This window comes from Terrabacter sp. 05T424, assembly GCF_056396225.1.
Genome location: NZ_JBFTLB010000005.1, coordinates 112,719 through 168,561 on the forward strand (window position 1 = coordinate 112,719; position 55,843 = coordinate 168,561).

54 protein-coding genes, 2 tRNA genes and 1 other RNA gene (2 of these 57 only partly in view) are annotated in these 55,843 nt (G+C 70.6%); 30 read left to right on the forward strand and 27 right to left on the reverse strand.

The genetic code is table 11. The features are described from left to right. The 4 genes from AC1DE0_RS12715 to AC1DE0_RS12730 form a co-directional block, all read left to right on the forward strand. A protein-coding gene (locus tag AC1DE0_RS12715) for a sunset domain-containing protein (protein ID WP_478101001.1) crosses the window boundary here: on the forward strand, positions 1-371 show its final stretch. Its footprint begins 1,738 nt before the window's first position; only the last 371 of its 2,109 coding nucleotides appear in the window; the start codon falls outside the window, past its left edge; it ends in the stop codon at positions 369-371. A gap of 132 nt (positions 372-503) precedes the next feature. Further along, positions 504-2,264, forward strand: a complete 1,761-nt coding sequence (gene argS / locus AC1DE0_RS12720; protein ID WP_478101003.1) for an arginine--tRNA ligase — start codon at positions 504-506, stop codon at positions 2,262-2,264. Positions 2,265-2,334: 70 nt separating this feature from the next. Beyond that, complete coding sequence (locus AC1DE0_RS12725; protein WP_478101005.1) at positions 2,335-3,045, forward strand: flavodoxin family protein; 711 nt, start codon at positions 2,335-2,337, stop codon at positions 3,043-3,045. A 238-nt stretch (positions 3,046-3,283) separates the two neighbouring features. Next, positions 3,284-3,538 carry an SHOCT domain-containing protein gene (locus AC1DE0_RS12730; RefSeq protein WP_478101007.1) on the forward strand — a complete coding sequence of 85 codons (255 nt, stop codon included), beginning with the start codon at positions 3,284-3,286 and terminating at the stop codon, positions 3,536-3,538. Between the two features lie 235 nt (positions 3,539-3,773). Here the strand turns inward: AC1DE0_RS12730 and xylB are convergent, their stop codons facing one another. The 5 genes from xylB to AC1DE0_RS12755 are packed head-to-tail and all read right to left on the reverse strand — an operon-like array spanning position 3,774 to position 9,859. Next, positions 3,774-5,216: a xylulokinase gene (gene xylB / locus AC1DE0_RS12735; RefSeq protein WP_478101009.1), complete on the reverse strand. Its 1,443-nt coding sequence runs from the start codon at positions 5,214-5,216 to the stop codon at positions 3,774-3,776. After that, positions 5,192-6,703: a mannitol dehydrogenase family protein gene (locus AC1DE0_RS12740; protein ID WP_478101012.1), complete on the reverse strand. Its 1,512-nt coding sequence runs from the start codon at positions 6,701-6,703 to the stop codon at positions 5,192-5,194. Before AC1DE0_RS12740 ends, xylB begins: the two co-directional genes overlap by 25 nt. Beyond that, complete coding sequence (locus AC1DE0_RS12745; RefSeq protein WP_478101014.1) at positions 6,700-7,605, reverse strand: carbohydrate ABC transporter permease; 906 nt, start codon at positions 7,603-7,605, stop codon at positions 6,700-6,702. Before AC1DE0_RS12745 ends, AC1DE0_RS12740 begins: the two co-directional genes overlap by 4 nt. After that, entirely contained in the window at positions 7,602-8,546 is a 945-nt protein-coding gene (locus AC1DE0_RS12750; RefSeq protein WP_478101016.1) for a carbohydrate ABC transporter permease, read from the reverse strand. The genes AC1DE0_RS12745 and AC1DE0_RS12750 overlap by 4 nt, the downstream gene beginning before the upstream one ends. Continuing rightward, positions 8,543-9,859: an ABC transporter substrate-binding protein gene (locus tag AC1DE0_RS12755; protein ID WP_478101312.1), complete on the reverse strand. Its 1,317-nt coding sequence runs from the start codon at positions 9,857-9,859 to the stop codon at positions 8,543-8,545. Before AC1DE0_RS12755 ends, AC1DE0_RS12750 begins: the two co-directional genes overlap by 4 nt. A 188-nt stretch (positions 9,860-10,047) precedes the next feature. Between AC1DE0_RS12755 and AC1DE0_RS12760 the strand changes: the two genes are divergently transcribed. From AC1DE0_RS12760 to AC1DE0_RS12775, 4 genes are all read left to right on the forward strand, one after another. Beyond that, entirely contained in the window at positions 10,048-11,007 is a 960-nt protein-coding gene (locus tag AC1DE0_RS12760; protein WP_478101018.1) for a sugar-binding transcriptional regulator, read from the forward strand. 143 nt (positions 11,008-11,150) lie between these two features. Continuing rightward, a complete protein-coding gene (locus AC1DE0_RS12765) occupies positions 11,151-12,710 on the forward strand; it encodes a Re/Si-specific NAD(P)(+) transhydrogenase subunit alpha (RefSeq protein ID WP_478101020.1) in 1,560 nt (519 codons plus the stop codon). A 6-nt stretch (positions 12,711-12,716) separates the two neighbouring features. Further along, a complete protein-coding gene (gene pntB / locus AC1DE0_RS12770) occupies positions 12,717-14,093 on the forward strand; it encodes a Re/Si-specific NAD(P)(+) transhydrogenase subunit beta (RefSeq protein WP_478101022.1) in 1,377 nt (458 codons plus the stop codon). Between the two features lie 300 nt (positions 14,094-14,393). After that, positions 14,394-15,020 carry a helix-turn-helix domain-containing protein gene (locus tag AC1DE0_RS12775; protein ID WP_478101024.1) on the forward strand — a complete coding sequence of 209 codons (627 nt, stop codon included), beginning with the start codon at positions 14,394-14,396 and terminating at the stop codon, positions 15,018-15,020. Positions 15,021-15,077: 57 nt separating this feature from the next. Here AC1DE0_RS12775 and AC1DE0_RS12780 read toward each other — a convergent pair whose 3' ends face one another. The 3 genes from AC1DE0_RS12780 to AC1DE0_RS12790 all read right to left on the reverse strand — a co-directional run bounded on the left by AC1DE0_RS12780 (position 15,078) and on the right by AC1DE0_RS12790 (position 17,700). Further along, on the reverse strand, positions 15,078-16,577 hold the full coding sequence (locus tag AC1DE0_RS12780; protein WP_478101028.1) for an amino acid permease: 1,500 nt from the start codon (positions 16,575-16,577) through the stop codon (positions 15,078-15,080). A gap of 124 nt (positions 16,578-16,701) precedes the next feature. Then, positions 16,702-17,511: a PH domain-containing protein gene (locus AC1DE0_RS12785; RefSeq protein ID WP_478101032.1), complete on the reverse strand. Its 810-nt coding sequence runs from the start codon at positions 17,509-17,511 to the stop codon at positions 16,702-16,704. An 18-nt stretch (positions 17,512-17,529) separates the two neighbouring features. Then, positions 17,530-17,700, reverse strand: a complete 171-nt coding sequence (locus tag AC1DE0_RS12790; protein ID WP_442290436.1) for a hypothetical protein — start codon at positions 17,698-17,700, stop codon at positions 17,530-17,532. 141 nt (positions 17,701-17,841) lie between these two features. Here AC1DE0_RS12790 and AC1DE0_RS12795 point away from each other — a divergent pair, with 141 nt between their 5' ends. Further along, a complete protein-coding gene (locus tag AC1DE0_RS12795; RefSeq protein ID WP_478101034.1) occupies positions 17,842-18,831 on the forward strand; it encodes a small ribosomal subunit Rsm22 family protein in 990 nt (329 codons plus the stop codon). Positions 18,832-18,867: 36 nt separating this feature from the next. Here the strand turns inward: AC1DE0_RS12795 and upp are convergent, their stop codons facing one another. Then, complete coding sequence (gene upp, locus AC1DE0_RS12800; RefSeq protein ID WP_478101036.1) at positions 18,868-19,506, reverse strand: uracil phosphoribosyltransferase; 639 nt, start codon at positions 19,504-19,506, stop codon at positions 18,868-18,870. A 17-nt stretch (positions 19,507-19,523) separates the two neighbouring features. Between upp and AC1DE0_RS12805 the strand changes: the two genes are divergently transcribed. Next, positions 19,524-20,027, forward strand: coding sequence for a nucleoside deaminase (locus AC1DE0_RS12805; protein WP_478101038.1), 504 nt, complete (start codon positions 19,524-19,526; stop codon positions 20,025-20,027). A gap of 10 nt (positions 20,028-20,037) precedes the next feature. After that, a tRNA-Ser gene (locus AC1DE0_RS12810) sits at positions 20,038-20,127 on the forward strand. Between the two features lie 199 nt (positions 20,128-20,326). Here the strand turns inward: AC1DE0_RS12810 and AC1DE0_RS12815 are convergent. Next, positions 20,327-21,661, reverse strand: coding sequence for a PP2C family protein-serine/threonine phosphatase (locus AC1DE0_RS12815; RefSeq protein WP_478101039.1), 1,335 nt, complete (start codon positions 21,659-21,661; stop codon positions 20,327-20,329). A 205-nt stretch (positions 21,662-21,866) separates the two neighbouring features. Between AC1DE0_RS12815 and AC1DE0_RS12820 the strand changes: the two genes are divergently transcribed. Then, on the forward strand, positions 21,867-24,503 hold the full coding sequence (locus tag AC1DE0_RS12820; protein WP_478101040.1) for an ATP-binding protein: 2,637 nt from the start codon (positions 21,867-21,869) through the stop codon (positions 24,501-24,503). A 164-nt stretch (positions 24,504-24,667) separates the two neighbouring features. On the opposite strand, the gene AC1DE0_RS12825 is transcribed toward AC1DE0_RS12820, so the two are convergent. From AC1DE0_RS12825 to AC1DE0_RS12835, 3 genes are read right to left on the reverse strand one after another with little or no spacing between them, the layout of a single operon-like run. After that, positions 24,668-25,351: a hypothetical protein gene (locus AC1DE0_RS12825; protein ID WP_478101041.1), complete on the reverse strand. Its 684-nt coding sequence runs from the start codon at positions 25,349-25,351 to the stop codon at positions 24,668-24,670. Further along, positions 25,348-26,025, reverse strand: coding sequence for a cytochrome b N-terminal domain-containing protein (locus AC1DE0_RS12830; RefSeq protein ID WP_478101042.1), 678 nt, complete (start codon positions 26,023-26,025; stop codon positions 25,348-25,350). Before AC1DE0_RS12830 ends, AC1DE0_RS12825 begins: the two co-directional genes overlap by 4 nt. Continuing rightward, the gene (locus AC1DE0_RS12835; RefSeq protein WP_478101044.1) at positions 26,022-26,192 is read right to left on the reverse strand and encodes a hypothetical protein; all 171 of its coding nucleotides are present in this window, start codon (positions 26,190-26,192) and stop codon (positions 26,022-26,024) included. The genes AC1DE0_RS12830 and AC1DE0_RS12835 overlap by 4 nt, the downstream gene beginning before the upstream one ends. A 242-nt stretch (positions 26,193-26,434) precedes the next feature. Here AC1DE0_RS12835 and AC1DE0_RS12840 point away from each other — a divergent pair, with 242 nt between their 5' ends. After that, positions 26,435-27,271, forward strand: coding sequence for a helix-turn-helix transcriptional regulator (locus tag AC1DE0_RS12840; protein WP_478101046.1), 837 nt, complete (start codon positions 26,435-26,437; stop codon positions 27,269-27,271). Here AC1DE0_RS12840 and AC1DE0_RS12845 read toward each other — a convergent pair whose 3' ends face one another. Beyond that, positions 27,272-28,852 (reverse strand): helicase HerA-like domain-containing protein, encoded by a 1,581-nt coding sequence (locus tag AC1DE0_RS12845; protein ID WP_478101048.1) that lies wholly within the window; start codon positions 28,850-28,852, stop codon positions 27,272-27,274. A 51-nt stretch (positions 28,853-28,903) separates the two neighbouring features. Here AC1DE0_RS12845 and AC1DE0_RS12850 point away from each other — a divergent pair, with 51 nt between their 5' ends. Together AC1DE0_RS12850 and AC1DE0_RS12855 are read left to right on the forward strand one after the other, a co-directional pair. Further along, on the forward strand, positions 28,904-29,200 hold the full coding sequence (locus tag AC1DE0_RS12850; RefSeq protein ID WP_386054628.1) for a type II toxin-antitoxin system VapB family antitoxin: 297 nt from the start codon (positions 28,904-28,906) through the stop codon (positions 29,198-29,200). Between the two features lie 25 nt (positions 29,201-29,225). After that, positions 29,226-29,792, forward strand: coding sequence for a LytR C-terminal domain-containing protein (locus AC1DE0_RS12855; protein WP_478101050.1), 567 nt, complete (start codon positions 29,226-29,228; stop codon positions 29,790-29,792). On the opposite strand, the gene AC1DE0_RS12860 is transcribed toward AC1DE0_RS12855, so the two are convergent. Genes AC1DE0_RS12860 through AC1DE0_RS12870 form a run of 3 tightly spaced genes read right to left on the reverse strand, consistent with a single transcriptional unit; the run spans position 29,776 to position 32,236 of the window. After that, positions 29,776-30,201 (reverse strand): hypothetical protein, encoded by a 426-nt coding sequence (locus tag AC1DE0_RS12860; RefSeq protein ID WP_478101052.1) that lies wholly within the window; start codon positions 30,199-30,201, stop codon positions 29,776-29,778. The two genes, AC1DE0_RS12855 and AC1DE0_RS12860, sit on opposite strands and share 17 nt — an antisense overlap. Positions 30,202-30,255: 54 nt before the next feature. After that, positions 30,256-31,272 carry an ornithine carbamoyltransferase gene (gene argF, locus AC1DE0_RS12865; RefSeq protein WP_478101054.1) on the reverse strand — a complete coding sequence of 339 codons (1,017 nt, stop codon included), beginning with the start codon at positions 31,270-31,272 and terminating at the stop codon, positions 30,256-30,258. A 43-nt stretch (positions 31,273-31,315) separates the two neighbouring features. Further along, entirely contained in the window at positions 31,316-32,236 is a 921-nt protein-coding gene (locus AC1DE0_RS12870) for an MBL fold metallo-hydrolase (protein WP_478101056.1), read from the reverse strand. Between the two features lie 85 nt (positions 32,237-32,321). Between AC1DE0_RS12870 and AC1DE0_RS12875 the strand changes: the two genes are divergently transcribed. From AC1DE0_RS12875 to ffs, 3 genes are all read left to right on the forward strand, one after another. Beyond that, a tRNA-Ser gene (locus AC1DE0_RS12875) sits at positions 32,322-32,409 on the forward strand. 99 nt (positions 32,410-32,508) lie between these two features. Next, positions 32,509-32,637 (forward strand): hypothetical protein, encoded by a 129-nt coding sequence (locus AC1DE0_RS12880; RefSeq protein WP_478101058.1) that lies wholly within the window; start codon positions 32,509-32,511, stop codon positions 32,635-32,637. Positions 32,638-32,790: 153 nt separating this feature from the next. After that, positions 32,791-32,887: signal recognition particle sRNA small type (gene ffs, locus AC1DE0_RS12885), an RNA gene on the forward strand. A 21-nt stretch (positions 32,888-32,908) separates the two neighbouring features. Here ffs and AC1DE0_RS12890 read toward each other — a convergent pair. Next, complete coding sequence (locus tag AC1DE0_RS12890; protein ID WP_478101060.1) at positions 32,909-33,982, reverse strand: LacI family DNA-binding transcriptional regulator; 1,074 nt, start codon at positions 33,980-33,982, stop codon at positions 32,909-32,911. A gap of 76 nt (positions 33,983-34,058) precedes the next feature. On the opposite strand from AC1DE0_RS12890, the gene AC1DE0_RS12895 reads away from it, so the two are divergent. Continuing rightward, a complete protein-coding gene (locus AC1DE0_RS12895) occupies positions 34,059-35,309 on the forward strand; it encodes an MFS transporter (protein WP_478101062.1) in 1,251 nt (416 codons plus the stop codon). A 139-nt stretch (positions 35,310-35,448) separates the two neighbouring features. Here AC1DE0_RS12895 and AC1DE0_RS12900 read toward each other — a convergent pair whose 3' ends face one another. The 5 genes from AC1DE0_RS12900 to AC1DE0_RS12920 form a co-directional block, all read right to left on the reverse strand. Next, positions 35,449-36,645: a GNAT family N-acetyltransferase gene (locus AC1DE0_RS12900; protein WP_478101064.1), complete on the reverse strand. Its 1,197-nt coding sequence runs from the start codon at positions 36,643-36,645 to the stop codon at positions 35,449-35,451. Between the two features lie 48 nt (positions 36,646-36,693). Then, a complete protein-coding gene (locus AC1DE0_RS12905) occupies positions 36,694-38,091 on the reverse strand; it encodes a hypothetical protein (protein WP_478101066.1) in 1,398 nt (465 codons plus the stop codon). Beyond that, complete coding sequence (locus tag AC1DE0_RS12910) at positions 38,091-38,747, reverse strand: ABC transporter ATP-binding protein (RefSeq protein WP_478101068.1); 657 nt, start codon at positions 38,745-38,747, stop codon at positions 38,091-38,093. The genes AC1DE0_RS12905 and AC1DE0_RS12910 overlap by 1 nt, the downstream gene beginning before the upstream one ends. A 78-nt stretch (positions 38,748-38,825) precedes the next feature. Beyond that, positions 38,826-39,287, reverse strand: coding sequence for a DUF3817 domain-containing protein (locus tag AC1DE0_RS12915; protein ID WP_478101070.1), 462 nt, complete (start codon positions 39,285-39,287; stop codon positions 38,826-38,828). Positions 39,288-39,514: 227 nt separating this feature from the next. Further along, entirely contained in the window at positions 39,515-39,949 is a 435-nt protein-coding gene (locus tag AC1DE0_RS12920; RefSeq protein ID WP_478101072.1) for an SgcJ/EcaC family oxidoreductase, read from the reverse strand. Between the two features lie 89 nt (positions 39,950-40,038). Here AC1DE0_RS12920 and AC1DE0_RS12925 point away from each other — a divergent pair, with 89 nt between their 5' ends. Next, positions 40,039-40,668, forward strand: a complete 630-nt coding sequence (locus AC1DE0_RS12925; RefSeq protein ID WP_478101074.1) for a TetR/AcrR family transcriptional regulator — start codon at positions 40,039-40,041, stop codon at positions 40,666-40,668. Positions 40,669-40,680: 12 nt separating this feature from the next. Here the strand turns inward: AC1DE0_RS12925 and egtD are convergent, their stop codons facing one another. Both egtD and egtB read right to left on the reverse strand, forming a co-directional pair. After that, a complete protein-coding gene (gene egtD / locus AC1DE0_RS12930; RefSeq protein WP_478101076.1) occupies positions 40,681-41,661 on the reverse strand; it encodes an L-histidine N(alpha)-methyltransferase in 981 nt (326 codons plus the stop codon). Then, the gene (egtB, locus tag AC1DE0_RS12935; RefSeq protein ID WP_478101078.1) at positions 41,658-42,971 is read right to left on the reverse strand and encodes an ergothioneine biosynthesis protein EgtB; all 1,314 of its coding nucleotides are present in this window, start codon (positions 42,969-42,971) and stop codon (positions 41,658-41,660) included. Before egtB ends, egtD begins: the two co-directional genes overlap by 4 nt. 172 nt (positions 42,972-43,143) lie before the next feature. On the opposite strand from egtB, the gene AC1DE0_RS12940 reads away from it, so the two are divergent. The 4 genes from AC1DE0_RS12940 (at position 43,144) to nicT (ending at position 48,750) form a co-directional block, all read left to right on the forward strand. Then, a complete protein-coding gene (locus AC1DE0_RS12940) occupies positions 43,144-45,753 on the forward strand; it encodes a DNA polymerase III subunit gamma and tau (protein WP_478101080.1) in 2,610 nt (869 codons plus the stop codon). 227 nt (positions 45,754-45,980) lie between these two features. Continuing rightward, positions 45,981-46,739, forward strand: a complete 759-nt coding sequence (locus AC1DE0_RS12945; protein WP_478101082.1) for a class I SAM-dependent methyltransferase — start codon at positions 45,981-45,983, stop codon at positions 46,737-46,739. 137 nt (positions 46,740-46,876) lie between these two features. Then, positions 46,877-47,551 (forward strand): lysophospholipid acyltransferase family protein, encoded by a 675-nt coding sequence (locus AC1DE0_RS12950; RefSeq protein WP_478101084.1) that lies wholly within the window; start codon positions 46,877-46,879, stop codon positions 47,549-47,551. Positions 47,552-47,613: 62 nt separating this feature from the next. Further along, on the forward strand, positions 47,614-48,750 hold the full coding sequence (gene nicT, locus AC1DE0_RS12955; protein WP_478101086.1) for a Nickel transporter NicT: 1,137 nt from the start codon (positions 47,614-47,616) through the stop codon (positions 48,748-48,750). 124 nt (positions 48,751-48,874) lie between these two features. Here the strand turns inward: nicT and AC1DE0_RS12960 are convergent, their stop codons facing one another. Further along, entirely contained in the window at positions 48,875-50,092 is a 1,218-nt protein-coding gene (locus tag AC1DE0_RS12960; protein WP_478101088.1) for an aminotransferase class I/II-fold pyridoxal phosphate-dependent enzyme, read from the reverse strand. Between the two features lie 144 nt (positions 50,093-50,236). On the opposite strand from AC1DE0_RS12960, the gene recR reads away from it, so the two are divergent. The 6 genes from recR to AC1DE0_RS12990 all read left to right on the forward strand — a co-directional run bounded on the left by recR (position 50,237) and on the right by AC1DE0_RS12990 (position 55,612). Further along, the gene (gene recR / locus AC1DE0_RS12965) at positions 50,237-50,836 is read left to right on the forward strand and encodes a recombination mediator RecR (protein ID WP_442290405.1); all 600 of its coding nucleotides are present in this window, start codon (positions 50,237-50,239) and stop codon (positions 50,834-50,836) included. Positions 50,837-51,000: 164 nt separating this feature from the next. Next, positions 51,001-51,588, forward strand: coding sequence for a DUF5063 domain-containing protein (locus tag AC1DE0_RS12970; RefSeq protein ID WP_478101090.1), 588 nt, complete (start codon positions 51,001-51,003; stop codon positions 51,586-51,588). A 154-nt stretch (positions 51,589-51,742) separates the two neighbouring features. After that, positions 51,743-53,014 (forward strand): aspartate kinase, encoded by a 1,272-nt coding sequence (locus AC1DE0_RS12975; protein WP_478101092.1) that lies wholly within the window; start codon positions 51,743-51,745, stop codon positions 53,012-53,014. A gap of 39 nt (positions 53,015-53,053) precedes the next feature. After that, positions 53,054-54,154 carry a WD40/YVTN/BNR-like repeat-containing protein gene (locus AC1DE0_RS12980; protein ID WP_478101094.1) on the forward strand — a complete coding sequence of 367 codons (1,101 nt, stop codon included), beginning with the start codon at positions 53,054-53,056 and terminating at the stop codon, positions 54,152-54,154. A gap of 253 nt (positions 54,155-54,407) precedes the next feature. Beyond that, entirely contained in the window at positions 54,408-54,530 is a 123-nt protein-coding gene (locus AC1DE0_RS12985; protein ID WP_478101096.1) for a hypothetical protein, read from the forward strand. Between the two features lie 47 nt (positions 54,531-54,577). Further along, the gene (locus AC1DE0_RS12990) at positions 54,578-55,612 is read left to right on the forward strand and encodes a DNA topoisomerase IB (RefSeq protein WP_478101098.1); all 1,035 of its coding nucleotides are present in this window, start codon (positions 54,578-54,580) and stop codon (positions 55,610-55,612) included. A gap of 125 nt (positions 55,613-55,737) precedes the next feature. Here AC1DE0_RS12990 and AC1DE0_RS12995 read toward each other — a convergent pair whose 3' ends face one another. After that, positions 55,738-55,843 carry the final stretch of an MDR family MFS transporter gene (locus AC1DE0_RS12995; protein ID WP_478101100.1) on the reverse strand. It continues 1,403 nt past the right edge of the window, so 106 of the gene's 1,509 nt are visible here — the last part of the coding sequence; the start codon falls outside the window, past its right edge; it ends in the stop codon at positions 55,738-55,740.

Consider the following 55,843-nt stretch of genomic DNA (forward strand, 5'->3'; position numbering starts at 1 on the left):
CCGAGTCGACGTCCGAGTCGACGTCCGAGTCGGGGCCGACGTCGAGCGTCGGGTCCGACGCGAGCCGGGCGGCCACCGCCGACGCGGCGGACACGCGTCCGCAAGCCGACGACGCGGCCACGGACGCCTCGGCCCCGGCGGGACGGCGCGTGTCGGAGTTCGACGAGGTCGCCGACGGTGGTTTCGGGCTGGGCTCCGCCGCGCCCATCGGCGACGGTGCACAGCCCCTGGGCCACGCGATCAAGGGCACCCGTGAGGGCACGACCTTCCTCGGGCCGGACGACGAGGGCTATGACGACGCCGAGCCGGACGTGTGGTTCTACAACGAGGAGGCGGCCCGCCGGGCCGGCTTCACCAAGCGCGGCGAGTGACCTGGCCGCCCGGTCGGGGTGGGCCGCGTTCGCGGCCGACCACCTCGACCGGGCGCGGTCGCAGCCGCCCAGCACGCGGGGCCGCTGAAACCCCGGCGCGGGCACTGCGCCGCCGCTCATAGACTGGCCCGCATGGTTTCACCGCTCGTCGCGCTCACGCCCAAGGTCCAGTCCGCGATCGCCGCCGCCCTCGGCGACGACTTCCGCGAGGCCGACCCGGTGCTGCGTCCGTCGCAGTTCGCCGACGTGCAGGTCAACGCGGCGCTGGCGCTGGCCAAGAAGGTCGGCATGCCGCCGCGTGACGTCGCTTCGAAGATCGTCGCCGCGCTCGACCTCGACGGCGTGTGCGACACGGTCGAGGTGAGCGGGCCGGGCTTCATCAACCTCACCTTCACCGACTCCTGGCTCGCGAGCCTGCTCCAGGACGTCGAGGCCGACGAGCGCACCGGCGTCGCCCTCGAGCCGGCGCAGAACATCCCGATCGACTACTCGGCGCCCAACGTCGCCAAGGAGATGCACGTCGGTCATCTGCGCACGACCGTCGTCGGCGACTCGATCGCCCGCACCCTCGAGCACCTGGGCCACCATGTCATCCGGCAGAACCACATCGGCGACTGGGGCACGCCGTTCGGCATGCTCATCGAGCACCTGCTCGAGGTCGGTGAGGGTTCCGAGGAGGCCGGGCTGCTCGTCACCGACCCGAACGCCTTCTACCAGTCGGCCCGGGTCAAGTTCGACACTGCCGAGAAGGCCGAACCGGCAGGCAGTGCAGGCGACTTCAACGTGCGCGCCCGGTCGCGGGTCGTGAGTCTGCAGGCCGGCGACGCCGAGACCCTGCGCCTCTGGAACGAGCTCGTCGACCTGTCGAAGGTCTACTTCAACAAGCTGTACTCGACTCTCGGGGTGACGCTGAGCGACCTGCACCTCGCGGGCGAGTCGATGTACAACGACGCGCTCCCGGGGATCTGCGAGGAGCTCGAGTCACGGGGCATCGCCGAGGTGTCCGAGGGCGCCCTCTGCGTCTTCCTCGACGGCTACACCGGCCGTGAGGGCAAGCCGGTCCCGCTCATCATCCGCAAGTCCGACGGCGGATACGGCTATGCCACAACCGATCTCGCGACCATCAAGTATCGCGTGCATGATCTCGGTGCCCACCGCGTGCTCTACGTCATCGGGGCTCCGCAGTCGCTCCACCTCAACATGGTCTGGGACACCGCCCGCAAGGCCGGCTGGCTCCCCGACGACGTCGTGCCCGTCCACGTGCAGATCGGCAACGTGCTCGGCGACGACCGCAAGATCCTCAAGACCCGCTCGGGCAAGCCGCTGCGGCTCATGGCGCTGCTCGAGGAGGCCGTCGAGAAGGCGCAGGCGGTCATCGACGAGACCCGGCCCGAGCTCGACGACGCGACCCGGGCGACGATCGCCCGGCAGATCGGCATCGGTGCCGTGAAGTATGCCGACCTGTCCGTCGCGCACGACAGCGAGTACGTCTTCGACCTCGACCGCATGGTGGCGCTGACCGGCAACACGGGGCCCTACCTCCAGTACGTCGTCGCGCGCATCCGGTCGATCTTCCGGCAGGTGGGCCACGAGCCGCTCGACCAGCACGCACCGCTCCTGGTCCGTGAGCCGCACGAGCGTGCCCTCGCGATGCACCTGCTCGGCTTCGGCGACGTCGTGGCCGAGGTCGGTGCCACCTACGAGCCGCATCGGCTCGCGGCATACCTTTTCGAGCTGGCTCAGGCGTTCTCGGCGTTCTACGAGAACTGCCCCGTGCTCAAGGCCGATCTCGACGAGGTCAAGGAGTCGAGGCTCACCCTGTGCGCGCTCGTGTTCCGGGTCATGACGACCGGCCTCGACCTGCTCGGCCTGGAGTCGCCCGAGCAGATGTGAGGCGGCCACCGCTTGGCCGACCCTCACCGTTTCGCTGCAGGCGGGCGCGGGCAGGGTGGAGAGTCGGCTCATGACTGACTGGGACTTCACGGGCCTCAAGGCCACCTACGTCAACTGCACCCTCAAGAGGAGCCCTGAGCAGAGCCACACCCAGGGCCTCGTCGACGCCAGCGCAGCCATCATGCGCGAGCACGGCGTCGTGGTCGACGAGATCCGCTTCGTCGACCACGACGTCGCCACCGGCGTCTATCCCGACATGCGTGAGCACGGCTGGGAGGCCGATGCGTGGCCGGACCTCTATCCGGGCATCCTCGACAGCCAGATCCTCGTCGTCGCGGGACCGATCTGGCTCGGTGACAACTCGAGCATCACCAAGCGCTTCATCGAGCGGATCTACTCGCTGAGCGGTCAGCTCAACGACAAGGGCCAGTACCTCTTTTACGGTCGGGTCGCCGGGTGCCTCATCACCGGCAACGAGGACGGCATCAAGCACTGCGCCCAGAACGTGCTCTACAGCCTGCAGCACGTGGGCTACACGATCCCTCCCAACGCCGACGCAGGCTGGATCGGCGAGGCGGGCCCCGGGCCCAGCTACCTCGACCCGGGCAGCGGTGGTCCCGAGAACGACTTCACCAACCGCAACACCACCTTCATGACGTGGAACCTCATGCACCTCGCCCGGATGCTGCACGACGCGGGTGGGGTCCCTGCCTACGGCAACCAGCGGTCGGCCTGGAACGAGGGCGACCACTTCGGCTGGCACAACCCCGAGTACCGCTGAGCGACAGCGGGGCACAGTCACCCTGTGAGGATGATGACCGGCCGTGAGGCGCCACCGACGCTGGGAGGGAGCGCTCACGACTGGCGGCGCCCCACGAGAAAGGTCGCCCCGACATGTCGTTCTGGGACATCATCTGGTTCATCATCGTCTTCTTCGCGTTCGCGTCGTACCTCATGGTGCTTTTCTCGATCGTCGCCGCCCTGTTCCGCGACCCGGAGGTCTCGGGCGGGATGAGGCGGTGTGGGTCATCTGCCTCGTTCTCTTCACCTTCATCACCGCGATCGTCTACCTCATCGTCCGTGGCCGCGGCATGAACGAGCGCACCGTCAAGACGTACGAGCAGGCGCGCAAGGCCCAGGAGGACTACGTGCGCTCGGTTGCAGGGCCCGGCACGTCGGCGCCCGAGCAGATCGCCAGGGCCAAGGAGCTGCTGGACGCCGGGACGATCTCGCCCGACGAGTTCGCCGCGCTCAAGGCCAAGGCGCTCGCCTGACCACGCCCGCTGACGTGTCATGACGACACCTGACGGGCAGTTCCCCGACGCATCGGCCGCTCGTGCCGAGCGCGTCGGGGAGGCGCGCGGACGTATGCCGTTCACCGACCAGGCGCAGCTCGGCCCGCGCGGTGCCCAGGACGTCGTCGCCCTCTGGCGGCAGCCGTGGATTCCGGTCGGCTACAGGCCGTGGACGACCTCTGAGCGTCGCCGGCTCGACCCGTGCGCGCGACCCTCAGCGGCCGTAGGTCTGTGCGACGAGGGCTTGGTAGCGCGCCACGACGGTCGCCTGAGCGTCGGCGTCACCGGGGGCGACGGCATACTCGGAGTCGACCTCGAGAGCCCACGTCGGTGGGTCCGCCTCTCCTGAAAGGGCCCACGCTGCCTGCCGGGCGGCGCCGACGCCGACGTACTCGGCCGGTGCCGGCACGACGACCGGCGCGCGGAAGAGCCCTGGCGCGATCTCGCGCACGGCCCGCGACGCAGCGGCGCCGCCGATGAGCAGCACTCGGTCGACCGAGACGCCGTGCTCACGCAGGGCATCGACGCCGGCGACGAGGTTGCACAGCATCCCCTCGACCGCGGCACGGGCGAGGTTCTCGGGCGTCGAGTTGGCCCGGCTCAGGCCGCTGAGCGTGCCGGTCGCGTCGGGGAGGTCGGGCGTCCTCTCGCCGTCGAGGTAGGGCAGCAGGGTCAGGCCGTCCGCCCCCGGAGAGGCCTGCAGCGCGAGGCGATCGAGCTCGGCAAGGTCGACTCCGATCATCGAGGCGGCCGCCGTCAGCACCCGCGCGGCGTTGAGGGTGCACATGAGCGGAAGGTGGTGTCCGGTCGCGTCGGCGAACCCGGCGATGGCCCCCGTCTCGTCGCGGATCGCAGACCGGTGCGGCGTGAAGACCGTGCCGCTCGTGCCGAGGGAGACGACGACGTCGCCGGGATGCAGCGTCAGGCCGAGTGCCGCTCCCATGTTGTCTCCGGTGCCCGCGGCCACGAGCATGCCGTCTGACGTGTGCCCGGCGGCCTGGGCGGGCTCGAGCACGTGCGGCACCGCGAGGTCGCGGCCGAAGGCCCGTTCCAGCAGGTCGGGACGGTAGCCTCCGGTGGCGGCCGACCAGTAGCCGGTGCCCGAGGCATCACCGCGGTCGGTCGTCCAGCGCTCGAAACCGTTGCCCTGCTGGAGGATGCGGCCGGTCAGCCAGTCGTGGGGAAGGACGACGCGGGCGACGCGAGCAGCCTTCTCGGGCTCGTGCTCGGCGAGCCAGCGCAACTTGGTCACCGTGAAGCTCGGCACCAGGGCGGAGCCGACGGCGTCGACCCACGCAGCGGAACCTCCCAGCTCGTCGGTCAGGTCACGCGCAGCGCCGGCGCTGCGCGTGTCGTTCCACAGCAGCGCCTCGCGCACGACGGCGTCGGACCCGTCGAGCGCCACCATGCCGTGCTGCTGCCCGCCGACGGCGACGGCGGCCACCCCCTCGAGGATGCCGCCGCCACGGGCCTGCTCGAACGCCTCCCACCACCGGTCGGGATGCACCTCGGTGCCGTCGGGGTGCGGCGCCCGCCCGGTGCGCACCATCGCGCCCGTCTCGGCGTCGCACACGACGATCTTCGTCGACTGGGTCGAGCTGTCCACCCCCGCGACGAGGGTCCGGCCGTCGGTCACGTGCTCACCCGAGTGCTCCATGACTGCAGCGTCTCCCGAGCGCCTTTGTCGTGCAAGGCCGAGAGTGCCTCGGTGAACACCTGGGCGAACCGCGGGTCGTCGGCCAGCCCGCCGAAGAGGTCCTTGTCGCGCAGGAAAGCGAGGGGGTCGTCACGCTGCCGGGCCGCGGCCGCCATGACACGGTCCCTGATGCGGTCGACGACCTCGATCGGCTCGCCCTGCTCGTCGACCCCCTCGGCGTAGCGGGCCCACGAGGCGACCACGAGCGCCGAGCAATCGATCTCGCCACCCGACTCGAGGTTCGTGTTGATGACGGGCACGAGCCACTTCGGGATGCGGTCGGACGACTCGGCGCAGAGCCGGGCCAGCGTGTCTCGCACCTCGGGGTTGGCGAACCGTTCGATGAGCTGGTGGCGGTACGCGTCGAGGTCGACCCCGGGCACCTCGGGCAGCGTCGGGCTCCCCTCGCGCTCCATGTAGCCGAGCAGGAAGTCGACGAAGAGCGGGTCCTGGCACACCTCGTGCGCGTAGCGGTAGCCGGAGAGGTAGCCGAGGTAGCACAGCGCCTGGTGGCTCGCGTTGAGCAGCCGTAGCTTCATCAGCTCGTAGGGCACGACGTCGTCGACGAGCTGCACGCCTGCGTGCTCGAACGGGGGGCGCACGTCGGTGAAGTGGTCCTCGAGCACCCACTGCGTGAACGGCTCGCACACGACCGGCCAGCCGTCCTGCACCCCGAACTCGTCGGCGAGCCGCTCGATGTCCTCAGGGGCCGTGACCGGGGTGATGCGGTCGACCATGCAGTTGGGGAACAGCACGTGCTCGTCCATCCAGTCAGCGAGCCCCGGGTCCTTGAGCCGAGCGAAGGCGGTCATCATCTTGCGCGCCACGTCGCCGTTGCCGGGCAGGTTGTCGCACGACATGACCGTGAACGGCGTCTGGCCGGCCGCCCGCCGCGCCGCGAGCCCGGCCACGACGAAGCCGAAGACCGTGCGCGGGAAAGCCCCCTCCTCCAGGTCGGCCCGGATCGCCGGGTCGGAGGCGTCGAACTCGCCCGTCACCTGGTTGACGAGGTAGCCGCCCTCGGTGATCGTCAGGCTGACGATCCGGGTCGCGGGGTCGGCGAGCCGGTCGACGACGGCCTGGCGGTCGTCCGGCGCAAACATCATCTCGACGATGCTGCCGATGACGCGGGGTTCGCGGTGGCCGTCGGGGTGCTTGACGATGAGGGTGTAGAGACCGTCCTGCGCCCGGAGCGTGTCGACGATCCGCCTGTCGTGGGGGAGGACACCGACGCCGCAGATGCCCCAGTCGAGCGCCTCGCCCTGCCCCATCAGCTGGTCGACGTACATCGCCTGGTGCGCGCGGTGGAACCCGCCGACGCCGAAGTGCACGATGCCCGCGGTGACCTTGCCGCGGTCGTATGCCGGCCGGCCCACCTGGGGCGGCAGGGCAGCATACGTGCTCGCCGACAGGCTGGTCGGGGTGTGGCTCTCGGTGGCTGCGCTCATCGGACGGCGCCCATCGACAGGCCCTGCACGAGCTTGTCCTGCGCCGTGAAGCCGGCGGCGAGGACCGGCAGCGACACGATGAGCGAGGCCGCGCACACCTTGGCGAGGAACAGGCCCTGGCTCGTGACGAACCCGGTGAGGAAGACCGGCGCCGTGCCGGCCACGGTTCCGGTGAGCACTCGTGCGAGCAGCAGCTCGTTCCAGCTGAAGATGAAGCAGATGAGGGCCGCCGCCGCGATGCCCGGCATGACGACCGGCGCGATGACGTCACGGAGCGTACGCGTGAGGCTGGCCCCGTCGACCTGCGCGGCCTCGAGCATCTCCACGGGCACCTCGGCGAGGAACGAGCGCAGCATCCACACCGCGATCGGCAGGTTCATCGAGGTGTAGAGGATGACGAGGTACCAGATGTTGTCGAGCAGGTGCACCTTCTGCGCGAACAGGTAGAGCGGCAGGATGCCGGCGACGATCGGCAGCATCTTCGTGCTGAGGAAGAAGAAGAGCACGTCGGTCCACTTGCGCACCGGGCGGATCGACAGCGCGTACGCCGCAGGGAACGCCAGCAGCAGCACGAGGATCGTCGACACGACGCTCGCCGTCAGCGAGTTGAGCAGCGAGGGCCACGGCCCGGCGGCGAAGAACGTCCGGTAGCCGTCGAGGCTGAGCGGGGCGAAGACGCTGGGCGGGTTCGTGGCGGCGTCGGTCTCCTTGTGGAACGACGTCAGCACCATCCAGGCCACCGGCAGCGCGAACATGATGCCGATGACCCAGGCGAGCACGCCCAGCAGGGCGGCCTTCTTCGGCGGCTTGCGGTGGACGATCTCGACGCTCGAGGTGCCGCGGGCGCCGGTCGAGCCCGATGGCGTACCTGAGGGGGTGGTGGTCTGCGGTGCGGCGCTCATCGGGTCTCCTCCTTGAACAGGCTGAACACGGTGCGCAGGGCGAGCGTCGCGATGATGATCGTGCCGATCACGACGACCACGCCTGCGGCAGAGGCACGCCCGTAGTCCTGGGCGGTGTAGAACGTCTGGTAGATGAAGTACGGGAGGTTGGCCGTGCCCAGGCCGCCGGACGTGATGGTGAAGACGGCGTCGAAGTTCTGCACGACGTAGATGGCGCCGAGCAGTCCGGACAGCTCGATGTACTGGCGCAGGTGCGGCAGGGTCATGCTGTGGAAGATCTGCCAGCTGCTCGCGCCGTCGATGCGTGCGGCCTCGACGACGTCGAGCGGGCGGCTCTGCAGCCCGGCCAGCAGGATCAGCATCATGAACGGGGTCCACTGCCAGACCAGCGCGGCGATGATCGCCCACAGCGGGTTGTTGGTGATCCAGTCGGGTTGGGGCGCGTTCTCGCCGAAGACCCCCTTGAGCAGACCGTTGAAGAGGCCGTACTCGGGGTTATAGAGGGCGTGCTTCCAGAGCAGCGCGGCAGCCACCGGGACGATCAGGAACGGCGTGATCATCAGGGTGCGCACCATGCCTCGGCCGCGGAACTTGCGGTCGAGCAGCAGCGCGATGGCGAGGCCCAGCACGAGACTGATCAGCACGACGCCGACCGTGAGCAGGATCGTGACGACGACGGCCTGACGGGCGTTGGTGTCGGTGAAGACCCGCTTGAAGTTGTCGAGGCCGGCGAACCCCCGCTCGTCGGGGTAGTAGGCGTTCCAGTCCATGAAGGAGATGACGAGCGTCGCGAGGAACGGCAGCTGCGTCATGACGATGACGAAGACGAGCGCCGGCAGCAGCGGTGCGCGTCGGGCCCAGTCACCCGCCTTGGCGAGTGTCGTCGAACGGCCGGGCTGCTCGGCCGTGGTGGCCTCTGGTGTCTGCGTTGCGGTGCTCACTGTGCCTCCCTCGACTTGTAGCGCTCGGCGACGTCCTCGGCGAGGGACTGCCCCGCGTCGAGGGCCTCGTCGACGGTGAGCTGGCCGGCGATGGCCGAGCTGACGTCCTGACTGACCTGGGTGCCGAGATCGGGGAACTCGGGGATGTCGACGAACTGGATGCCGAGGGCCGGCCGCGGCTGGACGCCGGGGTTGGCCGGATCGGCGGCCTCGATGGCGGCCTTCGTCGGTGCGGCGAAGGCGCCCGCCTCCTTGAGGTAGTCGGCGTTGTCGTAGGTCGAGGCTCGCTTGCCCGCCGGGACGCGCGACCAGCCGAGCTTCTGGCCGACGAGCTGCTCGTACTCCTTGCTCGAGGCCCACGAGACGAACTTCCAGGCGTTGTCGTGCTTGGTGCTCGCGGTCTGGATGCCCCACGACCAGGCGTAGAGCCAGCCGGAGCTCGTCGTATTGACGACCGGCGCCGGCGCGTAGCCGAGCTTTCCGCGTACTGGGGAGTCTTGTGCCTCGAGGGAACCGGCGGCCGAGGTTGCGTCGTACCACATCGCGACCGACCCCTGGGTGAGGTTGTTGAGGCACTCGGTGAAGCCTGCCTGCGGGGCGCCCTTCTCGCCGTGCTCACGCACGAGGTTCACGTAGAAGTTGACGGCCTGCTTGAACTCCGGCGCATTGACCTTCGGCGTCCAGTCCTTCTCGAACCAGGTGCCGCCGAAGGTGTTGATGACGGTCGTGAGCGGAGCGAAGATCTGGCCCCAGCCGGGCTGGCCGCGCAGGCAGATCCCGGCCATGCCGGGCTTGGCGCCGTCGACCTTGGCCGCGATGTCGGCGACCTGTTGCCACGTCGGCTGCTCCGGCATCGTGATGCCCTTCTCCTGCAGCACGTCCTTGCGGTACATGAGGAAGGACGACTCGCCGTAGAACGGCTCGCCGTACACCTTGCCCTCGGACGAGAGCGAGATCTGCATCGGCTTGAGGATGTCGGCCTGGTCGAACGTGGCGTCCTTGGCGATGAAGTCGTCGAGCGGGGTGATCCACTTCGCCTTGGCGTAGATCGGGATCTCGAAGTTGCTGACCGTGGCCACGTCGTACTGGCCCGCCTGGCTCGAGAACTCCTGGCTGATCTTGTCGCGCACGTCGTTCTCGGGCAGCACCGTGAAGTTGACGCGGATGCCCGTCTTCGCCGTGAAGTTCTCGGCGGTCAGCTGCTGGAGGTCGACCATCTGCGGGTTGTTGACCATGAGGACGTTGATGGCGTCGTCACCGCCGCCTCCGCCGACGGCTCCCCAGCCGGCGCAGGCCGACAGGCTCGCGCCCATGCCTGCGGTGGCGGCGAGCACGAGTGCCCGTCTGCTTGCCTGTCGTCGCACGTCTCCTCCTTGAGTCCGCTCATTTGAGCGCTGGCATGCACATATGAGTAAAGTGACTCCGGTCACCGCTGTCAACAGGGCGACCGAAGTTCGGGGTCCCTGTCACCACGGCGCCCCGCAGGCGTCAGACTTCAGGCGTGAAGGAGACCGGGATGGAGCGACGCGGGCCGGCCGAGCTGGTCCTCGCGGCTGCCGTGGCGCGCCGGCACTACCTCGCCGGCCAGTCCAAGATCGAGATCGCCGACGAGCTCGGTCTCAGCCGCTTCAAGGTCGCCCGCCTCATCGACTTTGCGCGCGACAGCGGCATCGTGCGCATCGAGATCGTCGCCGACGGTGAGCTCGACCTCGACCGCTCCGCACGCCTCCAGGAGCGCTTCGGGCTGCGCCACGCGGTCGTCGTCGACGGCAGCCGGCTCGAGCGCTCCGCACTGCCGGAGCACCTGGGGACCGCCGCCGCTCGCCTGCTCAGCGAGGTGCTCACCCCGTCCGACGTGCTGGGGCTCCCCTGGTCCCGCTCGGTCGACACGATGACCCGCGCCCTGCGCGACCTCCCGCCCGTCGACGTCGTGCAGCTGAGCGGCGCGATGGAGGTGGTCGGTCACGACAGCAGCGCCGTCGACATCGTGAGGCGCGCCGCCCGCGTCACCGGCGGCGGGTCCTCGATTTTCTACGCCCCCCTCCTGCTCGACGACGCCTCCGGCGCCGCCACCCTGCGTCGGGAGCCGCAGGTCGCGCGGGCGCTGGGCCAGGCTGCGCGGGTCACCACCGCCGTGATGGGCATCGGCGCCTGGGCGCCGGCGATGTCGACGATCTTCGATGCGGTCACGCCCGTCGACCGAGAAGCGACGGCAGGGCTCGGCGTCGTCGGTGAGCTCGCCGGCGTCTTCTTCGACGCGTCCGGCGCGCTCGTCGAACCGCCCCTCTCCGAGCGCGTCGTCACGATCAGCCCGGAGCTGCTCCGCGGCATACGCGAGGTCGTCGCCATCGTGTCGGGGGCGCCCAAGGCCGCCGCGGTGCGGGCTGCTCTCGCAGGCGGACTCGTCAACGCGGTCGTCGCCGACGCCGAGCTGTGCGACGAACTGCTCGGCTCTGACTGACCAGCATCAGAGATCGTCGCCGCCACGCGGGGCGTTTTCGTGTGACCTGCTGCGCAGACGATGCCCTACCCACTCCTCGTGCTCTAGGTTCGGGAACCAGTGCCCTGCGACCCAGCTGCCTGACCGAGTGCGAAGGAGCCAGCGTGCAGATCGGTGTCCCCCGCGAGACGCGGGCCCGCGAGACGCGGGTTGCCGCGACGCCCAAGACGGTCGAGGCCCTCGTCGGTCTCGGCTACGAGGTCGCTGTCGAGGCCGGAGCGGGGGAGCGGGCGAGCTTCTCGGACGAGGCGTATGCCGCCGCGGGGGCTCGCGTGGTCGAGGGCGCCGAGGCGTGGAGCTCGCCGATCGTGCACAAGGTGAACGCGCCCTCCGACGACGAGATCGCGCGTCTGCGCGCCGGCACCGTCCTCGTCTCGCTGATGGCCCCGGCGATCAGCCCCGACCTCGTCGAGAAGCTGCGCGCCGCCGGCGTCACGGCCATGGCGATGGACGCCGTGCCGCGCATCAGCCGGGCCCAGTCGCTCGACGTGCTCTCGTCGATGGCCAACATCGCCGGCTACCGCGCCGTCGTCGAGGCCGCGCACGAGTTCGGGTCGTTCTTCACCGGACAGGTGACGGCCGCGGGCAAGGTGCCGCCGGCCAAGGTGCTTGTCGCCGGCGCGGGGGTGGCCGGCCTCGCCGCCATCGGGACCGCCCGGTCGCTCGGCGCCATCGTGCGCGCGACCGACGCCCGGGCCGAGGTCGCCGAGCAGGTCGAGTCGATGGGCGCCGACTTCCTGCCGGTCCAGATGCCCGAGGTCGACGAGGCCGCCGCCTCGAGCGACGGCTACGCCAAGGAGATGGGCGAGGAGTACAACCGGCGGGCCGCCGAGCTGTATGCCGCCCAGGCGCCCGACGTCGACATCGTCGTCACGACGGCGCTGATCCCGGGGCGCCCGGCGCCGCGGCTCATCACCGCCGAGATGGTGGCCACGATGAAGCCGGGCTCGGTCATCGTCGACATGGCGGCCAGCAACGGCGGCAACGTCGAGGGTGCGGTCGCCGACGAGCTCGTCGTCACGGCCAACGGCGTCAAGATCATCGGCTACACGGACCTCGCGGCGCGGCTGCCCACCCAGGCCTCACAGCTCTACGGCACCAACCTCGTCAACCTCATGAAACTGCTGACGCCCGGCAAGGACGGGCAGCTCGTCCTCGACTTCGACGACGTCGTGCAGCGCAACATGACGGTGGCCCGCGACGGAGAGCTGCTGTGGCCGCCGCCGGCGATCCAGGTCAGTGCGGCTCCCGTCGCTGCCTCGCCGGCTTCAGGCAAGCGGGTCGCGAAAGAGCCTGAGCCACCGAAGGACCCACGACGAAGGTATGCCGGGATGGCGATCGGGGCGGCGATCTTCGCGCTCGTCGCCGCGTTCTCGCCGGCGAGCTTCCTCGGTCACTTCACGGTCTTCGCGCTCGCGGTCGTCGTCGGCTACTACGTCATCGGCCACGTCCACCACGCCCTGCACACGCCGCTCATGTCGGTGACGAACGCGATCAGCGGCATCATCGTCGTCGGGGCGCTGATCCAGCTGGGCCAGTGGACCAGCGGGATGTCCGGGGCGATCCTCGTGCTCGCCTTCCTGGCGACGCTCATCGCCAGCATCAACATCTTCGGTGGCTTCCTCGTCACCCGCCGCATGCTCACGATGTTCCGGAAGGGCTGACCGCACGTGGACATCGCACTCATCAGCGCGGCATACATCGTCGCTGCCCTGCTCTTCATCCTGTCGCTGGCAGGCCTCTCGAAGCACGAGACCGCCCGCGACGGCAACGTCCTCGGCATGATCGGCATGGCGCTCGCGCTCGTCGCGACGCTCTGGCTGGCCCTGCGCGGGTCGAGCGCCCTGAACTGGCTGCTCATCGCGGTGGCCATGGCGATCGGCGCCGCGATCGGCATCTGGCGGGCGCGCATCGTCGAGATGACCGGCATGCCCGAGCTCATCGCGATGCTGCACAGCTTCGTCGGTGCGGCCGCCGTGCTGGTCGGCTTCAACACCTTCCTCGCGACCGGCGAGGGCTCGGACGGCGTGCACCTCGTCGAGATCTTCCTCGGCACGTTCATCGGAGCCGTGACATTCACCGGTTCGATCGTGGCCTTCCTCAAGCTGTCCGCCCGGATCTCGAGCAAGCCGCTCATGCTCCCGGCCCGCCACTGGCTCAACCTTGCCGCCGTCGTGGTGTCCGCGGGCCTGCTCGTGTGGTTCGTCGCGTCGCACTCGATCGTGCCGCTGGCCGTCATGACCGCGATCGCGCTGGCCTTCGGCTGGCACCTCGTCGCCTCCATCGGCGGCGGCGACATGCCGGTCGTCGTGTCGATGCTCAACAGCTACTCCGGGTGGGCTGCGGCCGCGGCCGGTTTCATGCTCGGCAACGACCTGCTCATCGTCACCGGCGCGCTCGTCGGCTCCTCCGGTGCCTACCTCTCCTACATCATGTGCAAGGCGATGAACCGCTCGTTCGTGTCGGTCATCGCCGGTGGGTTCGGTTCCGACGGCGCGGTCTCGGACGCCGACGTCGACTACGGCGAGCACCGCGAGACCAGCGCCGCAGAGGTCGCCGACCTGCTCACCCACGCCGGGTCGGTCGTCATCACGCCCGGCTACGGCATGGCGGTCGCCCAAGCGCAGTATCCGGTCGCAGACCTCACCGCGAAGCTGCGCGAGCGCGGCGTCGACGTGCGGTTCGGCATCCACCCCGTCGCCGGTCGCCTGCCTGGGCACATGAACGTCCTGCTCGCCGAGGCGAAGGTGCCCTACGACATCGTCCTCGAGATGGACGAGATCAACGACGACTTCCCGGGCACCGACGTCGTGCTCGTCATCGGCGCCAACGACACCGTCAACCCGGCGGCGGCCGAGGACCCGACCTCCCCGATCGCTGGCATGCCGGTGCTCGAGGTCTGGAACGCCAAGGACGTCGTGGTCTTCAAGCGCTCGATGAACGCGGGCTACGCGGGTGTGCAGAACCCGCTCTTCTTCCGCGACAACTCGGCCATGCTCTTCGGCGACGCGAAGGAGCGGGTCGAGGACATCATCAAGGCCCTCTGACCACGACCAGTTCCGCCCTGACTGCTCGGATCCTGCTCCCCTGAGCGGAGCAAGATCCGAGTAGCGGAGGGATTTGTGTGGGTGGTGACCTATCAGTTCTTGCTCCCCTGAGCGGAGCAAGATCCGAGCAGGGGAGGGATTTGTGTGGGTGGTGACCTATCAGTTCTTGCCCCCCTGAGCGGAGCAGGGTCTGAGTGTTCTGACCCCGACCGACGTGGTGCGGGTGAGTGGAGTACTGACCACCGCTGTCGGTGGCCGCTGCGACGATCGGTCCCTGGTCAGGGTGCTCGGGAGGTGTTCGTGGACGCGCAAGGTCGCTCGACCGAGGACTTTGATGCGGCGCGGTATGCAGCCCGCGCGCGTCGCGTCGCCGACCTGAGCCAGCGCGAGGTGGCAGATCTGCTCGGTTTGTCGAGGGCGACCGTGGGCCGCATCGAGTCGGGGGCGATGCGCACCGACACGGCGACGCTGGGATCGATCCTGGCGCTTGCGGGACTGCGGCTCGCAGTTCTCGACACCACGGGAGCCGAGGTGGCGCCGATTCCCCTCGATGTCCTGCGCGACCACGCCGGTCGACGCCTGCCGAGCCATCTCGACGCGCGGCCACCGGTCGACGAGCCGGCCGACCGCGGTGTCGACCCCCGCCGTGGAGCTCCGCCGGCGCGGGCGTGGTTCGAGCAGCGCACCCGTCGACAAGCCCGCCGGGCCCGACGTGGCACGCCTGCCGACCACCCGACGGTGAGCGGCGTTCGGGAGGAGAAGGCCGCCGCGCGACGTCGGGCGCTGGAGGCCGCGGCTGCCCGAGAGGCACTGCATCCGACACCCGAGTGCGAGTGCCTGGACGACTGCTTCGAACGGTCATGCCTCGCCGGCTGCCCGTGCCAGTGCGAGCCCGAGCGAAGGTTCCTGCGCCCCAGAACGCCGTGAGCCCGCCCGCAGGATGCGGGCGGGCTCACGGAGGCTGCGACTCTGTGCGTCGCTGGGTCAGCGCCCGCTGAGCATCTCGGGCCGGCCCTCGAGGCCGGACTCCGGTTCGCCCTTGGCGAGCTTGCTGTTGTGACGGGAGTAGGCGAAGTAGATGATGAACCCGATCGCCATCCACACGATGAAGCGGATCCAGGTCTCGATCGACAGGTTGAGGATCAGGTAGAAGCACATCGCGGCAGACAGCCACGGGACGAACGGACTGCCCGGCACCTTGAAGGAGCGCTTCAGGTCGGGGCGGCGCTTGCGCAGGATCGGGATCGCGATCGACACGAGCATGAAGGCCGTCAACGTGCCGATGTTGACCATCTCCTCGAGCTTGCCGATCGGGGTCAGTGCGGCGATGAGCGCCACGACCGAACCGATGATGACCGTGAGCTTGACCGGGGTGCCGGTGCGCTCGTTCGTCACGCCCAGGGTGCCCGGGATGAGGCGGTCACGGCTCATCGCGAACGTCACCCGAGTCGCCCCGATCAGCAGTGTCATGACCACCGTCGTGAGGCCGGCCACGGCACCCGCGGATATCAAGGTGGCGTAGCCGTCCTTGCCGACCGAGGTGAACGCGGAGGCCAGGGCGGCGTCCGGGTCGATCTTGTTGTACTTGACCATGCCGGTGATGACGAGCGAGACCGCCATGTAGAGAACGGTGCAGATGACGAGCGAGCCGATGATGCCGATGGGCAGGTCGCGCTGCGGGTTCTTGGCCTCCTCGGCCGTGGTCGCGACGACGTCGAAGCCGATGTAGGCGAAGAAGACGACCGCGGCGCCGCTCATGATGCCGAGCACGCCGAAGGTCACCGGCTCGACGCCCGTGATGGCCTGGAAGAGCGGCGTCGTCAGGCCGGACGCGGCCGCGCCCGGCTGCGACGGCGGGATGAAGGGCGTCCAGTTGTCGCGGTTGATGAAGCCGATGCCGGCGAAGATGACGAAGAGGACGATGAAGAGCTTGATGGCGACCAGCACCAGGTTGACCCGCAGCGACTCCTTGATGCCGATGGCCACGAGGCTCGTCAGCAGGGCGATCAGGATGAACGCCGGCAGGTCGAAGTGCGAGCCGGGTGCCAGACTCTCGGGCCAGGTGATGCCCAGCTGGTCCAGCAGCTTCACGAGGTAGGTCGACCACCCCTGTGCCACGACACTCGCACCGAGCATGAGCTCGAGGAGGAGGTCCCAGCCGATGATCCAGGCGATGAGCTCACCGAGCGTCGCGTAGGAGAACGTGTAGGCCGAGCCGGAGATCGGGACCGTTGACGCGAACTCGGCGTAGCAGAGCGCGGCGAGACCGCAGACCACCGCGCCGACGACGAACGAGAGCGCGATGGCGGGGCCGGCGTAGTCCTTTGCTGCTCGGCCCGTCAGCGTGAAGATGCCGGCGCCGATGATGACGCCGACGCCAAACACGGTGAGGTCCAGGGCTGAGAGGCGCCTTTTGAGGTGGTGGTCGGATTCCTCGGCCGAGGCCATCGAGGCCTCGATCGACTTCGTGCGAAAGACACTCATGCGTTCCTCCGAGCGGTCGGCGATGACAGGCGGATCACCACAAACTATCGGTGCGCCACGCCACCGGCGAGCCCTGCCCCCGGGTGTCTTGCACCCGCAACCTGAGTCCTGCGCCTGCCTCGGCTCAGTCGTCGCCGCGGGGCCAGATCGGCCCGGTGTCGGCTCCGCGCCGCCGCCGCTTGATGTCGTTGCTCTCGTAGACGGTCTCGGAACGGTCCGACGGGCGCTGGATCGGCACGGCTCGGGAGTACGAGTCGAGGCGGTCCTGGATCGGGTTGTGGGTGCGGTGCACGTCGGGGAAGCCCGAGCCGCCGGGCGTGATCGGGCTGGCCGGGGGCTGCGGGGCCGGTGGGCTGCCGGGCCCGCTCGTGTCGTCCGAGAAGTCGTCGTCGAACTCCTGGAAGTCCTCGTCACCGGGCGGGGGGACGATGTGGAAGATCTCGGCGCAGATGTCGCGGTAGGTCTGGTCGGGGTCGGGCACCCACTTGACCTCACGCAAGGCCTGGTCCTGGCCGGCGCTCTCGAGGACGAACTTGCCGTAGCCGAGGAACTGGCCGGGGATCGAGCGGACGTAGCTCATGTCGGTGACCTTGAGCAACGGCATCATCGCGACCTTGTGCGTGATGAGGCCGAACCGCAGCAGCAGCCGCTTGTCGGTCGCGACGAACCAGTTGTGGTGCCAGTCGATGACCCACCACAGCAGCCGCGCGAAGAGGATGAAGAAGAGCCACCAGAAGACCGTGCCGAGGGCCTGGGTCGACTTGGTCACGTTGGAGTCGACCCAGACGGCGGCCACGAAGCCGAGCAGCGAGGTCACCGCGGGCTCGGCGAGCTTGGCCCAGTGCGCCCGGACGGCGGTCACGAGGTTCTCGCCCGGGAGCAGGATGGGCGCCAGCCCCGCTGGGACCTCCGTGCTCCGTCGTCGCGGTGCCATGGCCTCAGTCTGCTCGAGTCACCGGTTCAGCAGGGAGTTGAAGAACCGGAGGATCGCGTTGAAGCCGTCGACCAGCACGCCCCAGATGTTGCTGACGATGTCGGCAGCCTTGTCAGGGGAGGTGAAGATGGCATACACGAAGAACGCCAGCACGATGATCAGGATGACCTTCTTGGCCTTGGGGCCCATGGTGTGTCGCTCCTTGGAGGGAAGGTGGCGCAGGCTGCCCTGACAGCCCCACGGCACAGGGGTGGGACCAGTGTGCCGCACGTGGCAGGTGGGGTGCCGTAGGGGGCCTCGACCCCGCGTGTCCGCGGCTATCCTCCTCGGGTGTCGCGAACGCCAGCGTATGCCGCCGAGCTGCGAGCCGCTCTCTCGCGCGCCCTTCGTGGGGTGAGCGAGCAAGACCTGACCCGCGCGACGGAGGCCCTGGTCACCCGCTACCGCTCGGTGGCTCCTGCCGCGGCTCCGATCCTCGCCTCGCCGGTGCGCGTCGCGGCGTATGCCGCCTACCGGATGCCGGCTACGCACGCCGCCCTGTCGCGGGCGCTGGGCGACGTCGCCGACCGTGGCCTTGCACCGCGGTCGCTCCTCGACCTCGGCGGTGGCACCGGCGCGGCGGCCTGGGCGGCCGCGGGCGCGTTCGAGTCGCTCGAGACGGTCACGGTGCTCGACCAGGTCGAGGACGCCTTGGCCCTCGGACGTGAGCTCGTGCGCGGCGGCCCGTCGGAGGTGCTGGCGAACGCGACCTTCGCCCGCGCCGTGGCCGGCGACTGGCCGTCGCTCCAGGCCGACCTCGTCACCGTCTCCTACGTGCTGAGCGAGCTCGACGAGCCCGCACAGCACGCCCTCGTCGCCGACGCCATGCACCGGGGTCAGGCCGTCGTCGTCGCCGAACCCGGGACCCCGGACGGCTACGCGCGCGTGCTCCGCGTGCGTTCCACCCTGGTGGACGCCGGGTGGACGCTCCTCGGCCCGTGCCCCCACGCGAGCGCCTGTCCGCTCGAGGGCAGCGACTGGTGCCACTTCGCGGCGCGGATCAACCGGTCGGCAGAGCACCGTCGGCTCAAGGGCGCCGAGCTCTCCTACGAGGACGAGAAGTTCTCGTGGGTCGCCGCGGCGCGCCCCGGCGTCGTGGATTCGCCAGCAGCGCAGGCGAGCTCGAGCCGGATCCTGCGACACCCGTTGAAGCGCAAGGGCTTTGTGGAGTTCAAGGTGTGCCGACCCGACGGGACCGCCGGTCGGGAGGTCGTGTCGAAGAAGTCAGGGGAGCGCTACCGTGCCGCTCGCGACGCCGAGTGGGGCGACACCCTGCCCTGACGCCGGGACCCGCCCGGCGGCATACGCAAGCAGTGGTCAGACGACCCCGTAGAGGCGGTCACCTGCGTCGCCCAGTCCGGGCACGATGTAGCCCTTCTCGTTGAGCTTCTCGTCGATCGTGCCGAGCACGACCTTGACGGGCACCGCGAGCCGTTCGGTCTGCTGACGCAGGTGATCGACCCCCTCGGGGGCCGCGAGCAGGCAGACGGCGGTGATGTCGTCGGCGCCGCGGTCGACGAGGTAGGTGATGGCGTCGGCCATCGAGCCGCCGGTGGCGAGCATCGGGTCGAGCACGAACACCTGGCGGCCGGTGAGGTCGTCGGGCAGCCGGTTCGCGTAGGTGACCGGCTCGAGGGTCTCCTCGTTGCGCTGCATGCCGAGGAAGCCGACCTCGGCGCTCGGCAGCAGGTTGACCATGCCCTCGAGCATGCCCAGGCCCGCACGCAGGATCGGCACGATGAGCGGCTTGGGGTTGCTCAGCTTGATGCCGGTCGTCGGCGCGACGGGCGTCTCGATCTCGAACGGCTCGACGCGGACGTCGCGCGTCGCCTCGTAGGCGAGGAGCGTCATGAGCTCCTCGGCGAGCCGGCGGAAGGTGGGGCTGTCGGTCCGCTTGTCGCGCAGGTAGGTCAGCTTGTGGGCGATGAGCGGGTGGTCTGCGACGTGGACGTCCATGGGTGGAAACTTAGCGCGTGCCCAAGCGATCCGAGACCCCCGGCAAGAGCCCCGTCCCCTCGCCCGAGTCGTGTGCCGCCTGGATGGGGCAGGCGCTCGAGCTCGCCGCCGCAGCGGCGGGGTCGCAGGACGTCCCCGTCGGCGCCCTCGTCGTCGACCGGGACGGCGAGGTGGTCGGCCGCGGGCGCAACGTCCGTGAGGAGCTCGGCGACCCCACCGGGCACGCAGAGGTGGTGGCGCTGCGCGAGGCCGCCCGGTCGACGGGCGGGTGGCGGCTCGACGGCTGCACGCTCGTCGTGACCCTCGAACCGTGCGTCATGTGCGCCGGGGCGACCATGGCGGCGCGGCTCGATCGCGTCGTCTTCGCTGCCTGGGACCCCAAGGCGGGGGCGTGCGGCTCGGTCTGGGACCTGACCCGCGACCCCCTCGCCACGCACCTCGTCGACGTCGTCGGCGGCGTCCGGGCCGACGAGTCGGCGGCTCTGCTGGTCGATTTCTTCGAGGGCCGGAGGCTCGGGTAAGGTCTCTCCCGGTGGCGTGTCCGAGCGGCCTAAGGAGCACGCCTCGAAAGCGTGTGTGGGGGTGACTCCACCGTGGGTTCAAATCCCACCGCCACCGCCAAACGAAGAAGGACCCGACACGCTTTTCGTCGGGTCCTTCTTCGTTTATCGGACGCTGCGGGATTTGGGAGGAGCGGTCGGTCGGGTGAGGAACGAACTCGCCCGACCACGACGGCGTCCCACCGCCACCGCTAGCACGCCACCGCTGGCACGCCACCACCGCCGCGTCAACACCGCGTCAGCACGACCAGGTGCAATGGTCAGGCGCCGGGGGAGTCGCTGGACCTGTCGGCGCTCGCGCGCCACTGCTCGGCCCCCGCAACCGTCCGACGCGGCTGACCGTGCATCCCGTGCCAGTCCAGGACCATGACCGTGGCGTCATCGGCCAGGACTTGACGGCAGTGCTCCAGCAGCAGGGCGGTCAGGCGGCGACTGGCCTCCCGTGGGTGCAGGGGACGCGTACGGGTGATCTCGGCAGGCAGGTCGAACGATGCGGCGTTGCGTTCGAGCATGCCGTCGGTGACCAGAACGATTCGGTCTCCCGGTAGGAGGGCGACGTCGGTGCTCCTGTAGCGCGTCTCGGGGAACATTCCAAGCGGGATGTCGGCGTCGAGCATGACGGCCGACGGGGCGCCGTCACGCCACACGTACGGGGCGACGTGCCCCGCGTTGATGAGGGCGAGGGTGCCTGTCGTGAGGTCGAGTCGACCCAGGAGCCCGGTGGCGAAGTTCTCGGCGCCGTTGGCGGCTGCGTGCTCGCACAGTGCCAGGTTGGCGGTGCGCGCCTGGTCGGTGAGGGAACCGCCCATGCGACGGGTGTTCCGCAGGCTCCCGACGCACAGGGTCGCGGTCAGGGCGCTCGCCACCCCGTGGCCCATCGAGTCGGTGAGTGACAGGTGCAGCGCGTCGCGGCCCAGGGAGTAGTCGAAGGTGTCGCCGCCGACAGATGCTGAGGGCTCCAACCAGGCCGCGAGCGTGAAGGCTCCCGCCTCACAGGTGAAGGCCGGTGGGAGCAGTCGTCGTTGGATCTCGGCCGGTAGCGAGAAGAGAGCGCTGCGCTCCGCGCGCTCGAACAGGTCGGTGTGTCGCCGGTTCGCGATGACCACGAAGGCGAGCAGGTGGCCGATGCGGGCGATCTCGACCAGGGTCCTGGCGTCCGGGGCATCCGGGAGCCGCACCTGCAGGAGTCCCAGAGCCTCGCCACGCTCCGTCACCGGGGCAAGCACGACCCAGCCGGTAGACGTGTCGTCACCCTGCACCATGGCGGCCGGGAGGACCTGCACCGTCTGGGTCCGCATGGCCTTCTCGACGGGACCGTGGTCCATCGGCACACTGACCGACTGCTCGCCCTCGTCGACGCGGGTCAGGCCTTCCGAGCCATCGAGCCCCTGGCGCTCCAAGGCCGCGTCGGAGGCGCCGTGGGACATGCGCACGAGAGCGCCGCCGGCCAGGTCGGAGATGAGGAAGAAGGCGGCCGACGCTCGGAGGCGACGCGCCAGAGTGGCGGTCACCGCCTCGACGGCGTGCAGCGGTGAGGCGTTCTCGGCGGCGTCGAGGACGCCGTCGAGGAGCTGCGCGGACGGCTCGGTCTCCACCGCACCACACTAGGCGGGCTGCCTGGCCCGGGTTGCGTGTTTGGGCCCGTCTCGTCCGCGGACTGACCACCCCCCGACCGTGCAGTCGCGTCGGAGGAGCCCTGCTCTCCCTCCTCGTCTCGTTCGGCATGGCTCGCGCGCGGTTCTTGACGGGCCGCGCTCCCAGCACCCACGCTCGAAACGCCAGAGTGAGAGGGAGACGCCCGTGCGCCAGCTGCCGTCCGGGACGGTGACGATGCTGTTCTCCGACATCGAGGGGTCGACCCGGATGCTGAGCCGTCTGGGTCGTAGGTACACGGCGGCTCTGGACGGCCACCGCGACGTCCTGCGCTCCGCGTGGTCCGCACACGGGGGAACCGAGATGGGAACCGAGGGGGACAGCTTCTTCGTGGTCTTCCCGACGGCGGAGGGGGCGGTGGGGGCGGCAGTCGAAGGCCAGCGTGGACTGGCAACTCATGCCTGGCCCGGCGACGAGCGGGTGCGCGTCCGGATGAGCCTCCACACCGGGTCACCGCAGGTCCACGACGACGACTACGTCGGGATGGACGTGCACCGCGCAGCCCGCATCGCCTCCTCGGCCCACGGAGGGCAGCTTGTCCTTTCGTCGGTCTCTGCCGAGCTTGCTCGCGACGCTCTGCCGGTCGGCGTCGGCCTGAGGGACCTCGGCTCCCACCGCCTCAAGGACATCCAGGAGCCGGAGCGGCTCTTCCAGCTGACAGTCGACGGCCTGCGGAACGACTTTCCCACCCTCCGGACCCTCGGCGCTGCGTCCCGCCTGCCCATGCCGACGACCCACCTGGTCGGACGTGGGCAGGCGGTCGCCGACGTGGTGGACCTGCTGCGGTCACCCGAGATCAGACTCGTGACCCTCACCGGGCCGGGAGGCTCGGGCAAGACGCGGCTCGCGATCGAGGTGGCGAGAACCCTCGTGGCGGCCTTTCCCGACGGGGTCTACTTCGTGCCCGTGGCGTCCGCCACCACACCAGAGGTGACGTGGTCGACGCTCGGGGACGTGCTCGAGGTGCCGCGCAGCAGCCGTCAGCCGCCGCGCCTGTTCGAGCAGGTGGGCAACCGGGCTGCGCTCTTCGTCATGGACAACCTCGAGCAGCTCAGCGAGGCCGACGCCATCGTCTCGGAGCTGTTGGCGGCAGCTCCTCTCGCTGCAGTCGTGGCGACCTCACGCCGGCCGCTGGCCATCCCGGGGGAGCACCTCTACCCGGTCCAGCCCCTCGGCCTGCCGACCGCCTCGACCGAGGCGGCCGTCAGCGAGTCCCCGGCCGTGCAGCTTTTCGTGCAGCAGGCGCAGAGCGTGCGCCCGGACTTCCGACTGACGCCGGAGAACGTCGAGGCGGTGGCTGCGATCTGCCGACGCCTGGACGGGCTCCCGCTGGCCATCGAGCTATCCGCCGCGCGAACCCGTCTGCTCGGCCCGCAGGCCCTCCTGCGTCGGATCGACACGACGCTGGACCTCGCCTCGATGAGCAGGCAAGGGCCGCCGAGGCACCGGACGCTGCGCGAGACCATCGCCTGGTCGTTCGACCTGCTCCCCGAGAGTCATCAGGAGCTCTTCCGTCGGCTGGGGGTGTTCGCGGGCGGGGCCGACCTCGAGGCGGTGACGGCGGTGGTGCTCCGCGCAGGGTCGGGCGACCGGCACGCCGAGCCCCTGGACCTTGTCGCCGACATCGTCGACGCCAGCCTCGGGATCGTGGCCGAGGCGCCCGACGGCGAGCCCCGCATCACCCTGCTCGAGACGATCCGAGCCTTCGCACTGGCGGAGCTGCGCGGCACGGGTCAGCTCGACGAAGCACGTTCCGTCCACGCCGACCACTACCTGGCGGTCGCCGAGCGGCTCAGGGTGACGCGCGACTCCGATCACCTGCTCGCCCTCGGCCAGGCGGAGGTCGAGCTCGACAACTTCCGTGAGGCCCTCGCCTGGGCGCTTCGCCACCGCGGGGGAACGGAGGCAGCCGATCTCGTGGCGTCGGCGACCGGCCTCCGGTTGGCGACGTCGCTCGGATGGCTCTGGTACACGGGTGGATACGTCATCGAGGGATGCCGTTGGCTGGGGCTCGCGCTCGAGCGCGCCGGGAGCGCGCCCTCGGGAGACCTCGCCGAGTGCCTCGGGACCTACGCCAACCTCCTCATCGCCCGGGGGGATGCCGAGCGCGGCGCAGAGTTCGCCACTCGGAGCCTGACCATGGCGCGCGTCGTCGCGGACGAGGAGCGTGAGGCTTTCGCGATGGGGATCGTCGGGACGGCGCAGCTGCACCGGGGGGAGCTCGACTCCGCACGGCAGACGTTCGAGGAGTCCCTGACGCTGCACCGGCGGATCGGCAACCCCTTCAGGCTGACCCGTGCCCTGGGCAACCTCGCCGGGGTCGAGGAGCAGCTGGGTCACTACGCACGCGCCGAGGAGCTGACCAACGAGGCGCTGGAGATCGTCAGAGCGGCCGGCGACGTGCACGAGGCAGCGGTCCAGGGCCAGAACCTCGCGAACCTGCTGGCGGCGGATGGGCGCCCAGAGGAGGCCGGCAGGCTCGCCAGGTCCCTCATCGCCCAGATCGTGCGGCTGCGCAGCCCGAACCTCACGATGGCGTTCGCCAACACGTACATGAACATCCTCATCGGCCTCGGCGACCCGGTGCATGCCGCGCGCCTGATCGGCGCCGAGGAGGCCATGAGGGACCGTCTGTCGCTGCCGAACCCCTACCAGGAGGAGGAGCGGTCCGAGGCCTGGACCGCGGTGGAGGGCCTCATCAACGCCGAGGACTGGGCGCGGGAGATCGGGGCAGGGCGGGAGTTCTCCGTGGAGGACCTGCTCCTCGAGCTCGACGACGGCTGACCCGGCGCCCTTGCGCCCGCGTGTCGGTCACCGACTCGTCAACGATCCGCCGGCCTGACGGCGTGCAGAACGCCAGATCAGACGGTGCACGCCCAGGTGCTTGGGGAGCGTGCGCAGCCCCGGGATCCACGGGATGCAGATGAAGGCGATGCTGAGCAGGACCATCAGGGTCCACACCTGAGCAGGAGCAGTGCCCTGGTGCTGTCGACCCCGAAGAAGCTCGTGCGGGTCGTGAGGAGCCCTTCGAGCGCGCCGCTCGCGGCGAGACGGACCTCGGCCTGGCCGAGCGCTGGCACCGGGCCGTAGTCACCCGCAACCACCTTGGCGGCGTCGCCGTCCGGGGCGGCCGCAAGCGCGTCCGAGTATGCCGTCGCCCATGCGGTCTGCTGGTCGGCGCCGGCGCGGTCCCATGCCTTGAGCGCCGCCACCGCGGGGGCGTCGTCGGTCAGGGTGCGCACCGGGTCGAGGACGAAGTCCTTGGCCGAGTCGATGGGTTCGGTGACGCCGGGGAGCTTCTGCAGGTTGATCGGTCCGAGCGCCTGCCCGTCGGCGTTGGTGTTGTACGGGGCGCCGTATCCGGCGCTCGTGCTCGTGCCCGCGAGCTCGGCGCTCGCCGTGGCGACGACGTCGTTCGGCGCCTTGGTCGCCCATTCCTGCAGGGTGATGGCGGGGTCGTCGGGCGAGGAGAAGACCAGTGCGGCGAGCACGGAGAGGACGGTCATCACGCCGAGCGCGATGACGAACTCCTTGACGAGGTCGTAGCGTCGGGTGGGGAAGCCGTGCGAGTCGGGCGCCCAGGTGGAGCCTCGTGTCGCGGTGCGCTCGACGGGCTTCGTCGCGGTGCTCATGGCCGCTCACCTCCCGGATCCGCTGGGGTCGTCGTGGGCTCGTCCCAGCCGATGGGCGGCACCACGCCGCGCCGGCGTACGAGGACCAGGTGGATGACGACGATGACCCCGACCACGAGGGGGAGCAGGGCGACGTGCCACAGGATCATCTGGCCGACGTTCATGACGTTGAAGTAGGCGCCGACGGCGGCTGCGTTGAGGCCGTCCTTGGCTTGTGTCGTGATCCACTGGGAGTCGAAGTTGGTCTGCATGAGGTAGCCGGTGAAGGCCGTTCCGAGCGATCCGAAGAACGCGAGCGCGCCTGTGGCCCAAGTGAGTCCGCGGTGGCCGCGCCAGGCGGCCATGAAGAACTTGCCCCAGAGGTGGATCACCATGGTCGCGAAGAAGAGCTCGACGCTCCAGAGGTGCACGGAGTTCACGAAGTGTCCGACGCTGCTCGTGTGCCACCACGTGATGCCACCCAGGGTGAGCACGAGGCCGGAGCCGATGACGACGGCGAGGCTTGCGAGGCAGGCGACGCCGAAGACGTAGATCCATGACGCGACGTAGGCCGGCTGCCGGTCGGGCAGCCACTGGCCCCTGGGCACGAGTCCCTCTATCCACGAGCTCAGCCCGGCGGACCAGCTGTCGTGCGGCCCGCGCTGCAACGGCGCCTCGGCCTGACGGGTGTTCATCGGTCGTCCCGGTGAGAACCGGGGAAGGGCAGCACGATCGCGAGCACGAAGACCACGATCATCGCAAGGATCACGATGAGGTTGGCGACCGTGATCGTGACGAAGCCCCACTGGACGACGGCCCCTGCCGGGACCGGCTGGGTGATGGCGAGAACCTGACTGGTCATGTGGAGTCTCCAGTCGCTGAAGGGTGGGTGTTCCCCTGTCACTCGTGCAGCAACTACTACGCCTTGTAAGAGTAATTCTGCGTGGCGTGCGGCGCCGGGAAATGTGACGTGCCTTCCACTGCCCCTCCCACCGACGTCCGGCCTGGCTCCGCCCCGCCCAACGGCCGAGAGAAGCGTTCTGCGAGATCGAGCCAGCCGGCATACGGCACCTCGGGCCGATGGCCACTGGCAGGATGGCCGCCATGACCACGGACGTCCCCCTCAGCGTGCGCACCCCGTCACCCCTGGGGGAGTTCCTCCGCACCCGACGCAAGCAGCTCGCACCCGAGGACGTCGGCATCAAGCGTGCCAAGGGGCGTCGGCGGGTGGGCCTGAGCCGCACCGAGGTCGCCGAGCTCGCAAACATCTCCGTCGCGTACTACGACCTCATCGAGCGTGGCCGCGACCTGCGCCCGAGCAAGAGCGTGCTCGACGGGCTCGCCCGTGCGCTCAAGCTGGGCACCGACGGACGCACCCACCTGCACGCCCTCGCGACGGGAGCTCCGTCGCGCCGGCCGCAGGCTCCCGAGGAGCTCACCGAGGAGCTCGAGGAGCTGCTCGACTCGATCGACCCCAACCCCGCGTACGTCGTCGGCGCCCGCTGGGATGTGCTCGGCGCCAACCACACCGCATGCCAGCTGTTCACCGACTGGGAGAGCAAGCGGACCAAGCGAGAGCGCAACCTGCTGTGGTTCTACTGCTGCGACCCGGCGGCGCGAAGCCTCTTCGTCGACTGGGAGCAGGAGGCCGCCGACCAGCTGGCCCTGTTCCGAGAGGCGTACGCGCGCCACCCCGACGACCCGTCGTTCAAGCGCGTGCTCGACGAGATCTTCAAGGCCAACCCGGCCACCGTCGAGTGGTGGGAGCGACACGACACCGACCCGACTCGCGGCCGCACCAAGCGGATCCGGCTCGACACCGGCCAGGTCATCCAGCTGCGTCAGCTCGTGCTGTCGGTCGCCGACGAGCCCGACATCCGCGTCATCAGCTACTTCGCCGACGTCGACGGCGACCTCGACGACATCGAGCTCGACCTCTAGTCAGCGCTTGCGCGTGCCGAAGATGCTGCGCGTGATCTCGCGTCCGATGACCGTGCCGGCCGAGCGGAGCATCGACTTGAAGGCGCTGCTGCCTGCGACCTGGGCGATGATGCTCGGCTCCTCCTTCGGCGCGCGCTGCGTCGCGGCGGGGGCCTGGGCGGGTGGCTGGGCGGGTGCCTGGGCGGGCGACGCCTGCGGCGCGGGCGCAGCCTCGAGCCGCTTGGCGAGCAGCTCGTAGGCGGACTCGCGGTCGACGACGTCGGCGTACTTGGTCTTGAGCGGCGACGCGTTGATGACGGCGTCCATGGTGGCCTGCGGCGAGGGGTCCATGAGCGAGTTCGGCGCCTTCATGCGCGTCCAGGCCACCGGGGTCGGCACGCCCTTGTCGGAGAGCACCGTGACGACGGCCTCGCCGATGCCGAGGCTCGTGAGGAGCTTCTCCATGTCGTATGCCGTGTGCGGGTAGGTCGCGATCGCCTGCTTGAGCGCCTTGGCGTCGTCAGGGGTGAAGGCGCGCAGCGCGTGCTGCACCCGGTTGCCGAGCTGAGCGAGCACGCCGGGTGGGACGTCCTTGGGCGACTGGGTGACGAAGAAGACGCCGATGCCCTTGGAGCGGATCAGCCGGACGGTCTGCTCGATCGCGTCGAGGAAGGCCTTGCTCGCGTCGTTGAAGAGCAGGTGCGCCTCGTCGAAGAAGAAGACGAGCTTCGGCTTGTCGACGTCGCCCTCCTCCGGCAGGTCGTGGAAGAGGTCGGCGAGCATCCACATGAGGAACGTCGAGAAGAGCTGGGGACGGTCCTGCACCTGCGGCAGCTCGAGGCAGGAGATGATCCCCTTGCCGTCGGGGGAGGTGCGCAGCAGGTCGCTCGTCTCGAACTCGGGCTCGCCGAAGAAGGCGCCCGCGCCCTGGTCCTCGAAGGTGATGAGGTTGCGCAGGATGACGCCCGCGGTCGCGCTCGAGAGGCCGCCGAGGTCCTTGAGGTCGGCCTTGCCCTCGTCGGACGTGAGGTGGCTGATGACCGCGCGGAGATCCTTGAGGTCGAGCAGCGCGAGGCCGTTCTTGTCGGCGTAGTGGAAGATCAGCCCGAGGCTGCTCTCCTGCGTGTCGTTGAGGCCGAGCACCTTGCTGAGCAGGGTGGGCCCGAAGCCGGTGATCGTGGCGCGGATCGAGATGCCGCTGCCCTTCCCGCCCAGCGTGTAGAACTCGGTGGGGTATGCCGTCGCGGCCCACGGCATACCGACGTCGGCCGCGCGAGCGGTGATCTTGTCGCCGCCCTCACCGGGCGTCGCGAGACCCGACAGGTCGCCCTTCATGTCGGCGAGGAAGACGGGCACACCCTGGTCGGCGAGCTGCTCGGCCATCAGCTGGAGCGTCTTCGTCTTGCCGGTGCCCGTGGCGCCCGCGACGAGGCCGTGCCGGTTGAGCACGCTGAGCGGGATCTGGACCGGTGCGTCGGCGTGGGCCGTGCCTTCGACGACCGCAGCGCCCAGCTTGAGCACCCCTCCGTCGAAGGCGTAGCCCGCCCGGATCTCGTCGATCTGGGCGGTGTCAGAGGACCCCTCGGCTGGTGTCTGCGTCACCTCCCGAACTCTAGTCGGCAAGCCCACACCTTCGATGGCTAGGCTGACCCGGTGATTTTCAAGGCCGTTGGCGACTCCCGCCCGTACCCCGACCACGGACTCGAGACGACCAAGGACTGGTCGAACGTCCCACCACGGGTGGTGCAGCTCGGTGAGCTCATCACCACGAAGAGCACCCTCGATCTGCGCAACCTCCTCGCCGACGACTCGACGTTCTACGGCGACCTCTTTCCGCACTGCGTCGAGTGGGAGGGGCAGCTGTACCTCGAGGACGGCCTGCACCGAGCATTACGCGCCGCGCTGCAGCAGAGACCTGTCCTCCACGCCCGAGTCCTCGTACTCTCCTGACACGGTCGCTCGACAACGAGCGCTGATGAGTGAGGGAGGGCGGATGCCGGACGCGACCAGGGACGCGGAACAGGACGCCGACCGCACGTACCACGTGCGCCGTCAGCGCCGATCGGCGATCGTCATCGCGCTCGTCGTGCTCAGCATGGCGGGGGCGTTCTACTACGCCTCCACCTACTTCCGCGACACGACGCCCAAGCCGGGGCCGTGCACGACCGTGCAGCCGCAGCAGGCGCTCACGCCTCGGGACGTCAGTCTCAACGTCTACAACTCGACCAACCGGGCAGGTCTGGCCAAGACCGTCGCCACCACGGCCATCGACCGCGGCTTCAAGGTCAAGGCGATCGCCAACGACCCGAAGAAGGTCGGCGTCAAGCAGGTCGCCCAGATCCGCTACGGCCCCGAGGGGGCGGCGTCGGCGCGCCTCGTCAAGGCTCACGTGCCGGGCGGCGTGCTGGTCAACGACAAGCGCAAGGGCGACACGGTCGACCTCGCCGTGGGGCAGGCGTGGAAGGCCTTCGGCAAGGAGCCGGCCCTGGCCACGCCGACCCAGACCCTGCGCCAGTGCCCGACGGTCACCGTCGAACCTTGACGCAACCCAGCCCCGAACAGCCCCCGAACCAGCCCTGAACCGTCGAGAGGCCAGTGTTCGTCGACCCTCGCACCTCGAGAGGCCAAAGTCTGTCGCAGACCTTGGCCTCTCGATGTGTGGAAGGCCGCGAACTTTGGCCTTTCGACGGTTGAATCGACGAGCCGTTCTTGATGTCGCCGACGTGGATCGTGAACGACAGGTCGGGGGTCGCGTTGATCTGGTCGACCCAGCGTGGGAAGGCGGCCACCTGCGCGTCGCCGTAGGGCACGTCGCCGATGACGGCGAAGGAGTAGTGGCCGTCCTTGCCCTGGCCGGGCGCGTCGGCGGGCGATGCGGTGGCCGCTGCGGCGGAGAGGACGACGAGCGAGGCGGCGACGGCCGCGAGGGCTGGGGTGCGCGAAAGGTGCATGACTGCCGTTATGTCGCATGGCAGGCGGCCGCCACCACCACGAACAGGTGAACGTCAGCCGTCGAGCTGCACCAGGGTGGCGACCATGAGCGCCTTGATGGTGTGCATGCGGTTCTCGGCCTGGTCGAAGACGACGGACGCATCGGACTCGAACACGTCGTCGGTCACCTCGAGCTCCTTGAGGCCGAACTGCTCGTGCACGTCCTGCCCGACCTTGGTCTCGAGGTCGTGGAAGGCGGGCAGGCAGTGCATGAACTTGACGCGCGGATTCCCTGTGGCTGCAAGCATATTCGCGTTCACCTGGTAGGGCGTGAGGAGTTCGATGCGGTCGGCCCAGACCTCCTTGGCCTCGCCCATCGACACCCACACGTCGGTGTGCACGAAGTCGACACCGCGTACGCCCTCGACGACGTCCTCGGTGAGCGTGACCCGGGCACCCGACTCGGCGGCATACCTCCGCGCGACGGCGACGACGTCGTCGGAGGGCCAGAGCGACTGCGGGGCGACGATGCGCACGTCCATCCCGAGGATCGCACCGGTGACGAGCAGCGAGTTGCCCATGTTGAACCGCGCGTCACCGACGTAGGCGTAGGCGATCTCCGCGTCCGGCTTGCCGGCGTGCTCACGCATCGTCAGGGCATCGCAGAGCGACTGCGTCGGGTGCCAGTCGTCCGTCAGTCCGTTCCACACCGGCACGCCGGCGAACGCACCGAGGGTCTCGACGACGTCGTGGCCGGCGCCCCGGTACTGGATGCCGTCGTAGAAACGCCCGAGCACGCGCGCCGTGTCCTTGGCGGACTCCTTGTGGCCGATCTGCGAGCCGCTCGGGTCGAGGTAGGTGGTGTTCGCGCCCTGGTCGGCGGCGGCCACCTCGAAGGCGCAGCGGGTGCGCGTCGAGGTCTTCTCGAAGACGAGGGCGACGTTCTTGCCCGTGAGCCGTCGCTCCTCGCGCCCCTCGCGCTTCGCGGCCTTGAGCTCGGCGGCGAGGTCGAGCAGCGCCCGGAACTCGTCGGGCGTGAGGTCGATCTCCTTGAGGAGGTTGCGGCGGTGAAGCGATGAGAGGGCGGTCATCGGCCGATGCTGTCAGGGCCGGGCCGCGTGCGGCAATCCGATCTCAGCCTGACCGGCCGAGGAGCCAGCGCGCGCGCTCGACGAGGGCGCGTGCCTGGAGCGGCACGACCACCCTCGCGCCCTCGCCGACGCAGAAGACGACGTCGTCGAACCGGTGGATGCCGGGGCGGTGGGCGACCCGGCGGAAGTCGTCGCGGACCGACCTCAGCTGCGTGACCGTCATGAAGGGCGGCGGCTCGTCGGGCTGGTAGCGCGAGCCGAGCGCGTAGTCGCGCCCGGGCCGGTTCGTCATCTCGACGTGGCAGCCCAGCACGAGGGTGGCGTCGCGCTCGTCGGCGAAGGCGACGAGGCGGTCGAGCGTGTCGAGGAGCGCGTCGGGGTCCTCGACGTAGATGCGCCCGGGATAGACGGTGTCGCCGGTGTGGAGCAGCCCCGTGGTCGGGTCGAAGACGGCGATGGACGCCGCGTGGTGGCCCGGGATGGCGAACACCTCGAGGGCGCGGTCGCCGAGGTCGAACGTGACCACCTCGGCCGGCCAGTCCGTGACGCCGAAGTACTCGCGTACTGCTGCGACGTCGTGGCCGACGACGGTCGTGTGCGGTCGGTCCGTGAACGCCGCGTCGCCGGCGACGTGGTCGCCGTGACCGTGGGTGTGCGCGACGACGAGGGCGTATGCCGGGTCGCGGGGCCGGGTGGACGCGTGGCCGTCGAGCAGCCGGTCGACGGTGCGCCGCAGCTCGGTGCCGTCGACGGCGCCGGTGTCGAGCAGGAGGGCGCGGTCCCGGCCCAGCAGCAGGAGGATGAACGGGGCCTCGTACGTGAGGTCCTTGCTCTGGCGGATGAGCACGGTGCCGGGGGCGAGCTCGTGGACCTGGAGCGGGGGGTCGTGGCGGCGCCGGGGCGAGCGGGCGCCGTGGATCCACTGGACGTCGGTGTCGAGCGGCACGCGCTCGCGGGGGGCCATGGCCGTGATTGTGCTCGGTCCGCCCGCGGCGTCGGCGACCGGACCGATTTCTTGTGTGGGGTCGGCCTCCGGTAACCTGCGCGACGGAGGATTCGCATAGTGGCCTAGTGCGCACGATTGGAAATCGTGTTGGGATAAAACCCTCGGGGGTTCAAATCCCCCATCCTCCGCCAAGGTGAAAAGCCCCGCCGCGCACAGCGTGGCGGGGCTTTCGCGTTCGCGGTCGCTCCGGCAGGCCGGTCCGAGCCAGTGGTTTGGTCCTTCGCTCACTCGTGCTCGACGAGAAGCTCGCCGAGGAACGCGCCGGCCAGCACTGGGAGCACGACCACGGCCAGGAACACGACGAGTCCGGCGATCCCGATCGCGGCTCGGTACTCCCGACGCCGTCGGGATGGTGGTGAGGGTCCGGGTGGCGTTGATCGACGGTCGACATGACGACTCCTTCGGTACTCCGACGCTCGCCGACGCCTGAGTCGCGGCACCAGAGGCCAAGGTCCTCGGCTGGAGCAGAGGGGCGGATTTCCGGCTGACGAAGGCGGCGGCATACACTCGCTGTCGGCACCCCGCGTGGTGGTACCTCTCCGAACTCCCCCAGGGCAGGAATGCAGCAAGGGTAGGAGAGCTCTTCCAGGTACGCGGGGTGTCCCTTTTCCTCGGGCGCTCGGTCTGGCGTCAGCGGGGGGCGGCCGAGGTGGTGCCCTGACGCAGCGTGACCGGCGCGGTGGCGCTGCGCGGTTGCTTGCCCTCGAGCCGGCGGCGCACGAGCCGCCCGATCATCCGCCCGCGCTCGCGGCCCTGCTGGTCCATCGTCGTGATGCGGTGCGGCAGCCACGGCAGGTCGACCCCGTCGAAGCCGGTGACGCTGAGGTCGTCGGGCACGCGCAGGCCGAGCTCCTCGGCGGCGATGATGACTCCCGCGGCGATGACGTCGGACTGGGCGACCACCGCCGTCGGCCGGACGTTCTCGGGGACGTCGAGCAGGGCGCGGCCGGCGATGATGCCGCCCTCGACCGAGGAGCCGTCGCCCGTCTGGACGACGGTCGCGTCTGGCCCGAAGACGTCCCTGAAACCGAGCAGCCGCCCGATCGAGGGGATGCCGGCGGCTCCCTCGTCCGCGAGCTCGTCGCGCACCGGACCGGGCTCACCCATGCCGGCCAGCGGCATGGCCACCGACGCGACCCGCCGGTGTCCGAGGTCGCGCACGTGACGCGAGATCTCGGCGAACGATCCGCGCTCGTCGATGCGCACCTGGGTGACGCGGTGGTCCGTCGGCACGCCGGTGCTGAACATCGGGATGCCGCGGGCGGCCAGGTGCTCGACGGCGGGGTGGTCGCCGGGGCCGCACAGGGAGAACACCAGGGCGTCGAGCGCGAGACCTGCGAGCTGGGGCACGACCGACTCCGGGTCGTCGGTGGGCTGGGCGAGCAGGAGCATGCCGGTCGGCACGCGCTCGAGCTCCTCGGCGAGCCCGTCGAGCACGGCGACCGCGAACGGGTCGCGGAAGGCCAGCTGCAGCCGACCCTCGACGAGCACTCCGACCGCGCCTGCTCGGCCCTGCCGCAGCGAGGAGCCCAGCGGGTTCGGCCCGGTGAAGCCGAGCTCGGCCGCGGCGGCCCGCACCTTCTCTCCCGTGGCTTCGGCGACCGGCCCCTTGCCGCTGAAGACGAGGGAGGCCGTCGAGACCGAGACGCCCGAGCGCTCGGCGACGTCGCGGAGCGTGGGGCGGGCTTGACCTCTGGCGACCATGGGAGGCATGCTATCGAAACGATTCGAGTCGAAACGATTCGACGTCCGCTCCCGCTGTCACTGAGAGGCTTGTTGCATGTCCGCCGCCAGCGCCCCGCCGGCCGCCACCGCCCGAACCGCCAGGACGGCCGTCTTCACCGCGTTCGCGATCAACGGCGCCGCCTTCGCAGCGTTCGCCTCGCGAGTGCCCGACCTCAAGCACGAGCTGTCGCTGTCAGCGGGTGAGCTCGGCGTCACCCTCCTCGCGATGTCCCTCGGCTCGGTCATCGGGCTGCCCATCTCCGGCTGGATCGTCCACCACCTCGGCGCCGCCCGCACCCTGCTCGGAGCCGCGCTGGTCCAGAGCGTCGGGTTCGTCGCCGTCGGGGTCGGTGTCACGGGGTTGCAGAACCGCGGCGTCGTCATGGCCGGACTCTTCCTCGTCGGCATGGGAGCCGGCGTCTTCGACGTCGGCATGAACCTCGAGGGCGCCTCGGTCGAGCGGCTCTTCGGGCGCGCCATCATGCCGCACTTCCACGCCGCGTTCAGCGGCGGCACGGTCGTCAGTGCCCTCATCGGCGCCGGCCTCTCGGCCCTGCACGTCTCCATCGGGGCACACCTCGTCGGCGTCGTGGTCATGCTCGTCGTGGTCACGCCGTGGTTCCTCAAGGCCTTCCTGTCCCGCTCGGTCGAGGTCGACGAGCACGGGGGCGAGGTCAAGCAGAAGGCTGGCATCGCCTCCGCCTGGCGCGAGCCGCGCACGTTGCTCATCGGCGTCGTCGTGCTCGCGGCGGCCTTCACCGAGGGCACGGCCAACGACTGGGTCGCCGTCGCCCTGTCGGACGGCTACGGCCTCGAGCGTTGGCTCGGTGTCGTCGGCTTCGCGGTGTTCCTCACGGCGATGACCGCGGGGCGCCTGCTCGGCACCCGCCTGCTCGACCGGCGGGGCCGCATCCCCGTGCTGCGCGTGCTGTTCGTCTCGGCCGTCGTCGGCTGTCTGCTCGTCGTCTTCGGTGGTCCGGTGCTCGCCTTCGTCGGCGCAGCGATCTGGGGCGTCGGTGCCAGCCTGGGCTTCCCAGTCGGCATGAGCGCCGCCGCCGACGACCCCGCCCGTGCAGCCGCACGCATGAGCGTCGTCTCGACGATCGGCTACACGGCGTTCCTCGCCGGGCCGCCGCTGCTCGGCTTCCTCGGCGACCACGTGGGTGTCCTGCACTCGCTGCTCGTCGTCGGCGCGATGGCCGTGGTGGCCCTGCTCGCCCTCCCGTCGGTGCGCGAGCCCGAGAACGTCGAGCGCAACAAGGTCGAGCCCCACACGGCCGAGCCCGGGCAGACCCGCCGCACCTGACACGCCACGGCACGACACGGCAGGGCACCCACACAATGTCCAGTCGAGAGAACGCTTGGGTACGCGCATCCTGATCGAGAAAGCGATCCGTCCGGTGTTCGTGAGCGGACGGATCGCTTTCTCGATGGGCTCGGGTGGGTCAGAAGTACTCGGTGAGGTAGGGCGCTGCTGCGAAGACGGCGTCGAGTGCTGCGTCACCGTCGGCGCTGCCTCCCGAGGCCAGGCCCGCCTGACGCACGCGGGACGCTGACCAGCCGCACCACAGCGCCGACAGGCCGCGCGCGCCCACGTTCAGCGGAGCAGCACCTCCCGTCGGGTCGTCGCGGGTGGCGGCGCCACGGCCTCCGGAGACCGACAGGGTCCACGTGCCGCTGTTGGCCGGCGCCTCGGGGTCGTCGACGACGAGCTGGGCCGCCACCGAGGTGGGGGCCCCGAAACCGCGACCGGCGAAGGCCGCGGCCAGGTCGATGACGCGGCCCATCCACGAGGTCTGCCGCACCTCGTTCGCCGCCAGACCGCCGAGGGCGAGCGTCAGAGGGTCGCGCGGGTCGAGGTAGGTGTGCACCGTCGGCGCCGCCGCGGAACCGGACCCGACAACGCCCCAGAGCATCGCCGCCGACTCGGGCGAGCCAGCCACCAGGTGCTCGACCGTGACGGCTGCGTCGGACAGGTCGTAGACGACGAAGCCGTCGGCCACCACGTAGCTGATCAGCTCGTCGCGCTCGAGCATGCCGCGGAACGTCTCGGCGGTCGGCACCATCGGCCCGCTGACGGCGTGCCTCACCTGCGCCTCGCGGGCGAGGTCGTGCAGCAGCTGGGCGTCGTCAGGAGTGGCCGGTCGCACGACGGACCCGCTTGTGCCAGTTGCTCGCCCGGCGCGCGAGGCGGCGAGGTCGCGGAGGAGGTGGCCGGCATACGTCGTCCTCGTCTGGGAGCCGCCGATCTCGTAGCCCGAGCGTCGGTAGAGCGTGGAGGTGGTCGGGAAGAGGCATGACACCACGTCGCCGAGCTCGCCCATCCGCTCGATGAGGGCGCGGGTGAGGGTCGTCGCGACCCCGGCCCCGCGCGCACTCGGTTCGACGTAGACGCCAGCGACGCCACCCATCCGGAGATGGCGGCCGCCCCATGCCTGCTCGTACGGGCGGATGCGTCCGGCACCGAGCACCCGGTCGGACTCGTCCACGACCGCGAGCATCCGTCCGCCCAGTGTCTCGGCCGAGACACGCCTCCACCAGTCCTCGCCGCCGATGCCGAGGGGCCCGAACGAGCGGTTGCGGATCGAGAGGACGGCGGGGAGGTCGGCGTCGACGACGTCACGGGCGCGGAGCTGGCTCATGGTCTCGAACCTAACGACCGACGACCCGGCCCGCGAACGGGTTGTCGCTCAGCTGCGGTGCAGGTAGGTGAGTCGGCGGACCCGTGAGATCGACCAGAACAGAAGGGCGTACGCGATCCAGCTCACCACCGACAGCCACGTGTAGTTGCCGGCCTTCGTCAGCACCGCGATGACCGATCCGACCACGACGACGCTCAGGGCGGGCAGGGCGTACCAGGCGACGACCATCTGGGGCCGCAGCACGAAGGTGGGGGAGCCGCGGAAGGCCGCGAACACGTTTCCCGCGACGACGAGCACCAGGACGAGCACCAGCGACAGCCCGGCGCTCACCGGCACGGGGCCGAGGGTGGCCGCGACACCGACCCAGCCACCGAGCACGAGCGCCGTCAGGACGGTAGGTGCGACGAGGTGCGCGGTGGCTTCGGTGACCTCGGTGGCGCCGAGCAGCGAGGGGGTGCCGACGTTGTCGGCCTGCAGGCGCAGCCCTTCGGACCAGGCCCCGAAGCCGAGGTAGAGGGGGAGCAGCCCGATCGTCGCCGCGATGCTGGGGGCCGCCGGCTGCGCGAACGCCCACGTCACGACCGCCCCGCCGAGCAGCGTGAGACCGAGGCCCGACAGGAAGGCGCCGGGCGTACGCCTGAGGCCGAGGACGTCGCGGCGGACCAGCACGCCGAACGGTCGACCCGAGCGCAGCCTGGCGCTGCGCCCGTGGTGCACGGGGCGCGTCAGGGCCAGCCGGGCGGTGCGCAGGTTGCCGGTCAACGCGGAGCCGGCGAGGGTCGAGGTGTTGGCCGAGTGGGCGTGCAGCGACTCGGCATGCAGCTCGCGCAAGGCGTCAGGCGCGCGCCAGAGCAGCGTGAGACTGCGGTCGGGCCCGGGCCACGAGCGCACCTGGGACCACAGCCACAGCCGGGTCGCGAGCACGCCGAGTGCCGTGCCCGCCACGGCCGACACGGCGATGGTCACCACCCCGCCGAGGTGAGCGAAGGCGAGACCGGCGCCGATCGTCAGGCCGCTGAGCGCACCGAGGAAGACCCCTCCGACGGCCGCGTAGCGCCACCAGCGACGCAGCGCCAGGGCACGGTCGAGCGGGGCCGAGAGCACGAGGTCGATCCACGGCATGGGCGGCACGACCGGACCGCGGAACCTGCCAGCGAAGACGACGGCACCGAGCAGGGCCGCCACCGACGCGACGAGCAGGGCGACGGCGACGGGCGAGCTCAGCTGCTCACCGAGGGAGCCGGCGTCTGACGTCCGGAAGACCGTCTGGATGATCGGCAGGCCGTAGACGAGGGCGCCGAGAAAGGCGACGTAGCCGGCATACAGGCCCTGCTGCCTGGCCTTGCGGGCGGCGTCGCCGCCGATGACCCAGTCGGCCTGACCCAGCAGGTCGTGGTCGTCGTAGTCCACCGTGGGGTGGTCGGCCTCGGCCGGCTCGCTCGTCATCAGCGTGCGGGGACGACGTCGACGACCCGACTGGCGAGGCTCGCGGTGAGGTCTGGGTCGTGGCAGGCCATGACGACGGTCGTGCCGTCCGACGTGCGCTCGCGGATGAGGTCGGCGACGACCTGTCGCTTCGTGGTGTCGAGCCGCTGCTCGGGCTCGTCGAGCAGCACGACGGTCGAGGGACGCGAGAAGGTCAGGGCGAGGCGGAAGAGCTGCTCCTGGCCCGACGACAGCTCGTGCGGGAAGCGGTCGTCGAGGTGGGCGATGCCGAGCCTGTCGAGCAGCGCGAGCCCGCGGGCGTCGGATGACGCCGGCTCGCCGCCCCACGTCGAGTCGATGAGGACGAGGTGGTCGATGAGGGTGAGGTCGCGGTAGGTCGTCGGGGCGCCCAGCAGGGCCGCCACCGCTGCTCGCACGGCGCGGTCGCGCTCGTCGGCGTCCCGTCCGCCGATCGTCGCGGACCCTACGGTCGGCACGAGCAGGCCACCGATGATGCGCAGGAGCGTCGTCTTGCCCGACCCGTTGGGGCCACGCAGCACGACGCACTCGCCGGGGTCGGCGCTCACGTCGGTGGGCAGCAGCAGGGTGGTCTCGTCGATCGTCTTGCCGACGCCCTCTGCCCGGACCTCGCCGCCCAGCACCGCGACCGCAGCCATCTCGCCTCCTCGGCGTCCCCGCCGAGGCTCGCTGCCCGGCTGGACGACACCGTATGCCGTACGGCTGGGTCGCTGGTGTCAGCCCTGCGTCGAGACGGGTGGGCCGACGAGCAGCGCGACTCCCGTGAGGGCGACGACGGCGACCACGCCGACGCTGACGGCCACCACCGGACGTGCGAGCAGGGTTGCGACGATTCGCTCGGCCGGGTTGGCCGGGGTGTCACCTCCGCGGCCGAGGCGCCAGCCCCCGTCGAGGCGACCACGCCGCTCGAGGCGACGCTCCCACCACACGGTGAGGAACGGCGGCACGGCGCTGAGCAGGCCCAGCAGGCCCTCGCGGGCGGTCCAGCGCTGGTTGACCCAGAGCAGCAAAGTGATGAGGCAGTAGGCGATGAAGACGACCCCGTGGGCGAGGCCGAAGACCTTGACGCCGAGCTCGGTGGTCTTCGTGACGTACTTGAGGACCATCCCGGCGAGCAGCAGCGCCCACGTGACCACCTCCGCGACGGCGATCCGGCGGTACAGGGTGCGAGGCGTCATGCGGGCATCTCCTACGTCGTGTCGTACTCGAGTGCCCAGTGTGCCAAACGGCCGAGTCGGCCGAATGCGGGCCCCCGCGGCCGCCATCGAGAAAGCAATCCGTCCGGACGAGCGGCGCGCTCGACCGGACGGATTGCTTTCTCGATGGGACGGGTGGAGGGGGCTCTGCGCGTAGCGGAGGGTTCTCTCGATGGGTGATCTCGTTGCGGCGGCGGCGGCCAGGGTGCTCAGTGGGCGGCCTCGAGGGTGTTCTGGGTGGCCGCGATGCGCCACTGCGACCCGTCGCGCACGAGCACCGAGGTCGACATCGCGGTGTTCGTGCCGGCCAGCGGTCCGGTCGGGGCGACCATCGTGTTGCGCGAGGTGGCGACGATGACGTCGTCCGCAACGAAGCGTGCGCCGACGACCTCCATCTGGTTCGTGCTGCCGGCGTAGATGGAGGTGAGCATCGCGGCGTGCCCGCCGGCGATGCAGCTGCGGCCGCGGACCTGCTCGCCGCGGACCGTCACGAACGTCGCGTCGTCGGCGTACGGGGCGCCGAAGGCCTCGCCGTCGCCGGTGGCCCACGCGGCCTCGAGGCGTGCGAGGACGTCCTTCGCGATGTCCAGCGCGCCCGGGGCGAGGCGGTCTGCGGCGGTGGTGCTCAGCTGGGTGGTGTTCACGGTGCTCTCCTTCGAGTGAGTTGCTCATCATTCATTGAGCGATGCTCAGTCAATATAGATCCACTCAACGGATGGATACAATGGGTTTCGTGAAGGAACCGGAGACGAGCACGCGCAGCTACCACTCAGCCGTGCGCGAGGAGCAGGCCGAACGCACCAGGGAGCGCATCGCCCGGGCCGCCCGCAGACGGTTCGTCGAGTCGGGCTGGTCGGGCACCAGCGTCCGCTCCGTCGCTGCTGACGCCGGTGTCTCGGAAGCCACCGTGTATGCCGTCTACGGCACCAAGGCGGGCCTCGCGAGGTCCCTCGTCGACAGCGGCGAGATGGATGCCGACGTCGCACAGGTGACCGCGGATCTGGCTGCAGCGGAAGGGGATCCGGCAGAGCAGCTCGCCGCCTTCGTCCGCTTCGACCGCCGGCTCTTCGAGCGCGGGGGCGACGGACTGCGTCTCACCGTCGAGGGCGGGCGCAACGAGCCGGCGCTCGCAGCGGCCTACGAGCAGGGCCGGAGCCGGGGCGACGAGAACCGGCGGCGCGTCTTCTCCACATGGCCGGCGACGGCGCGCCGCGCGGGGGTCAGCATCGACCTCGCCCTCGACGTCTACGCGATGGTCTGCTCGATCCAGGTCTTCGACATCGCCACCCAGGAGCGTGGCTGGTCGGCCGACGACGTCGAGCGCTGGTGGCTCGAAACTCTCACCGACCGCCTGCTCGCCTGAACCGGAGCCCCGTCACTCCTCGCGGCGGGCCAGGGTCAGGGCGAAGTCGCCGGCGGGGTCGGTCCACGTGCGCTCGACCGCGAAGCCGGCGGCCCCCAGCTCGTCGCGAAGGCTCTCGTGCCGGAACTTCGTCGAGATCTCGACGCGGATCTCCTCACCGTGGGCGAGGTCGAACGTGAGGTCGGCGCCCGGGATCGTCACCCGCTGGGGCATGTCGGCGCGTAGCCGCAGGTCCATGCGCTCCTGGCGGGGGTCCCAGAACGGCACGTAGGAGAACGCGTCGACGTCGAAGTCGGCGCCGAGCTCGCGGTTGAGCACCCGCAGGCAGTTCGTCACGAACCTCGCGGTGACCCCGCGGCTGTCGTCGTAGGCGGCGATCAGCCGGTCGGCGCTCTTGACGAGGTCGGTGCCGAGCAGGAACCAGTCGCCGGGCTCGAGGCTGTCGTGCAGGGCCCCGAGGAAGGCCGCCCGCTCCTCGACGTAGAAGTTGCCGATGGTGCCGCCGAGGAAAGCGACGAGCCGCCGGTCGCCGTGGGGCAGGTGCCCGAGGTGCAGCGTGAAGTCACCGACGAGAGCCTCGACGCGCAGCGACGGGTAGCGCTCGGTGAGCATCGCCGCCGCGTCGCGCAGCGTCTGCTCGGAGACGTCGACGGGAACGAATCGCTCGAGCCGACCCGCCGAGGTGAACGCGTCGAGGAGGGTGCGGGTCTTGTCGCTCGTGCCGCTTCCGAGCTCGACGAACGTCGTCGCGTCGCAGGCCGCCACGATGTCGTCGGCGTGCTCACGCAGGATCGTGCGCTCGCACTCGGTCGGGTAGTACTCGGGCAGCCGGGTGATCTCGTCGAAGAGGTCGGAGCCCACGTCGTCGTAGAGCCACTTCGGCGGCAGGGTGCGCGGCTGCGAGCCGAGGCCGCGGCGTACGTCGGACACGAGCGACCCCGACGCCCAGTCGGGGTCGAGAGCGACGGTGACGACGGGCTCATGAGCGGTCATCGGCGAACACCTCCATCGGCGAGACGGACCCCCGACAGGGCCCAGCGGGACGCGGGTGGAAAGAAGTTGCGGTAGCTCGCCCGCGCGTGACCCGCAGGCGTGAGGGCGCAGCCGCCTCGCAGCACCATCTGGCCGGACATGAACTTGCCGTTGTACTCGCCGATGGCGCCGGCCGGTGGGTGGTAGCCGGGGTAGGCGAGGTAGGCGGAGGAGGTCCACTCCCAGCAGTCGCCGTAGACCTGGCGCAGGTGCCCCGTCGGTGGCCCGGCAGGCCGCGGGTGGAAGGTCTCGAGGTCGGCGAGGTTGGCGCCGGTGGCGGGCTGCTGCTCCTGCCCGTCGGCGATGACGCCGTGCTCCCACTCGACCTCGGTGGGCAGCCGCTTGCCGGCCCACGTCGCGTAGGCGTCGGCCTCGTAGTGGCTGACGTGGCTCACGGGCAGCCCGGGGTCGACCGGACGCGTGCCGCTCAGCGTGTGCTCGAACCAGACACCGTCGTGCTCCCGCCAGTAGAACGGAGCGCGCCAGCCCTCGGCGCCCACCCGCGCCCAGCCGTCGGATAGCCAGAGCTCGTGGCGCTCGTAGCCTCGGTCGGCCATGAACTCGAGCCACTCGCCGTTGGTGACGAGACGGTCGGCGAGACGGTAGGGCTCGAGCCACTGCTGGTGCAGCGGCAGCTCGTTGTCGAAGGAGAACCCGGCGCCGCGGTGCCCGACCTCGACGAGACCGCCCTGCACGTCGACCCATCCCAACGGGTCGGGCTCGGACGGCGTGAGGGGGCTGCCGGCATACGTGGGCTGGAGCGGGTTGACCGACAGCACGTGCTTGATGTCCATGAGGAGCAGCTCCTGGTGCTGCTGCTCGTGGTGGAAGCCCAGCTCGATGGTGGAGGAGAGCTTCTCGAGCGCGCCGCCGTCGAGCGCGGTGACGAGGTCGCGCATCCGGGCGTCGACGTTGTCGCGGTAGAGGCCGACGTCGTGGGCACCGGGGCGCGTGATGTGACCACGCTCGGCGCGGGCGTAGCGGGGGCCGACACCCTCGTAGTAGCTGTTGAAGAGGAACCAGTACTGGTCCTGGTAGGGCGTGAACGACGGTTCGTGGTCGGCGAGCACGAAGGTCTCGAAGAACCACGTGACGTGCGCGCGGTGCCACTTCGTCGGTGAGACGTCGGGCATCGACTGGACGGTCTGGTCCTCGGGCGAGAGCGGCGCGGCGAGGGACTCGGTGTGCGCGCGGACCTCGTCGTAGCGGGCCACCAGGGTGTCGGCGTCCCAGCTGCCCGACAGGGGCGTGCGCGGAATCGGATCGGGCATCATGACCTCCTCCAGCGGTCGCTGACGGCGCTCGTTGCACCCGGACCTGAGTGCCTAAGACCCTAGGTCGACCCGCCGACAGCCACCACCCAAATTGCCGGTGTCACGGCGAACCGTCAGGTCCCGTTCACCGGGCAGACCGCCGTCGGCCCGGACGGTTAGGGTTTCCCGCATGGCCACCGCCCTGTACCGCCGTTACCGGCCCGAGAGCTTCGCCGACGTCATCGGGCAGGAGCACGTGACCGAGCCGCTCATGCAGGCGCTGCGCACGGGTCGCGTCAACCACGCCTACCTCTTCAGCGGCCCGCGCGGCTGCGGCAAGACGACGAGCGCGCGCATCCTCGCCCGCTGCCTCAACTGCGAGCAGGGCCCGACCCCCGAGCCGTGCGGCACGTGCGACTCGTGCGTGGCGCTCGCGCGCGGCGGCTCGGGCAGCGTCGACGTCATCGAGATCGACGCGGCGAGCCACGGTGGCGTCGACGACGCCCGTGACCTGCGCGAACGCGCCTCCTACGGCCCCGCGCAGAGCCGGTTCAAGATCTACATCATCGACGAGGCGCACATGGTGACGCCGCAGGGCTTCAACGCCCTCCTCAAGATCGTCGAGGAGCCGCCCGAGCACGTGAAGTTCGTCTTCGCGACGACCGAGCCCGAGAAGGTCATCGGCACCATCCGCTCGCGCACGCACCACTACCCCTTCCGGCTCGTCCCGCCGGCCAAGCTCACCACCTACATGGAGCGCCTCCTCGAGTCCGAGCAGGTGGCCGTCCAGCCGGGTGTCCTCTCGTTCGTCACGCGCGCCGGCGGCGGATCGGTGCGTGACTCGCTCTCGGTCCTCGACCAGCTCATCGCCGGGTCCGGTCCCCAGGGGCTGACCTACGACGGCGCGGTCTCGCTGCTGGGCTTCACCGACGGCGAGCTGCTCGACAGCACCGTCGACGCGCTCGCCGCGGGCGACGGCGCGGCCACCTTCCGGCAGATCGACAAGGTCATCGAGTCAGGGCACGACCCTCGCCGATTCATCGAGGACCTCCTCGAGCGGCTGCGCGACCTCATCATCGTCGCGGCCATCCCCGACGGCGTCTCGCAGGTGCTGCGCGGCGTGCCCGAGGACCAGCTCGAGCGGATGCGGGTCCAGCAGTCGGCGTTCGGGCCCGGAGCCCTGTCGCGGGCTGCCGACATCGTCAACAGCGGCCTCACCGAGATGACCGGCGCCACCGCGCCGCGCCTGCAGCTCGAGCTGATCTGCGCCCGCATCCTGCTCCCGGGGTCGTCGGGCGAGCAGGGGTATGCCGCCCGCCTCGACCGGCTCGAGCGTCGCCTCGACGTCGGTGGCGTTCCCAGCGCCTCCGGCGGGGCCGGTATGCCGTCCGGGGCCGCGTCCGCTCGCCAGCCCGTCCCCACGTCGTCCGGGGCGGGTGGGCCGGCCGGGGTGAGCGCTCCGGGCCGCACGGTCTCCGACTACACGCCACCCTCGAGCGGCGCCTCGGCTACCCCCTCGCACTCTGCCGGCGGGATGGGAGGTGGCGGGCGTTCGAACGTCGAGGCCGTCATCGGGCGCGGTGACGGCGGTTCGGCCTCCGCGCCTTCGGGCGGCTCCGGGCCCGGCGGCTCAGGGCCCGGCGACGCCGGGCGCATCGACGCCGCACGCGCCGAGGTCGGTGCGCCGCCCGTCATGGCGCCCCGCGAGTCGGTCGGCGGCCCTTCCGTCGTCGCCGACGGCGGTGACGCCGGCGCGCTGCAGGCGGGCGCAGCTTCTGGTGCGCGACCCGACGAGTCCGCGGCGCGAGTCGCACCGCAGCAGAACGCCGAGGGATCGGCACCGGACGGAGCGGCGGCCGGGCACCCGGCGCCGGCGACCCCGACCGGTGGCATGGACACCGACGCGATCCGCCGGGCCTGGCCCAACGTCCTCGGCCGCATCTTCACGATGCGCCGCCTCACCTGGACGTTCGTCTCGCAGAACGCGCAGGTCACCTCCTTCGACGGCCGCACCCTGAAGCTCGGCATCGCGACAGCGGGTCTCACCCAGACCTTCCGGGCCGGCAACCACGCCGACATCGTGCGACAGGCGCTCATCGACGAGCTCGGCGTCGACGCCATCGTCGATGGGGTCCATGTCGAGGCCGCACAGCAGGCGCCCGTCGCTCCGCCCCCAGGGGCAGTGCCGGCCGGACCACCCGATCCCGAGCCGTCCGCTCCCGCAGGCGGGTCGAGCAGCACCTCCGGTCCGGTCGACGGCGGCGCCTCGCGCGGGTCGTGGGGTGATGCCGGCGCGGGTCATGAGTCCGCCCGCGCAGCGGGCGGCGACCAGCAGGGCGGGGCCCCGCGCGCCGATGAGCGCGGTGCCTCGGCACTCGCGGACTCGGGTCTGAGCCCCACCTCGGGTCGCTCGCACGAGGAGAACCCCGGGTGGGGAGCCGTGACAGGCCCCGCGCCCGACTGGGCCACCGGACCTTCGGTGCCCGAGCCGGCGGCCGACACCCAGCCGGGCCCCGGTCCCCCCGGCCCGTCCCTGTCCGACGCGGCGACCGGGTCGGTCGACGGTGCTGCCACCGACTCGGCGTTGCGGGGGGCGAGCGCCGTGCGCCAGTCCTTCGCGCAGGCTCGCTCGCGGTCAGGGTCGTCTCGATCGAGCGACGACGACCAGCCGCGTCAGCCCGTCACCGACGACTCGGCCGTCAGCGACGACGACGAGGACATCGAGCAGTCCGGTGACATCGGCCGCGCCGTCATCGAGAAGGTTCTCGGTGGCCGCGTGGTCCAGGAGCTCGACGACTAGCCGCTTGCACCATGGTGGCCGCCGCGGGTGGCCCCTCTGCATTGAGTCGTGAGGTGATTCACGCCGGCTGGGTCATTCGACGACCCAACGCAGAGCGCGGGCTGACGCACACCGGTTCGTCGGCATCGCTCTCATGGTTGTGGCCGAGCCGCTGCGAGCGTCGACTGTCGTTGGGAGCATTGGGGATTCGGGAGTCGCGCTGACCTCTCCGGCGGTACTTTCGGAAGGTGACCTTCGAGGTGGCAGCGGGTGCCTACAACCGCTTCATGGGGCGATACTCCGAGCCCCTCGCCGAGCTGTTCGCCGACTGGGCCGGAGTCGCCGCGCCCAGCCGCGCTCTCGACGTCGGTTGCGGGCCCGGGGCGCTGACCCGGGTCCTCGTGGAACGACTCGGGTCGGACGGGGTCTCGGCCATCGACCCGTCGCAGCACTTCCTCGCGGCCCTGCGCCAGGCTTTCCCCACGCTCGACGTGCAGACCGGCACGGCCGAGCTGCTGCCCTATCCCGACGACCTTTTCGACCAGACCCTCGCCCAGCTCGTCGTCCACTTCCTCACCGATCCGGTCGGTGGCCTGCGCGAGATGGGTCGCGTCACGCGTCCCGGCGGAACCGTCGCCGCCTGTGTGTGGGACCTCGGCGGCGGCAGTGGACCGCTCACCACCTTCTGGCAGGCGGCGCGTGACCTCGACCCCGACGTCGTGGACGAGTCGCGCCTGCCGGGCGTCAACGAGGGTGAGCTGGCCCGGCTCTGCGACGAGGCCGGCCTCAACCAGATCGAGGAGACGACGCTGACCGTCACCGTCGAGCACGCGGGCTTCGACGACTGGTGGGAGCCGTACACCCTCGGGGTTGGCCCTGCCGGGGCCCACGTGCAGGCTCTGGACGACACGGGCCGCGTCGCCCTGCGCGAACGCTGCCGCCAGCTGCTCCCCGAGGGGGCCTTCGCGGTGGCCGCGAGTGCCTGGACGGTCCGCGCGCGGGCCTGAGGCCGGGCGCCCGAGTGCACCCCACGGCATAGGCCCGGGGCTGCGGGCGAGCACCACGCGTACCAGGGAGTGAGCGGCACGGCGTCGGTTCGGACGCCGTAACCCTGCCACCTGACCACGGCCCTAGGCTGTGGCCCATGTTCTACAGCCTCGGGCGCAACCTCCTGTACCCGCTGTCCCATGCGCTGTACCGCCCGACGATCGAGGGCAAGGAGAACATCCCCCGCGATGGGGGCGTCATCGTGGCGAGCAACCACCTCTCGTTCATCGACTCGTTCGCGATCCCGCTGGCCTCGCCGCGACAGGTGCGGTTCCTCGCCAAGGAGGAGTACTGGACCGGCCCCGGCGTCGGGGGCCTGCTGCGCAAGGGCTTCTTCAGCGCGGTCGGCATGGTGCCGGTCAACCGGCACTCGCCGACGGCGGCCCAGGAGAGCCTCGACACCGCGCTCGAGGTGCTCAAGGCGGGCGACGCGTTCGGCATCTACCCGGAGGGCACCCGGTCGCGCGACGGCCGGCTCTACCGGGGCCGCACGGGTGTCGCCTGGCTCGCGCTCACGGCCCAGGTGCCGGTCGTGCCCGTCGGCCTCGTCGGCACGGAGAACATCCAGCCGGTGGGCGCCCGCTTCCCGAAGCTGGCGAAGGTGACGGTGCGTTTCGGTGAGCCGATCGGTGTCGAGGAGTACGCCGGTATGCCGGCGGGCAAGGCGCGTCGCCTGCTGACCGACCGCGTCATGGAGGCCATCGCCGCGCTGAGCGGCCAGGAGCGCGTCGACGCCTACAACGAGGTGCCGGCGGACGAGTCGTCCGCCTGACCAGAGCGCGTCCTCGCCGCAACGCCTTGCAGATGCGACTCAGTCGCATCTAGCGTGGGTGCGTGACCGCTCCCACCGCGACCTCGTCGGCGACCCGCTCCTCGCGGCCAGGGCGACTGTCGCGAGTGGCGCAGCTGACGCGCGACGAGCGACGCAGCCTGGCCGGCATGGCCGCCTTCGTCGCCCTGTTGCACGTCGTCGGGTGGGGACTGCTCGTGCTCGTGGTTGCGCCTGCGGAGTACCGCGTCGCCGGCCAGGTCTTCGGTCTGGGGCTCGGCGTGACGGCATACACCCTCGGGATGCGCCACGCATTCGACGCCGACCACATCGCCGCCATCGACAACACGACCCGCAAGCTCATGGGTGAGGGGCAGCGGCCGATGAGCGTCGGCTTCTGGTTCAGCCTCGGGCACAGCTCGGTCGTGTTCGTCATGGTGCTGCTGCTCGCGCTCGGCATCAGGGCGCTCGCCGGGGCCATCGAGGACGACGGGTCGACGCTTCAGCAGGTCACCGGCGTCTGGGGCACGACCGTCTCCGGCGTCTTCCTCGTGCTCATCGGCCTGATCAACCTCGCGGCGCTCGTCGGCATCCTCAAGGTCTTCCGCCGGATGCGCGCCGGTCACTTCGACGAGTCCGAGCTCGAGCGGCAGCTCGACAAGCGTGGCTTCCTCAACCGCATCCTCGGCCGCGTCACGAGGACCGTGCGCAAGCCGTGGCACATGTATCCCGTCGGCCTGCTCTTCGGCCTCGGCTTCGACACGGTCACCGAGGTGGGGCTCCTCGTCATCGCGGGCGGAGCCGCCGCTGCCGACCTGCCCTGGTATGCCGTGCTCGTGATGCCCGTGCTCTTCGCGGCCGGGATGTCGCTGCTCGACAGCCTCGACGGGGCCTTCATGAACGTGGCCTACGGCTGGGCCTTCAGCCGCCCGGTGCGCAAGATCTATTACAACATCACCGTGACGTCGCTGTCGGTCGCGGTGGCCCTGGTCGTCGGCGTCATCGAGCTCGTCGGGCTGCTCGGCGAGAAGCTGGGCGTGACGAGCGGGCCGGTCGCATGGATCGGGTCGGTCGACCTCGGCGACGTCGGCTTCTGGATCGTCGGGCTCTTCGTGGTCACCTGGCTCGTCGCGGTCGCAGTGTGGCGGCTCGGTCGGGTCGAGCAGCGCTGGGAGAGCGCCCTCGCCGACGGCCCCCGCTGACCGGACCTACCCTGACCTGAGACTGCGCCGAAACTGCGCCGTGGCGCGCTTTCGTGTCGGTTTGGCGGCTGGACTGCGCTGAAACTGCGCCGTGGCGCGCTTTCGTGCGGGACTGTTCGGCGGCTCAGCTACTGACCGGCGCGGTCGCGGACTGGAAGGCGTCGCGCAGGTGGGGGATGGCCGCCTCGATCGTCTCGGCCGTCGCGGTGAGGCAGATCCGGAACCATCCGGGAGTCTCGAAGAGCGCACCCGGCATGACGAGGACGCCGCGCGTCGAGAGGTCGGCGACGAACGCCTCGTCGTCCGGCACCGGGGAGCGCGGCCACAGGTAGAAGGTGCCGTCGGGCGCCTCCACCTCGTAGCCGATGTCGCGCATCGCGCCGACCAGCCGGTCGCGCTTCGCCTCGAGGGCGGCGACGTCGAGGCACAGCTGCTCGAGCTGCGGCGTCGCGTGCTGCATGACGGCGTTCGGGAAGAGCCACCCGGCGGCGATCTGCATCATGTCGATCGCCTCGAGCAGCTCGTCGCGGCCCTCGAGCCCGGGCGGCACGGCGATGTAGCCGAGGCGCTGGCCCGGGGCGAGCAGCGTCTTGCCGTAGGAGTAGCAGATCAGCGTGTGCGGGTAGAACTCCGCCGGGCTGTGGAACTCGTTGCCGGAGAACACGATCCGGTTGTACGGCTCGTCCGACACGATCCAGATGCGGTGCCCGAAGCGCGCCGATGCCTCAGCGAGCAGGCCGGCGAGACCCAGCAGCAGACCCGGTGGGTAGATGCGACCGGTCGGGTTGTTCGGGGAGTTCACCACGACGATCCGGGTGCGCTCGGTGAGCGCCGCCGCGATGGCCTCCAGGTCGAGGTCGAAGCTCGGTTGGGTGGCCCTCACCTTGACGGGGACGAGCCCTGCCTCCAGTGCGAGCGGCTCGTAGAGGAACCACGGCGGCAGCGTGTAGACGACCTCCTCGCCGGGGTCGGCGAGCACCTTCATCGCGACGGTGATCGCACCGAACCCGCCGGTCGTCATCCGCACGTCGTCGCCGGTCCAGCCGAGGGGCACGACACGCTCGAGGGAGGCCGCCGCCGCGTCCTGGGCCGGGCGCTCGCTCTGCTTGTACGCGAACCACAGCTCGTCCTGCGGCACCGCGGCCGACCTGAGCGCCTCGACGTACTCCGGCATCTGGAGCTCGTGCGGGTCACCGAAGGTGAGGTCCAGCACGCCGGGCTCGAGCCGACGCTCGGCGTAGCCGGAGTGCATGCGGAACCCGAACATCATCCGGAACGGCACAGCCTCCTGGATCCGCTCGCTGCGCCGGGACACGGTTCGGTCCGTCCGTCGCTCGGCCACGTTGCCTCCTCACGGTCCCGGGGCCACGCCGCCCGCCACCCGCAGCCGCCGCTGCCGCCGGCTGTCGACGGCGGCGCCCCCTCTCGCCACGCTAGACCGGTGCGGCGGTCCGCAGCAGGGCTTTTCGAGGCTTAGGGTTGCCGTGTGTACGAAGGCGCGGTGCAGGACCTCATCGACGAGCTCGGAAGACTCCCGGGGATCGGCCCCAAGAGCGCGCAGCGCATCGCCTTCCACCTGCTCCAGACCGACTCCGACGACGTGACGCGGCTCGTCACGGCGCTCACCGAGGTCAAGGCGAGGGTCCGGTTCTGCGAGCAGTGCGGCAACGTCGCCGAGGCCGAGCGGTGCCGCATCTGCGCCGACCCGCGCCGCGACCAGACCGCGATCTGCGTCGTCGAGGAGCCCAAGGACGTCGTCGCCATCGAGCGCACCCGCGAGTTCCGCGGCACCTACCACGTGCTCGGCGGCGCGATCAGCCCGATCGACGGCATCGGCCCCGACGACCTGCGGGTGCGCGAGCTGATGACCCGCCTCGCCTCGGGCGAGGTGCAGGAGGTCATCATCGCGACCGACCCCAACCTCGAGGGCGAGGCCACCGCCACCTACCTCTCGCGGCTGCTGCGTGACGTCGGCCTGACGGTCACCCGTCTGGCGTCCGGGCTGCCCGTCGGCGGCGACCTCGAGTACGCCGACGAGGTCACGCTCGGGCGGGCCTTCGAGGGCCGTCGCCGCGTCGACGCCTGACCACCCTCGCGCCCCCACACACCCTCCGTGATCGAAAGAGCGATCCGTCCGCTCGGAAGGATCGCTCTTTCGATCACGGAGGGTGCGTATGCCGTGACCCCAGCTGGGTGGGTGCGCCCGTTGCCGGCGCGACCGGGCCACACGGCATACGGCATGCTGGGACCATGACTGATGACCCGGTGACCGAGGGCCACGCGAGCGAGGCCGACGACCTGTCGGGCCTGGCCGACCTGACCGCGGCGGAGGCGAGTGCCTTCCTGACGTCCGTCACGGAGGTGGCGTCGGGCAGCTCGCCCGACACGGCGCTCCCGTTGTTGACGCTCGCGCTCTCGCAGGTGCTCCTGGCTGGCGCGCGGCTCGGGGCGATCGAGGACGTCGTGCCGGAGGAGCGGTTCGAGCCGGACGCGGCCGACGACGACGCCGACCCGCTGCGCACGGGCCTCGCGAACGTCTTCTCCGGCATCGACGACTACGTCTACGTCATCGACCCGATCACGTCGTCGGAGCGTGCCGACGGCTCGATCACCAACGACCTCGTGGACGTGGCGGTGTCGCTGAGCCACGGGCTGAAGCACTACGCGACCGGCCGCAGGCTCGAGGCCCTGTGGTGGTGGCAGTTCGGCTACCTGTCGCACTGGGGTGACCGGGGTCTGATGGCGCTCCGCTCGCTGCACTCGATCCTCGCCCACCTGCGGCTCGACGCCGACGAGGAGGCCGTGGGTGAGGCGGAGTTCGACGCGCTGCACCCGTAGCCCGCGCAAGAACGTGCGGCGTGGCGGACGAATCCACGCACATCTCACCATCGCGACGCCCCGGTGGACGCCACGCGCGCGAGCCTAGACTCGGCCGCACCGCAGCAGTGTCCGTCACAGCGGTGTCCGTCCGAAGAGCAGATCGGGAGCCAGTGTGAGCATCGTCGTCCAGAAGTACGGCGGGTCGTCCGTGTCCGATGCCGAGGCCATCAAGCGCGTGGCCCGCCGCATCGTCGAGACGCAGCGCGCCGGCCACTCGGTGTGCGTCGTCGTCTCCGCCATGGGTGACACGACCGACGAGCTGATGGACCTCGCCGAGCAGGTCACGCCGGCGCCGCCCGCCCGCGAGCTCGACATGCTGCTCACCTCGGGCGAGCGCATCTCGATGGCCCTGGTGGCCATGGCGATCGCGCAGCTCGGCGCCGAGGCCCGCTCGTTCACCGGCAGCCAAGCGGGCGTCATCACCGACGACGCCCACGGCGCGGCCCGCATCATCGACGTGACGCCCGGTCGCATCCAGAGCGCCCTCGACGCCGGCCACATCGCCATCGTCGCCGGCTTCCAGGGCGTCAGCCAGACGACGAAGGACATCACCACCCTCGGTCGCGGCGGCTCCGACACGACCGCCGTCGCGCTCGCCGCGGCGCTCGAGGCCGACGTCTGCGAGATCTACACCGACGTCGACGGCGTCTTCACCGCCGACCCGCGCGTGCTGCCGAGCGCCCGCAAGCTCGACGTCCTGTCGATGGAGGAGATGCTCGACCTCGCGGCGAACGGCAGCAAGATCCTGCACCTGCGCTGCGTGGAGTACGCCCGCCGCTACGGCATCCCGATCCACGTGCGCTCGTCGTGGTCGCAGAAGGCCGGCACCTGGATCAAGGACAACCCCTACGAAGGAGAAGGCGCTGTGGAAGCTCCGATCATCGCCGGCATCGCCCACGACCGCAGCGAGGCCAAGATCACCATCGTCGGGGTGCCCGACCGGGTCGGCATCGCCGCCAAGATCTTCGGCGCGATCGCCGAGGCCGGCATCAACATCGACATGATCGTGCAGAACGTGTCGGCCGCCGAGACGGCCAAGACCGACATCTCCTTCACGCTGCCCCAGGCCGACGGCGCCCGCGGCATGCAGGTGCTCCAGTCGATCAAGCACGAGGTCGACTACCAGGACCTCCGCCTCGACGACAAGATCGGCAAGATCGCCCTCGTCGGCGCCGGCATGAAGAGCCACCCGGGCGTCTCGGCCAAGTTCTTCGGTGCCCTCGCCGAGGCCGGCATCAACATCGAGATGATCTCGACCTCCGAGATCCGCGTCTCGGCGGTGACGCGTGCCGAGCAGCTCGACGACGCGGTCCGGGCCGTCCACACGGCGTTCGGGCTCGACGCCGCCGACGAGGCCATCGTCTACGGGGGCACCGGCCGCTGAGCGCGCCGATTGGTCGCGGCGGGACTAGTTTCGCGAGGTATGAGAGCTCGCACCCGATCAGTCCTCGTCGTCGCGGCCACCGCCGCACTCGTCACGTCCCTGAGCACGTATGCCGTCTCGTCGCCTCGTGGCGCTGCCGAACGTCCCAGCGGGGCGCAGGCGACGGCATACGGCTGGACGCTCACGCCGACCGGCACGACCGTGCGGTTCCGGGGGCTCGCGCCCGTCTCGCGTGACGTCGCCTGGGTCAGCGGCACCAACGGCACCGTGCTGCGCACCACCGACGGCGGCGCCACCTGGGCGAAGGTCAGCCCGCAGGGCCTCGGCACTGGCGCCCTCCAGTTCCGTGACATCGAGGCGTTCGACGCCCGGCACGCGGTGATCCTCTCGATCGGCGAGGGCACGGACTCCCGGATCCTGCGCACCGACGACGGCGGGGCGAGCTGGACCGAGACGTTCCGCAACACCGACCCGCGCGCGTTCTACGACTGCTTGGCGTTCAGCTCACCGCGACGCGGGCTGGCGATGAGCGACCCTGTCGACGGGAGGTTCCGGCTCGTCGAGACCTCTGACGGGGGCCGGTCGTGGTCGCCCGTCGACCCCGCCGGGATGCCCGTGGCGAAGGACGGCGAGGCGGCCTTCGCGGCATCCGGCACCTGCCTCACGACGGGAGTCGCCGGCCGCACCTACCTGGCGAGCGGCGGCGTGGACCCGGCACGGGTCTTCACGTCGACCGACCACGGGCGCACCTGGACCGTGGCGGACAGCCCGGTCGCGGGCGGCCCGTCGGCGGGCGTCTTCTCGGTGACGTTCCGCGACGCCCGCCGCGGGGTCCTCTTGGGCGGCGACTTCGCGGCTCCCACCAACGCTGTCGACAACGCTGCCTGGACCGACGACGGCGGTGCGACGTGGACGAAGTCGACGGTGAACCCGGGCGGCTACCGGTCCGGATCCGCCTGGGTCTCCGGCACCTCGCGCACCGTCCTCGCGGTCGGTCCCTCAGGCTCGGACGTGTCGAGCGACGGCGGACGCACGTGGGCGACGTTCGACACCGGCAGCTTCGACTCGGTCGAGTGCACGAGCGACGGAGCGTGCTGGGCGTCGGGCGAGCAGGGCCGCGTCGCCGTGCTCAACCGCTGAGGCCCGCCGCCCCGCACGGCCGCCCACCGCGTTCGATGTGTTCGGCGGTCACCCGTGATCGTCGGATACATCGAATGCCGGGAAGGACGAGGGGTTCGGGCTCGGGGAGCGCGGGTATGGTCGAAAGAGCAAGACGTACACACCGCTACTCGGGGCGATAGGTAACAACGACGTGACCCCTCACGAATCCCACCTGCAGAGCGACGGATCGGTCTTCCCACCGGTCACTCCCGACCCGCCGCAACCACCTGGCATGCCACAGATCGACGTGCCCGACATCGTGCCCGTCTCGACTCCGGACGGGCCCGACCACACCGCGTCCTCCGGCGACACCACCGACGCGACGTCGGAGGTCGCCGGTGTGAGACCGGAGTAGCACAGCTGGGTGATTGCGCCGCGGCCACCATCGGGTATCACCCCGGTGTGCGACTGCGACGGAGCGACATCGAGAAGCCGGGCATCCGGCGCGTGCGGCGGGGCAATGGATTCGGCTACGTCGGCCCGGACGGGTCGGCGGTCGACCCCGACACGCGTGAGCGCGCCAAGGCGCTCGTCGTCCCACCCGCCTGGAAGGACGTCTGGATCAGCCCGTATCCCAACGGTCACATCCAGGCGGTCGGCACCGACGACGCCGGGCGTCGGCAGTACCTCTACCACGAGAAGTGGCACGAGGCCCGGGGCCGCGAGAAGCACGACCGAGTGCTCACGCTCGCCCGCAAGCTGCCCGCCGCGCGCAAGCAGGTCGCGGCAGACCTGCGCACCAGCGGCCTGACCAAGAAGCGCGTCACGGCCGCAGGTCTGCGGATGCTCGATGCTGGCCTGTTCCGCAGCGGTGGCGACGAGTACGAGGCCGAGCACGGATCGCACGGCGTCGCCACCCTGCTGCGCTCGCACGTCGCCGTCAGCGGCGAGGACGTGACGTTCGAGTTCCCGGCCAAGTCCGGGGTCACCCGCGAGGCGGTCATGACCGACCAGCTGCTGTCGCGGATCGTGCTGTCGCTCAAGCGCAGTGGCTACCCGGGCGAACGGCTGCTCGCCTACCGCAACACGAGCGGCTGGCACGAGCTGAGCTCCGGCGACCTCAACGTCGCGTTCAAGGAGCTGGTCGGCGACGAGTACACCGTCAAGGACCTCCGCACCTGGGCAGCGACCGTCACGGCGGCCGTCGCGCTGGCCCGCAACGGCCCGGTGGAGTCCGAGCGCGACCTGAAGCGCGCCGAGAAGGACGCGATGAAGGTCGTGTCCGAGCACCTCGGAAACACGCCTGCCGTCGCCCGGCGGTCGTACGTCGACCCGCGCGTCCTCGACGAGTTCGCGGTCGGTCGCACCGTCGCACCGAGCCTCTCGCGCCTGTCCAAGGCCGACCGCGCGCGCCTCGAGCTCGGCGAGCTCGTCCGGGTGCGGGACCGCGACGCCCTCGAGCGTGCCGTGATGCGCCTCGTCAAGGGCGCCGCCTGAACGACGCCGACCTCGAGGCCGCTCGGTCGTCCGACGGACCGCCACGACGGGGCGTATGCCGCCCGGCTGAGCGTGGAGGGCACATACGTGGCGGTCGGTCGGTGACGGCATACGCCCCCTGACGGTCAGGCGGTGGAAGGCTCGGTCTCGGGCAGCTCGGGCAGCTCGGGCAGCTCGGGCAGCTCGGGCAGCTCGGGCAGCTCGGGGTCGCGGTCGGCCGCGGCCTGCTCG

Bases quoted from the DNA above. Each gene is read 5' to 3' on its own strand.
- argS (WP_478101003.1), top strand. From the start codon at position 504: ATGGTTTCACCGCTCGTCGCGCTCACGCCCAAGGTCCAGTCCGCGATC.
- AC1DE0_RS12725 (WP_478101005.1), top strand. From the start codon at position 2,335: ATGACTGACTGGGACTTCACGGGCCTCAAGGCCACCTACGTCAACTGC.
- xylB (WP_478101009.1), bottom strand. From the start codon at position 5,216: ATGGAGCACTCGGGTGAGCACGTGACCGACGGCCGGACCCTCGTCGCG.
- AC1DE0_RS12740 (WP_478101012.1), bottom strand. From the start codon at position 6,703: ATGAGCGCAGCCACCGAGAGCCACACCCCGACCAGCCTGTCGGCGAGC.
- AC1DE0_RS12745 (WP_478101014.1), bottom strand. From the start codon at position 7,605: ATGAGCGCCGCACCGCAGACCACCACCCCCTCAGGTACGCCATCGGGC.
- AC1DE0_RS12755 (WP_478101312.1), bottom strand. From the start codon at position 9,859: ATGGGCGCGAGCCTGTCGGCCTGCGCCGGCTGGGGAGCCGTCGGCGGA.
- AC1DE0_RS12780 (WP_478101028.1), bottom strand. From the start codon at position 16,577: ATGAGTGTCTTTCGCACGAAGTCGATCGAGGCCTCGATGGCCTCGGCC.
- AC1DE0_RS12785 (WP_478101032.1), bottom strand. From the start codon at position 17,511: ATGGCACCGCGACGACGGAGCACGGAGGTCCCAGCGGGGCTGGCGCCC.
- AC1DE0_RS12790 (WP_442290436.1), bottom strand. From the start codon at position 17,700: ATGGGCCCCAAGGCCAAGAAGGTCATCCTGATCATCGTGCTGGCGTTC.
- upp (WP_478101036.1), bottom strand. From the start codon at position 19,506: ATGGACGTCCACGTCGCAGACCACCCGCTCATCGCCCACAAGCTGACC.
- AC1DE0_RS12825 (WP_478101041.1), bottom strand. From the start codon at position 25,351: ATGAGCACCGCGACGAAGCCCGTCGAGCGCACCGCGACACGAGGCTCC.
- AC1DE0_RS12830 (WP_478101042.1), bottom strand. From the start codon at position 26,025: ATGAACACCCGTCAGGCCGAGGCGCCGTTGCAGCGCGGGCCGCACGAC.
- AC1DE0_RS12835 (WP_478101044.1), bottom strand. From the start codon at position 26,192: ATGACCAGTCAGGTTCTCGCCATCACCCAGCCGGTCCCGGCAGGGGCC.
- AC1DE0_RS12840 (WP_478101046.1), top strand. From the start codon at position 26,435: ATGACCACGGACGTCCCCCTCAGCGTGCGCACCCCGTCACCCCTGGGG.
- AC1DE0_RS12855 (WP_478101050.1), top strand. From the start codon at position 29,226: ATGAGTGAGGGAGGGCGGATGCCGGACGCGACCAGGGACGCGGAACAG.
- AC1DE0_RS12860 (WP_478101052.1), bottom strand. From the start codon at position 30,201: ATGCACCTTTCGCGCACCCCAGCCCTCGCGGCCGTCGCCGCCTCGCTC.
- argF (WP_478101054.1), bottom strand. From the start codon at position 31,272: ATGACCGCCCTCTCATCGCTTCACCGCCGCAACCTCCTCAAGGAGATC.
- AC1DE0_RS12870 (WP_478101056.1), bottom strand. From the start codon at position 32,236: ATGGCCCCCCGCGAGCGCGTGCCGCTCGACACCGACGTCCAGTGGATC.
- AC1DE0_RS12890 (WP_478101060.1), bottom strand. From the start codon at position 33,982: ATGGTCGCCAGAGGTCAAGCCCGCCCCACGCTCCGCGACGTCGCCGAG.
- AC1DE0_RS12895 (WP_478101062.1), top strand. From the start codon at position 34,059: ATGTCCGCCGCCAGCGCCCCGCCGGCCGCCACCGCCCGAACCGCCAGG.
- AC1DE0_RS12900 (WP_478101064.1), bottom strand. From the start codon at position 36,645: ATGAGCCAGCTCCGCGCCCGTGACGTCGTCGACGCCGACCTCCCCGCC.
- AC1DE0_RS12905 (WP_478101066.1), bottom strand. From the start codon at position 38,091: ATGACGAGCGAGCCGGCCGAGGCCGACCACCCCACGGTGGACTACGAC.
- AC1DE0_RS12910 (WP_478101068.1), bottom strand. From the start codon at position 38,747: ATGGCTGCGGTCGCGGTGCTGGGCGGCGAGGTCCGGGCAGAGGGCGTC.
- AC1DE0_RS12915 (WP_478101070.1), bottom strand. From the start codon at position 39,287: ATGACGCCTCGCACCCTGTACCGCCGGATCGCCGTCGCGGAGGTGGTC.
- egtD (WP_478101076.1), bottom strand. From the start codon at position 41,661: ATGACCGCTCATGAGCCCGTCGTCACCGTCGCTCTCGACCCCGACTGG.
- egtB (WP_478101078.1), bottom strand. From the start codon at position 42,971: ATGCCCGATCCGATTCCGCGCACGCCCCTGTCGGGCAGCTGGGACGCC.
- AC1DE0_RS12940 (WP_478101080.1), top strand. From the start codon at position 43,144: ATGGCCACCGCCCTGTACCGCCGTTACCGGCCCGAGAGCTTCGCCGAC.
- AC1DE0_RS12950 (WP_478101084.1), top strand. From the start codon at position 46,877: ATGTTCTACAGCCTCGGGCGCAACCTCCTGTACCCGCTGTCCCATGCG.
- AC1DE0_RS12970 (WP_478101090.1), top strand. From the start codon at position 51,001: ATGACTGATGACCCGGTGACCGAGGGCCACGCGAGCGAGGCCGACGAC.
- AC1DE0_RS12980 (WP_478101094.1), top strand. From the start codon at position 53,054: ATGAGAGCTCGCACCCGATCAGTCCTCGTCGTCGCGGCCACCGCCGCA.
- AC1DE0_RS12985 (WP_478101096.1), top strand. From the start codon at position 54,408: ATGCCACAGATCGACGTGCCCGACATCGTGCCCGTCTCGACTCCGGAC.